The following is a 57,671-nucleotide window of genomic DNA, read 5'->3' on the forward strand; positions in this document are numbered from 1 at the left end:
CCAGATAAGATAATAGCTATTGCTTTTTCCTTTTGATCTTTTGCAAGGGTAAATAAAAAGGTATCTATGGCTGTGTTGGGCGCCTTATCGTTAGCCTTGTCCGCCAGTTTTAATTTATGACCGCGGATGGTCATTAACTTTTTGTTTGGAATAATGTAAACGCAATCGCGTTGTAAAGCCATATCATTTTCAGCCTCATACACTTTCATGTGTGTATGCTTTGATACCAGCTCAACCAGAAGGCTCTTGTAATCTGGCGATAGGTGCTGAATAACAACAAATGTAAAGCCCGAATTTGCCGGCATGTTATCAAAAAACTCATGTATCGCCTCGAGGCCACCGGCAGACGCACCGATTGCGATGATATAGCGATCAGGAATTGATAGTTGTTTAAGCGCTACGCCGTTCTTTTTCACTTAATTAATTTGTCTTCCTTTTGTTGTATACTCGTAAATAAAGCTTCTCATGTTTTCAGCTATCTCCAGTTCATGCCTGTTCCAGGCTACGGCAGTGTTGTGCACGGTTTGTTGCCATAGTTTAAATGAGTTTCGGGGATGATAATTTTTGCGGTCAGGCTCAAAATTAATGGCCTGATTTGGGTCGCCTCCCCATTTAATTGTTTGCACTACCTCTGGCCTGAAACACATAATAAAATCACCTTGTTCGCCATCAACCGGTATTGCCAGTACTCCACTGGCTATACGGGAATAGGGCAGGGCCTCGTCATATTCTGCAGGGAGTTCGTCAGTCACGAAAAGCTTTTCTATGTTTTTGTTTTGTAACCAAAGTACAAAGTTTTCTAAAAAAGCATTATCGGGCACATCTCCAATTACGTGCGGCATGCCATCTTGTATAGCAACTACGCCGCCAGCGTTAAATACTTCCATCAGGTTGCACTCGCTATCGTTTAACAAACCATCTAAAAGATCATTCTTGGCATAAACCTGAGCTATTAAGGCAGTTTGCTGCTTTTGCAAACCGGCCTTTAACTCAAAGTCTTGTTTATACAAAATGGATGTTATTTTGTTTGAGACTACCGATGATAACAGTTCGCAAACGCCGCAAAGCTCAAAACTTAAATACAGCGGCGTTAGATGATGACAGGCAATAAGGCCCCAAAGTTCGCCATTATGGGTTACACGTATAGACATGGATGCGCAAACATTCATGTTTTTAAGGTACTCCAAATGTACAGCCGCCACACCACGCAGGTTACAATCGCTCAGATCAATAAAGGCATTTGTTTTAGGGTTGATAACAGGATATAGCCTAACCGGCTCAAAATCTCTGTCTGGTATTAATCTGTAAGTGTTTTTAAGATAAAGCTGCCGGGCCTGCTTAGGTATATCTGATGCCGGGAAGGTATGGCCTAAATAATTTTCCAGGCCTTGTCCCTGCACCTTATCTTCAGCTATAACGGTACCGTTCCAGTCGCTGTCAAACCGGTACATCATAATGCCATCAAAACCTGTAAGCTTGCGCAGTTCCTGCACTGCAATGCGGCTTACCGTCTCAATATCACCTGCCTGTTCTATTGCAGCAATAGCATATTTTACTTCCTCAAAAACATTGGTAAAGCTGCGCTCTGATGATTGATCCCATTTTTCAAGCTCAAGTATCAGGTACTCATCTTTAAAGTGTACAAGAGATTGCATTTTTGTGCCTTTTACACTTATGGCAAGCGGCACCTTATTGCTTATGTTCTCATTAAACCGCTGTTGCAATTTTTTTAGTGCCTCAACATCCGCATGGTCTGAAAACGGCTTATTTATCAATTCCTGAACAGGCTTTTCAAGCAGATCAGCTACGTTTTCACTTAGCTGTAAAATATCTAACGACTGTTTATCAAGTATAATAAGGTATCCGTAGGATTGTATGACATTTATATGGTTAAGCGGCAGGCTGCCACAAAATTCCGAATCGTAATTCTTTTTTTTACCCATTAGTAATAGTTAATACCAGCAATAATATCTGCTAACAACAAAATATCGGCTTAGTTTATAATGGAATATTAAGCAAAGAACATGTATAATGTAAATAGCAGATGTATTTTGCTAAGGTATAGTTTAATCCAAGACAAAACAATGGTTTATTAAACAACTTTTAGGGGTATTTTAACTGTTAACATAAAAATTACTTACAAGCGAAATATTATTTATCTGATAATTTGCTTTTAACATTTTGCTTAAACTAACATGATAGCTTTGTGTTATAATGTTAAATATAATGGAAATGGGCTATTCATCACTTGATCTGTTTATGCTTTTAATAGCGGCGTTTGTTATATGGGCAGCCTCACGCATCCCCATGAAAAAGAATGATGCACACAAGCGTTTGATGCGAACAAGACTTAAGAGCAAACACTCTCATTCGTTATAATTAATAACGGAGGCGGTTCTTTTGAAAAAAATAAAGGTCGCGTTTTTTGCCGATATACTGACAGAAAACCTTGATGGCGCTGTACGCACAATGTACCAGCTCATCAGCAGGATTGATACTACGGTTTTTGATTACCTGTTCATATACGGTGCAGGGCCTGATACAATCAATACTTTCGATACATTCAGGGTTCCGTTTATTAAGTTGCCTGTAAATAAAGGTTACTCGCTGGCAACACCGGGCGTGGCAAGTTCAAAGCTTAAGGAAAAGCTGCAATACTTTGCCCCCGATATAGTTCATATTGCTACACCTGCTTTTCTTGGTAATTTTGCATTACAATATGCCAACAAAACTGGCTTACCTGTAATAAGCATATATCACACTCATTTTATATCTTATGTAGATTACTACTTAAAATACCTCCCTTTTTTTATTAAGCCTGTTAAACGTGGCATTTCTACAGGCCATAAAAAATTTTATAACCGCTGTACTAAAGTTTATGTACCATCAACCAGTATAAAAGCAGAGTTAGCAGGCATGGGTGTTAGTTCAACTAAAATGCAAATATGGAAAAGAGGGGTAGATACCACTTTATTCAATCCATTAAACCGGGACAAACGGGTGCTTGAACGCCTTACAGGAAACACTCATCCTACAATAATATTTGCAAGCAGGCTTGTTTGGGAAAAAAACCTGGAAACCCTTATTGAAATATATAACCAGGTACAAACACAAAATTTGCCGGTCAATTTTCTGATAACAGGGGATGGCAGCGCACGTAAAGCATGTGAGGCACGTATGAAAAAAGCTGTCTTTACAGGTAGGGTAGATCATCATTACCTCGCTTCTTTATATGCTTCGGCAGATGTTTTCCTGTTCCCTTCTGTTTCAGAAACCTATGGTAATGTAGTGGTAGAGGCTATGGCCTCGGGCTTGCCATGCGTTGTTGCCGATGGCGGAGGCTCTAAAGATTTTATAGATCATGGTGTAAACGGGTTTAAATGCAGCCCTTATAACGCTGCAGATTACATTGAAAAAATAACCGCTATAATCAATAACCGCACATTGGCCCACCAGTTTATTACAGCAGGCCTTAAGTACACGCAACAACTTAGCTGGGATACACTGGCCGACACTTATTTTGAAGATGTAAAAAGCCTTGTGCCGATTAACCTTCAGTTGCAGGCTAAAGCAAAATATACAGCTACATTACCTTTATCTGCGCTTCGGCAAAGCGGTTGATCAGATTAGCTAACAGCATACTTTTAAACGTAGGTTCGATATAAACATTGGTTATCCATATCAATATTTTCAGTTCAACCACATCTAATGCTATGGAATTAATCAGGATTTCGGGAGTAAGGTTTTTCACTGTATGTTCCGATTTAGATAGCTCATCCTGGATGATCTTCATAACATTATTAAGATCTGTGGCAACGTTAACCTTAAATACTATCTCCGACTTAACATAGGCTGCGTTTTGCGTCCAGTTAACAAGCCGGTTAGAGAGCAGGTCGCCATTAGGAATGATCACCTGTGAACCATACTGTGTCAGCATCTTGCTGGACCGGATACCAATATCCTGTATCTTTCCTTTTTTATCGGCAAGTTCAATAAAATCTCCTATATCAAAAGGCTTTTCAAATATCAGAATGATACCCGACACAAAATTGTTGACTATATTTTGCATACCAAGGCCAATGCCCACACTTAATGCGCCTAATACAACGGTGAGTTTATCCATAGGTATACCCGATGCAGTTACTGCCAGTAAAATCCCTACAATAGCTATCACAAGCCTTATTAATGTAAGCTTTGAACTTTTATGTTCAACCTGGTTGCCAAACGTTACAGATTTTTCACCAAACAAAACCTCAACACTTTTTTGAAGGATGTTAGATACATAAACTATAACTGCAAAAAAAAGTACATTGCTAAGCGTGAAACTGATAGTACCAAATGAACGCTTTTTAACAAGCACATCATGGAAAAAGCCAAACACACCACCAGCAATGCTCAGGTTGATAAAAAACACCAACACCCAAAGTATCACCGCGATAACGGATAGCATTTTCTGGAAAGATTTTCTGGTGCGGCTAATATCTAATCTGGAAAATATGCCCCCGTTACATGCACTTACTTTTATTTGTAACTCCAGTGCATCTGTAAATATCTGGATAAATACAGCTAAACCTATCACCTGTGTAAGGCCTATTATAGCCGTTGTGGTATAAATCTTAGCTAAACTGATGCGGCCAAATATATTAAGCAGAATAGCCAGTAAATTGAGTATGATATAAATGATCAATACCGGTTTTACCAGGCCTTTTTTAAAATTGGCTTCCTTAAGTTTTTTATAGAACTGATAACCTATATACAATGAAACCACATTAATGGTAATAAGCAGTAAGCGCATAAAAATGGCATCATGTACCACTGCCGATACCCCCATTATAGCTATAAACAAACCAAATATTAAAAGCCAGTGGCGAAAGTCCTTTGCAGGCAATCGTTTTTTGAAATCGATTGTAAGTAGTGTAAGCAGCGCGAAAGAAATGATCTCTATGTACAACGATGGTGAATCGGGCTCAAAAATTGGTGTAAATATCAATATCACTATAAGCGTTGGAACAATAGGTAATGGAGTGATATATTTAAAATTAAGTTCACCTGCTTTTTCTCTAAATTCCGCTTTTTGTACCTTTCGGTAGTTAAGCAACACCCACAGGAAAAATATGCCACCAAAAAGTAACAGTAACACCCGGTTATCCCAGGTGGATTTAATAAAATAGTTAAGAATTTTATTCTGGCCGGCGTAAGAAGATGTTATCAGTTCTGAAAGTTCCTGTCCTTTCACTTCGGTAGGGGCCGACCATATATAAGGCGACTCTTTTCTTAAGGCACTTTTACCAGATGTTTGCAGCCTGTCGGCTATATTGGCTTGTAATTGCGCTATCTCCAGGTTTACGGCAGAAACATCTGCCAGCAAACGGCTCACGGTATCCAAGTTAGCGGTGGTTAGTTTACCCGCGTTCTGCAAGCGCAGTTTTACATCAACCAACTGCCCTTTGTAAAGCTTTCTGGCGGTAGTGTCATCTGCCTGAACCATCAGCACCGAATCTTTGCTCAGGTCCATGACATCTTTGGCCATCCGCTGCAAACTATTGGTCGATTTGGTTAGCCTATCCTGCAACTCAAGCAACTTATCGCGCGAGTTTTTGAGGATCAAATCATAGTTCATCAGTGTTTTAGGCTCAATAATCCTCTGGGCAACACCCAAATCTGTTTTTATAGGATTAATGTTTTCCTTTATGGAGGCTAATTGTTCTGTGGCATCACGTGTGCCATAACCTTTTTTGTTAGATGCGTTTATTTCGGTAATGGCTGCCTGGGCGCGTTGAAGCCTGAATAACAAGGTATCAGGAATGGTTTGCCCTGAATCTGACTTCAGCTGTATATCTTGTGCGCGAGAACTGGTTATACATAAACTTAAGACTGTAAACGATAGGAATAGGTATGCTAAATAGCCGGTTTTTCTGAACATCATAGTTGTTACATTTAGATTATACCTAATGGTATGCAACTGCGGTTAACAAAGCGATAACAACTTACTGGTACTATTTTGTTTGATTTTTAGCACATTTATCTATGTTGCTGTAATCTAAATATTCCTTATAGTTTACTTTTGAACTACTATTTTACAATACGGGCCGGGTAATTAGGACTGTTATTTTTATAAGTGTTGCTTAATGATAACTTTCGTTATTGGCAACCCCTTTTTTCTTCTGAAAGCTCCAGATCAGGTAAACCAGCGCAGGCAAAATGAAAACACTACCTACAAGCAAAGCGATGCCTAAAGCTTCAATGGCTTTATCAGCCCCGCGGTTGCCTATTAAGGATAAATATTTACCATTTTTGAGAATAATGATATTGGGATAATGCTTATAGGTTGTTGTAAGCAAAATCATGGTGACCTGAAACCCTGCCAATACCCTGATGATATAGCGCTTGCCCTTAGCAATGAACATCCACATCAATACCAAAGAAATGGTAGCCAAAGCCACTGCGGCGATACCTATAATATTACCAAACACCCATTGTATAAGCGGTATTTTTTCTGATATAGAAGCGATAAATACCGCAATTCCGGATAATACGGCAGCAACGTTCATTAACCTTGCTTTGCGGATGAAACTTCGCCTTTCAAGATCCTCTGTTGATTCGCCTATAAGGTAGACGGCCGCCAGATACCCACACAATGATGTAGTGAAAAAACCTATGGCGACCGAGAACCAGTTAAGCCAGCTATAAATATAAGCATCCAAAAAGTTGGTCGCATCAGGATCCACACGCCCGGATACCGTGCTGCCGGCTATAATCCCTAAAAACAAAGGTGTAATAAAGCTTGAGTATACAAATATCTTGTTGTACACCTTTTGCATGTTATCATTTACGGCATCATAATTACGAAAGGTAAGGGCAGTGCCACGGGCGATGATACCCATCAGCATGATGGTGAGCGGTATATGCAGATAGGTGGACATGGTGGCATATATCACCGGAAAGCCTACGAAAAGTATTACAATGGCTATGATCAGCCACATGTGGTTGGCCTCCCATATCGGGCCGATGGCGTTATACATCACCCGCCGCGTACGCGATTTATTGGGCGAGGAAGTAAACAGCTCTATAATACCCGCCCCAAAATCGGCGCCACCCATCACCAGGTACAGCAGCAGCGCTACCCATAAAAAAACTATTACAACATATATCATAGTGACTGATCTTGGTGAAGGGTTTTAGGTTTAACATCGTAAATAAATGGAACCATTTTTATCTGCCGGTATAATAAGAATATTACCACAAGGCTAAGCGTAAAATATACTGCTGTGAACAGGTAGAAGGAATAATGGATACCCGGCATTGGCGTCACGGCGTCGGCAGTGCGCATAACTCCCTGAATGATCCAAGGTTGTCGGCCTACTTCCGTCACCGTCCACCCGGCTTCAACGGCAATGAAACCAATAGGGGTAGCCGCAATAAACAGTTTAAGGAACCAGCCTTTTTCAAACCAGTTTTTCTTTTTCCAGATGGCTATCAGGTATAAAATCCCTAAAGCCATCATCATCATGCCCAGGGCCACCATCACCTGGAAGGCGTAATGCGTTACCGCCACCGGCGGATGATCTTTTTCAGGGATCTGGTCAAGTCCCTTTACCGGGGTTGTAAAATCATCATAAATTAAAAAGCTCAACATTCCCGGCAGCTCAATCGCATGATCAACTTTTTTGTTCTTTTCATCCGGTATACCGCCTATCAGAAGCGGGGTAGCAGGGCGGGTTACAAAATGCGCTTCCATTGCGGCAAGTTTTGCAGGTTGCCTTTTAGCTACCATTTTTGCCGATATATCTCCGCTTAAGGGTTGCAATATGGCAGCAATCACCCCAAATATGGCCGCGATTTTGAAAGAACGTAAGTGAAAGTCGACATTACGTTTACGTAGTACCATTAAGGCATGTATACCTGCAACCGCAAAACCTGTAGCAGCAAAAGCCGCGATAGACATGTGCAGCGCCTGTGAAAACCAGGCAGGGTTAAACATGGCCTTTATAGGGTCAATATTCAGGTATGTGCCGTTTACGTAATTAAAGCCGGTAGGGGTATTCATCCATGCATTCGCAGCTACAACCAATACACCTGACATTAACCCGCTGATGCCAACTACTATACCTGTAAACCAGTGGAACCAGCGGTTAAAACGGTTCCAGCCGTACAGAAAAAACCCAAGGGCTATCGCCTCAATAAAAAAAGCGGTACCTTCTAACGAGAATGGCATCCCGAAAATAGGCCCGGCATGTTTCATGAAATTTGGCCATAGCAGGCCAAGCTCAAAAGATAGTACTGTGCCTGATACAGCCCCCGTAGCAAAAAAAATAGCTACGCCCTTGCTCCAGGCTTTTGTGATGTTCTGATAAACAGGTTTGCCGCTTTTTAACCATATAAAGTGCGATACCGCCATAAAAAAGGGCATTACCATGCCTATGCAAGAAAATATAATATGAAAGCCAAGCGATAGTGCCATTTGCGACCTGGCGGCCATGAAATTATCCATACTGCAAGTTTAATACTACGCAAGCGTATCATAGCATAAATTGCAGGATTTTAATAATTTAGAACGAATAATAATTACACAAATAAATATCTGCTTATTTGTTTTTCGGCGATTTATAAGTATAACAAATGTAGCAGTAACTTACTAAATTTTATTAGCATCAGATTTATCCTGATTCATGGTCTCAACAAGATGATCGATTGAAAAAGGGCCTGAACCTATCAACAGGAACAGTGTAAGTAATGTACAGGCAAATACCGACATCCAAAGATCATTGTTAAACCCCGACCGAAATATATTGATCAGAAAAAGCGCTGATACCACAACCGGCAATTGTAAAATACAAAACAACCTTGTAAATAAGCCCAATATTATACACAGGCCACCCGCCATGTGTACTGCGGCAACATAATACATTACAAATTGCAAAACCGGCTCCGAAAGGTTTACAATATTTTGTTCCTCAATAGTATATTTCAGAAAAGTCATGTTTTGCATAAATGCAAAGCCTTTTAAAAAAAGGAACAGGCCGAGTGCTATACGCAAAACATCAAGCAATGCAGGGTGATGCCTGTCGCCCCACTGCTCAATTTTATGAATAACGTTCATGGCTTTTAGGTTTATTATGTATAATACTACACAAAATAATAACGCAGTTGTTTTGGTGATATTGCTTTTTAGGGTTGATTACCATTAAGTTAACGAAAGCATTAGCCACAAAAAAAACCGCCCTCCAACGAATCGGAGAAGCGGCTTTTCTTCAAATCACTCATCAACAGAAGATCATTTCCAGCCGCCGCCCAAAGAGCGGTAAAGTTCGGCCACGGCGCTGAGTTGCGCACGTTTGATGGATGCAAGTTCGAGTTCGCTTTGTAATACATTGCTTTGCGCGGTAATCACCTCCAGGTAATTAGCCATGCCATTTTTAAATAACAAGTTAGCGTTGCCGGTTGCCTGCTGCAGGGTATTTACGCGGTTTGCAGCAATAACGTGCTGGGCCTTCAGCTTCTCTATCCTTACCAAGGCATCAGACACTTCCCCAACAGCATTTAAAACAGACTGGCGAAATTGTAATACGTTTTTTTCGCGCTCTATCTTCGCAACCTCATATTGTGTTTTCAACCGTTTGCGGTTGAAGATAGGCTGTGTGATACCACCGGCAACAGTGCCAAACAACGATGCAGGGATATTAAACCAGTTGCTGGCTTTAAAAGAGTTTACCCCGCCTGTAGCCGTAATATTCAGCGAAGGATACATATTTGCTTTAGCGATACCTACCTGGGCGTTTGCTACGTTTAACTGCAGTTCGGCGCTTTTAACATCCGGCCGGCGACTAACAATAGCTGATGGCAAACCAGCAGGAATGTTATCTGTTACTGGCAGCTCTGCCAGCTTAGTACTGCGGTCAATTTTACTTGGTAAGGTACCCGCTAAAACACGCAAAGCATTTTCCTGTATAGTAATGTTCTGCTCAAATTCGGGCACCAGGCGTGCAGCAGCCAGTTGTTGCGCTTCGGCTTGTTGTACAGCTAACGAACTTACCTGGCCGGAATTGAATTGCAGGCGGATGATGCGCAGGGTGCTGTCGTTAAGCCTTACATTCCGCTGAGCTATATCCAACTGTTCATCCAGCATCAGCAGGTTATAATAACCTTGTGATACAGAAGATACGATATTGGTCTGGATGGCTTTTCTTGCTTCTGCTGTTTGCAGATACTGCGCCAATGCAGCCCTGCTTTGGTTGCGTATTTTACCCCAGATATCAGCCTCCCATGATAGCGCCAGGTTAGCGTTATAATCTTCAATATGCTTTGTCCCCACACCGAATTGGCTTAAGCTTAAACCATTAAGGCTATTGTCTGATGGGCGGCTGGTACTTGCAGTTACATTTAAGTTCACCTGTGGTGTATAATTAAACTTAACCTGTTTAAATAACAGCTCTGATTGCTCTATATTCTTCAATGCTATCTGCATATCATAGTTGTTGGCAATGGCGCTGTCAATCAGCTTTTGCAAAGTTGCATCAGTAAAAAAGTTTTTCCATTGTATATCAGCAATACTGCTGGTATCGCTGTTTTCGGCTGCATTTCTGAATGCTACAGGCAATGCAGGTTTGGGTGTTTCGACGTTTTTAGAAACGTTGCAGGCGCTTATAATCAATAATAAGGCTAACCCGCTTAATATTTTTTTCATTGTTGTTGTGTTGATGATAGACTCACCTGGTCATCGCTCCGTTCGACCACCCTCTCTCCGCAAGCGGAAAGAGGGCTGTCTTTTTTTTACCCTCTTTGCGTAGCAGAGAGGGTCGACCAGCGAAGCGTAGTCGAGGTGAGTTAATTATGATAATTCCGGTTCCAATTGTTTTACGTGGTGCTCACCATGTTCGCCATCCAGATGTTTTTCTATAGGTGTGCCGCTAACCTTTTCCTGCAGGTATTGGAATATTACGAACAGGACAGGAATAATGAATAAACCTAAGATAACGCCGGACACCATACCGCCTGCTGCACCAATACTGATGGAGTGGTTACCCTGGGCAGATGGGCCGGTAGCTATACTCATCGGGAACAAGCCGAATACGAATGCCAGCGAGGTCATCACTATAGGGCGTATCCTTAGCCTGGCAGCCTCGATAGCCGCGTCGACCAGACTGAGTCCTGCTCTTCTTTTTTGTACCGCGAACTCCACAATCAAAATGGCATTTTTGGCAAGCAAACCAATAAGCATGATAAGCGCTACCTGTACATAAATGTTATTTTCAATACCGGTTAAACCTAATACAGCAAATACACCGAATATACCAGTAGGGATTGAAAGGATAACCGCCAGTGGCAGGATATAGCTTTCATATTGTGCTGATAGCAGGAAGTACACGAACACCAAACAAAGCATAAATACTACGGCAGATTGACCGCCTGAAGATATCTCCTCGCGGGTTTGGCCCGAGAATTCATAGGCATAACCGGCAGGTAGTTGCTCCTTAGCCGTTTCCTCAATCGCCTTGATAGCATCACCAGAGCTGTAGCCCGGTTTAGGTATGGCATTCACCTCTATAGAATTGAATAGGTTGTACCGGGATGCTGTTTCTGAACCATAAACACGGGTCAATTTAACTAAAGTGTTGATAGGTACAGTTTCTCCTGTTTTGTTTTTAACAAACACACGGTCAATGGCTGTAGGATCGGTACGGTCGGCTATATCAGCCTGAACCACCACGCGGTAGTATTTACCAAAGCGGTTAAAGTCTGAAGCCTGCGCGGTACCAAAGTAAGCCTGCATGGTTGATAGGATGTCTTTAACATTTACACCCAATTGATTGGCCTTTTCGTCGTTGATCTCTAACTGCAGCTGAGGATAATCAGCTTTGTATGAAGTAAAGGCGTAAGCAACCGCCGGTTTTTGCATCAGCTTAGCTATAAAGTTATTTGCTATTCCGCTAAACTTATCCAATCTGCCGTTGGTTTTATCCTGCAGCATTACATCTAACGCTTCTACGTTACTGAAACCTGGAACAGTAGGGAAACTGAATACAAAGAATGTTCCTCCCGGTACCGAGCCTAATTTTCCCCTTACAATGTTTTGTATTTCATCAATGTTTTTTACCTCACCGCGTTCTTCGGTAGGTTTCAAAAGAAGGAAAATAACACCAGCTGACGGACTGCTTGATTGTGTTAAAAAGTTAAAACCGGATAGGGCGGTAACAAACCTTGCTGAAGGCAGTGTTTTCAGCTGATCTTCTGCCTGTTTGAAAATTTTGTTGGTACCGCTCAAAGATGTTCCGGATGGAGTTGAAACAGCTATCGCCACAAAGCCCTGGTCTTCAGTAGGGATAAAGCCGGTTTTGGTTCTGTTAACCATAAATACCGTAACAACAACAAGCAATGCAAGACCGGCCATACTAACCCATTTGTTACGAATTAGAAGTTTTATACCGTCTACATACTTATTGGTCATGTAATTGAAGCTGCCGTTAAAGCCTGCATAAAATTTATCTGCAAAACCTTTCTTAGGTGCTTCGTGCCCATTTGCGGTATGTTTGTTTTTAAGGAACAAAGCCGCCAGCGCAGGGCTTAATGTTAAGGCGTTTACCGCAGAAATGATAATGGCTATGGCCATAGTCAACGCAAACTGCTTGTAAAATATACCTGTTGAACCCGACATGAAACTTACCGGCAAGAACACGGCAGCCATAACCAGTGTAATGGATATAATAGCGCCGGTAATTTCATGCATGGCATCTGTAGTGGCTTTCTTTGGGGTAAGGCTCGGGTCGTGCTCCATTTTAGCATGCACGGCCTCTACCACCACAATGGCATCATCCACTACTATACCAATTGCGAGTACCAGTGCAAACAACGTAAGCAGGTTAACCGAGAAGCCAAAAAGGTTCATGAAAAAGAAAGTACCGATAATAGCAACAGGTACGGCTATAGCAGGTATCAGGGTCGACCTGAAATCCTGCAGGAATATGAACACTACGATAAATACCAGAACGAATGCCTCTATCAAAGTGTGCTCAACCTGGCTGATAGATTCATCCAAATCTGTTTTTGTACGATAGAACTGATTGTATTTAATGCCGACCGGAAAATCTTTGGATGCTTTTTCCATCAGCTTATCAATAGCTATCTGAATTTCGTTGGCGTTTGATCCTGATAACTGGATAATACCAATGATCACGCCATCATGCCCGTTAAGGTTACTGTAGCTATTGTAAGAGTAAGCACCCAATTCAACCCGGGCCACGTCTTTTAAATGCAGTACAGAACCATCTGCATTGGCACGGATGGCGATGTTCTCATATTCCTCGGGCTTGGTAAGTTTACCTTTATATTTAATTACATATTCAAATGCCTGCTCACTGCGCTCACCAAAGCGGCCCGGGGCAGCTTCCAGGTTTTTATCCTGTATAGCCGCCATTACTTCAGCAGGGGTAATTTTGTAGGCTGCCATCTGTGCCGGATTAAGCCAAACACGCATTGAATAATCCTTAACACCACCAAATACCTGTGCAGAACCTACACCCGGGATACGCTTAATTTCAGGTATGATATTGATCTGCGCATAGTTTGCAACAAATGTGGCATCGTATTTTTTAGGATCTTCGGTGTAAATAGCCATCGCACCAATAAAGCTGTTCTGCTGCTTGGTGGTGGTAATACCATATTGCACAACCTCGGCAGGTAACTGGCTGGTAGCCTGAGATACCCGGTTTTGTACGTTTACCGCTGCCTGATCGGGGTCGGTGCCTTGTTTAAAGTATACGGTAATACCCAATGTACCGTCGTTACTGGCGGTAGAGGTCATGTAGGTCATGTTCTCTACACCGTTAATTGCTTCTTCCAAAGAAGGGGTTACCGAACGTAAAATTGTTTCGGCGTTTGCGCCCGGGTAAACAGCAGATACCAATACAGCCGGAGGGGCAATGTTTGGAAAACGCTCTAAGGGCAGTTTTGTTAAACCGAGTATACCAACTATCACCAATAGGATGGAGATAACGGTTGATAATACCGGCCTTTCTATGAATTTCTTAAACATTTTGATAAGTTTTGCAGGATTGTTACAGCAAAGCGGTGGCTGAAAGCTGGGTTTTTACCCGCTTTAAATCGTTATTGCTGTTCCTATCCTTAGTTCTTGTTTATGAGTTTTCGTTTATTTAGTTAGCAGCTACCTTGTCTGGCTGAGGTTGTGGTTTTATCACCATACCTTCCTGCAAGCGGTCTACACCGCTTGTAACTATCTGGTCGCCGGCCTTTACGCCATCTTTAACCAGGTAATTGTTGCCACTGGTGCCAATAATAGTGATAGGCTGCTTTTTAACCTTGTTGCTATCGGCAACGGCAAACACAAACACCTTGTCCTGCATTTCAACAGTAGCTTCCTGCGGAATAATCAATGCGTTTTCGTGCTGCAGGCTCAAACGAACCTTACCTGTATTGCCCGAACGTAATAACCCCTGCGGATTAGAGAAACTTGCCCTTACGCTGATAGCACCGGTAGTTTTATCAAACTGTCCGTCTATCATATCGATATGGCCTGGCTTGGTATATTCGCTGTTATCTGCTAATATCAATGCAACAGGTGGCAGGTGTTTTAACTTATCCTGCAGGGTTGATCCTTCATACTGTTGTTTAAAGGCAACAAAGTCTTTCTCGCCCAATGAAAAATACACGTGTACATTATGTACATCTGATAGTTGGGTAAGTGACTCCACATCCTGCGGCGATACTAAACTACCTTGTTTTTTCAGCAAGCGGCCTATGTAACCGCTTACGGGCGCTTTAATAAGAGTGTATCCAAGGTTGATCTGAGCAGTAGAAACGTTTGCTTTAGCCGATTCGATATTGGCTTTTGCTACCTGTTGTGTTGCCTTGGCAGATTTAAGTTGAAATTCCGATACCACTTTGTTCTGCACAAGCGGGGTAAGTTTATCTATCTCTAACTGAGCGTTTGCGTAAGCCGCTTCTGCAGCGTGCAGGCTTGCCAGCGCATTGTTTAATGCTGCGCGATAAGGTTGATCGTTGATTTTAAAGATCGGCTGACCGGCAGATACGAATGCACCTTCGTCAACAAATACTTTATCTAAAGTACCGCTAACCTGTGGGCGCACTTCAACATTTACTGTACCTTCTATCGAGGCTGGATATTCCTGGTAAGTAGTTCTGTTGCCGGCAACTACATTGGTTACAGGTAAAACAGGTGGGGGTGGGGCCTGAGGCGTCTCCGGCTTAGTGGAGCAGCTGAATAATGATATTGCTATAATAGCAGCTAAGATAATTTTCATGATGATGAGTTTTGATGATGAGTTAACTGATGTGAGTTCAGCCCGAAGGCTGTTTATATATATTGTGTCGGTTGTTTTTGTATGAGAGTTCATGATTAGTACAGTTAAGTCTTGTAAGTAGGTGTTCGTTTATTGTAAAATATCACCCGCCCTAATGATAGCGGATCAGGAATGTTATTAACATTGATAAATTATTTAACATTGTTAAGTAGATATGAAAAATTAGTTGCATGAGTTTTTAAATTCCTTAGTCTAATCTTATAACATCGTTAAATGCATTAGCGATATTATGCTGCCCTCAATTAAGGGGTTATCGACCTGATTATGCCCGTTATCGCGTCTCTAAGTACTTGTTTATTTATTTCATCAGAGTTGCCACGGTTCACCAGGTTTATAGAAACCAACCCATGTATTACAGACCAGAAAGTGTAGTACTTGGTACAAACAACATCTGAATCTATATCATCGATGTTCATCAGTTTGGCTATCGATGGCGTAACAATACTCCAGGGACACTCAGCTTCAGGTAATTTGTTTACCATTTCGCAGCTACAACTTGTAGTTACACCAAACATCACCTGGTATAATTCTGTGTAATCAAATGCGAAGTTCCAATAAGCAAGCCACATTTCTTCCAATTGCTGGGCTGGTGAATCATGCTTATCTTTTGCATCCTGAAGCTTTTTGGCAAGTTTTAAAAAACCTGTGCGTGTAAGCTCCAATATAATGGCGTCCTTGTTCGCGAAATATTCATATATGATAGGGGCGGTGTACTCAATGGCATCTGCGATTTTACGCATGCTGAGTGCCTGCCACCCTTCCTTTTTGACAATTTCAAGCGCAGCTTTCAGGATATTTATCCTGGTCTCTTCTTTCATCCTCGCAATTCTTTCCTTGCTGGCCATTGCTTTATTTTTACTCCTATTAGATTATTTAACAGTGTTAAACAAATGTACAACGGTAAATTAAAAACCGTTTCATTTAAATGTCATTTGCTTCAAAAAAATTGATTTTTATTCAGCACAATTATGCTCTTCATGAAATTGCACTAATTTTAACATTACTTCAATGGCAATTTCGTAATTTTTTGCTCCCGCCACCTTTTTATATTGCGCTTCCAGATCCATCACCTGGCTTTTCAATCGATGGTAGAAAGCCTCACCTTCCGCGGTAAAGTGAAGCATAACCACCCGGGCGTCCTCCGGGCTTTTTTCACTTTTTACCATGTTTATGGCTTCAAGCTCTTTAACAATCTTGCTGGTTGCCTGTTTGCTTACATTAAGTTTAGCGGCAAGCTCGTTATTAGATATGCCTGTTTTGCCTATAGTCATAAACAAAGGCAAATGGGAGCTGTTAAAACCAGGTTGCTCAATACGGCAAAGTTTCTTTCCCATCCACTCATCTAACAGGCGCTTTAACAGGTAAACCAGTTTCGGAGCAACCTTTTTACTTTCTTCAGTAATCACACATGGTTCTGCCATAACAAATATTATACAGGTGTAAGGTTCAGGTGGTTTACGAATATATTATTAAAAATCAAATTTAACAAAGAACCTGATGCCCCATTCCGGAGCCCCCGGATGATCAAGGTAAGTAAATCTTTTAACCAGATCGACCCTTAAAAGTTTAAATATGTTACCTACACCCACGCTACCTTCAACATATGGTGTGCTGCCCAATGTATAAGTTCCTACGCCACCTGCACCCATATTTGTTGGAAAGCGTAATAACGAAGGGTCATTCGCCGGGTTATTTTCTTCACGCACACCGCCCCAAAGCGCTTTAACGTCTATGATCTCACGCAGCTTTAGCTTCTTTAATAAAGGCACCTTATTAAACAGGTAGCCGTTAAAATTGTGGTCTATAAATATGCTGGCATAATGGTCGCTCACAAATTCCTGGAAGTTCATCAGGTTATATGACTGTAACTGGAATGCATAAGTTTGGTTAGCATGATGAATATCCAGCAGCGGGAAAGGCACCTTGCCAAAAAGGTAACCACCCTCGGTAGTAACGTCGGTGTAACCAAACTGTGACAGATAGAAACGTTTATTGATGTTACCTATCACATTCTGGTAGTTGTACTCGCCTCCCCAGAAACCTTTGATGCCCTGCGTATAGCTTAATGTAAATATCGGGTACTTATCAGGTATGGGTGTACGGTAGAGTTTACCCTGGTAAAACCTTTCATGAGGTGCCCAGCGCACCTGCGCAGATAGCTCAGTAGTTTTTAACAGGTCAACATTATTAATTACACCGTTTGGCAGTAAATTCTGATATACCAGTGCACCAGCCGGAGTTTGGTTCCATTTTTTCAGACCAAGTGAGTAGGAAAAATGGTTGCTAAACTCGTGTACATAGTCTAAACGGAAAATATCGTTGTATAACCATATATCGTTTACACCGCGTTTAAACGATAGCAGAAAGTTACTTTCCTGCACAAACTGCAGCTCTTGTCCCGGTATTTTTGTATCATGCTGAAAGCTTGCGCGGATGTAATTCTGCGGAAATGAATAAATGGACTTGTTATTAAGTGAGTAAGTACTGCTTAAAAAGTACTTGAATTTTTCGTCGCGGGTACCATAGGCGCCATAGGTTTCAAAATAATAACGCTTGCTAAGCTCTGTAGTAGAACGGCCACCAATACGCGCCCTGAAACCTTCAACGGGGTTAAAGCTGTAAAAGGTATTGGCAGGGCCTAATTCAAACTTTCCAAAATTTTTGTAACCGGCCAAAACCAAGGTTGCTATATCCATTGTTTTTTTGAACGATGGAATAGTTTGCAGGCTGTCTATATTTTTATAGATACTTGCCGATGCCGCATCAAGCGTATCGGGCCGGGCCATAGCCCAATAAGCATCGTTTTTATCATCGGCATTTACTGCGATTTCCTGTGAAGGTCCATCGTATGTTTTTTTCGGACGTGGGTTATTTACTACGAAGTCACTTACATTCACCAGGCGCTCGCCGTACATGCCGCCGCCCTTTTCTTTATTGATACCAAACTCTATTTTAAGGTCGCTCTGGCTTAAATGATACCGTCCGTCAGGATTTTTTTCGAACGATAAATTAGCCTGCATCTGCCGAACAAAGTTTAAGTTAATGTTTTTATTAACTGTTAAAAAGGCATTTTGTACGGCATAGTTGCCATCCATAGTAATGTAAATGCGTCCTTCAAACAGCATATTATTGGTATTACGCGGCGTGAAACTCAGCTCAATTAAATTGGGTTGCTGGTCTTTAAGCGTATCGGTAATAAAAAATTTGTAAAAGGTAGGAGAGTTATCAGCAATTGGGCTTAGTAACTGGTTGCTTAATAAAGATACATTGTTATCATAGATATTAATATCCTGGTACATACGTTCGAAATACGATTTTAAACCATTGTTATCAACAAAGTTTTCATCATACTTTACTTGTTTGTTTGCTGTTATTACCTGTTTTTTAGCATAAGGATCTTTACGGAAATAGATATCAGATAGCTTTTCTTCCTGATAAACCGGTAATAAGGTTTTACCGCCTATAGCAGTTGAATCGGCCTGCTCACGAAATAAAAACTGATAATTTTTAAATATCTTTTTATTACGGAATTTATCGCTCAGGTTACTTAAAGATACATTCATGCGCTCATACTGCTTATACTCGGCATAGTTATAATTTTCTACCTGATTTTGCTTTTTATGGGCAATCACCTGGCGTATCAGTTCAACTGCCGGGTTATTTTTATTGCTGTACTTTTTCTTTTTGCCTGATCTTACAATAACTTCATTCAGCGAATGGTTATCTTCCGTAAGGGAAATATTAATGGTTTGTTCCTGGCCGGAAATAATGTTACGGGTAACGGTGCGGTAACCTACAAAAGATACCTGTATTTTCTTAACATCATCCGTTGTGCTGATCGCATAACGGCCTTGCGCGTTAGTACCTGCGCCAATACCTGTACCTGCAAAAGAAACCGTAACGTACGACATTGGCTGCCCGGTTTTAGCATCGGTAACCACACCGCTCACCCTTGTTTGTGCAAATACCACCGTGAACGATGATATCAGCATTAAAAGTGTGAGTATAATTCTATTGAAGTAGGGGATAAAGTGACTTTTCATTTTTGTGTTGAGAGCTTAAATTGAGGTTTGGTTGGGCTGCTTACCATTTGCAGCTTTCTTCATGATTTTTTTTACTGCCTTTACAGATTCGTTTGCATAGCTGCGAACCATAAGGGTTAAAAACTCCATGTTGATATCAGCACCTAAAAAATTTTGCTTTAAACCTTCGCCTAATACACCCATTACATACTCGGTTGGAGTAAGGGTATGTTTATCCTGATCTGACGCGGAAGACACTTGTAAAGTATGAGAAGTATCAGCGCCTTTTTTAAAGGAGTAATTAGTATTTATGTGAGGTAAGGTAAACGTTTTCATTGTGCCTTGTAATAATGGCACAAATGTAAACTTGGTTGACTATATTAGTCAACTAAATTTACCATTATTGGTGTGTTTTAACTTTTGTATGACAAAAGTCAGGCTTTTAAATAATGTCATGACTAAATATGTGTATAAAATACACGAAGTAGGCATCGAATCTGAGATGAAATTATATTTTAAATCCTGAAATTAAGCGACACATAAGGATACCATCCTTCCTCTGAATGGCCTGCGAGTACCTGGAAAATGGTTAAGCCGGCAGGAGAAAAGTACAACCCTCCACCAACACCCTGATGTATCTTATCAGATTTCTCATCATCAGCCCAAACTCTGCCGGCATCATAAAACCCGCTGAGGCCTAACTGGCCAGGCACTATATAACTTGCAATATTGAACAGTTTAACCCGTCCCTGAAAGTTATTATAAACCATATGTTTACCTGCAAAACGATACTGCAGGTAGCCTAACAAATTACCTTGCCCACCTAAAAACATAGACTGATAAAATGCCGGCCTTCCAAAACTAACGCCGCCACCAATACGATCTGATAATACTACTGAACCGTTATGGGTTAACTTTTGATAGAAAGTAAATTCGGGGCGTATCTGCACAAAAGATTTGGAGTAGTTTTTAAGTCCATTATAACCCTGAACATTGATGTTAAAATAATATCCGCTAAGTGGCAACACGCCGCCCTTCCGCTGGTTACTGTTAAAGTTGAGCACTATTCCCAGATGCGCTTTATCTTTATCAACTATGGCACTGTCGTAAGAGCCGATTAATGAAGTATTATTAATAAACCTCTCTGCATTATCTTTAAGGTCAAGATGGTAAAACTGAAAGGATGGCCCTGCACTAAAGCTGCTGTTATTACCCATGTTCCAGCGGAGTGCAGGGTCAACTTCATAAGTGTCAAAACGTGCACGATAATACCTGCGATAGTTGGGCTGATCTTTGTTCAAAGAGGTTCCATTACCCAGCCCAAAAAAGTTTGCCGTGTTATCGGGAGCTTGTATATATGCCTGTAAGAGCAGATCGGCATTGCCAATGGCCTTTATCCACTCGCCATTATATTTAATACGGAATGCCTCTGTAGCGAACGCATGAGTAACCAATAACTGCTGAGAACTGGTATAAGGTACTTTACGGAAACCATCTTTTTTAACGTATTTGAACCCGGCACCTAATAAAAAGCCATCATCTGCATTTATACCTGCAGTAACAAGTGGCATCCATACATTATAAAGATTGGTTTGCAAAAAGCGGGTATTAAGCGTATCAGCCGAAAGATGTTTGCTTATCCTGTTGGTAAGGCCCATAAATTTGGCCGTTGGCGTTGCATACACCCTTAAATTATTACGGGACTGTGCAACGTTAAAGATTTTTTCACCTTCAGCACCTATCAGCCTTAAATCAATAGGCGATGTAGTGTTATTGATGCTGACGTTATCATCTCCCTTAGAAGTGTATAAACGGATCTCCTTGGTATATTCAGGATCGTATACAACAGACATGATGGTATCTTTAACTTCACCTTCCTTACTGATCTTGTTTACCTGTATGTTAAGCCTACCATCCGGCAAACCGGTTATGTCCACCTTCTCATTTTTATCACTCAATCTAAGGTCAACAATACGGTTTATAAATTTATAATACCGGTCCATCGCATCAGGAAGGGCGGCCCTGCGCAATTTTAGTTTGGCCAGTAATACATCATGCCCCATTTTATAAGTATCGCCCGGAAGGCGTCTAAGTGCCTGTTCAAACACAGCGTCTGTTTCAACAGCAACAAAGTCTTTCACTACCTTCATCCAGTGCTCATGGGTCATCTGGAAATCTGGGTATGGATTCATAAAACGGGTTTTGGCAATATTGTATTTTACTTTAGGTATATCATAGGTAAAATCGCCCAATAACGGGTTGATGTAGGGCAGTGCAGCAATATCCGGAAATAACCCTTCTTCCAGATGAAATACCTGGTCACGGTCGCGGGGCACACCAATGTACATTTTACCTTTTCCCTTTTGCAGGTCGGCCCAGCGCCATTGGTCCTCATGGCGGTCCCAATCACCAATCAGCAGGTCAAGCATGCGGGCGCGCAGAAACTCATCTCCATCAAAACGATTATCGTTGTCTTCAACCAGTTTGCCCAGCATTTTGATGCTGTTGTCAGAATCGCCTACAGGTTCACGTTCTTCAAGCAGGCAAACCATATTGGTAAAAACTTTATTGTATTCACCCAATGCAGGGTCGGCAGCTATAACGCCAATTACCGGATGCGAGTGCGGAATATCAGCGGCTTTCGCAAGTGGCGGAACTACTAACGCCGAAAATGGGTGCTGGCCGCTCAAGGCATCGTCCAGCCAATCTATTACAAAGGTTTGGCGCAGATTTTCGGGCACTAATTTATCGGGTGTTTTCTCAACGCTTCTTATCACCCATTCTTTTCCGCTTTTATCCTTTAAACGTAACGACTTAGACTGCATGCCGCCGCCCTCTTTTTCGGGTATTAAACCACCCATCACTTCAGATATTCTTATCACGGGCAGCTTAACAGGTGTAGCCCATTCCTTACGATAATTATTACCAAAAAACCAGCGATGCACTTTGCCCACACTATCATAACGTGGGTGCACCTTTACAACTACGCTATCACGAAATTTATAATTCGGTTCGGTATTTTGTTGCGCATATAAAGATGCCGACAATGCGGTAAGCAGCAAAGTAGTTTTAAGCGTTTTTATTAGCATAATGATAAGCGTTAAAGGCGTTCATACGTATATGAGCATGCAATATTAATATAATTAAGATATCCCACATCCGGATATTGTAAAGAAATATACTGATTTAAACGTATAGCAACACATACCCGATCTATTTTTTACTTTTGAACTATGATACAAGTAGGACTGGAGGGTGTGGAGTTTTATGCTTATCATGGGTTTTACCCTGAAGAGCAAAAAACAGGTACCCGTTTTTTAGTTGATGTTAGCGTAGGCTTTAACAATAATGCACCCTTTAGCGACGACAGCCTTGCTAATACTGTTAATTACGAGGTGCTATATGAGATTGTTACCGAAGAGATGCAGCACACCCGCAAAGTACTGGAAACCGTTGCGGAAGCAATAATGAAACGAATACAGGCTAATTTTAACTTCATTGATACCATTGAAGTAACTATCAGAAAACAAAATCCACCTTTTAACGGCCCAGTTAAACAATCGGTTGTTAAACTATCCTATAACAAGCAATAACATATGCCATACAATCATATCAATCAGGATCTGTTAAATACGATAACTGATATAGTAGGTGCTGATTCAGTTATAACCGGGCAAACTGAGATTGAAAACTACAGCCATGATGAAACAGAAGACCTTATTTACTATCCCGAAGTTGTAGTTAAGCCTCAAAATACGGACCAGATAGCCGCATTGTTGAAGCTCTGCAATGCAAACCAGATACCTGTTACACCCCGTGGCGCTGGTACAGGCCTTGCAGGCGGCGCATTGCCGGTAAATGGCGGCTTGCTCATTTCAATGGAGCGTTTTAACCGGATAATTGCTATTGATGAGCAAAATTTGCAAGCTACCGTTGAGCCGGGCGTAATCACCGAAGTATTCATGAACGCGGTGGCTGAAAAGAATTTGCTTTACCCTGTTGACCCTGCAAGTAAAGGCAGTTGTTATATAGGTGGCAATGTCGCCAATTGTTCGGGCGGGCCCAGGGTGGTTAAATATGGCACTATAAGGGAATATATTTTAAACCTGGAAGTGGTACTGCCAACCGGCGAAGTGATCTGGACGGGTGCCAATACACTTAAATATGCATCGGGCTATAATTTAACGCAACTGCTTATCGGGTCTGAAGGCACCCTGGGCATTGTTACTAAAATAGTAACCAAGCTTATCCCAAGGCCTACTCAGGATGTTCTGATGCTGGCATCATTTGCAAGCAACGAGGATGCATGTGCAGCGGTATCGGCCATATTCAGGGCTGGGGTGGTGCCATCGGCATTGGAATTTATGGAGCGCAAGGGGATTGAGTGGGTGATAGAGCATGATGGGATAGCCTTTGACCTTAAAGATGACATAGGCGCCTTTTTACTGATAGAAGTGGACGGAAGCAACCAGGATGTGATATTTGGCGATTGCGAAGTGATAAATGGCGTGCTTGAACAGTACAATTGCAAAGATGTTTTATTTGCAGATTCGTCTGCACAGAAAGAGGAGTTGTGGCGCATCAGGCGTACAATGGCTGTATCGGTTAAATCAAACTCGGTATATAAAGAAGAGGATACCGTAGTGCCTCGTGCAGCACTGCCTGAACTTATAAACGGCATCAAACAAATAGGAGGGAAGTATGGCTTTTCATCTGTTTGTTATGGCCATGCCGGCGATGGTAATTTACATGTTAACATCATTAAAGCTGGCATGAGTGATGAGGACTGGAACAATAAGCTCAAAGATGGTATTACCGAGATATTTGAGCTAACCATATCACTCGGCGGTACACTTTCAGGCGAGCATGGTATCGGCCTTGTACAGAAAAACTATATGCCGTTAAAGTATAGCGATGTGCATTTTGCAATATGGAAAGGCATTAAACAAACCTTCGATCCGAACAATATCTTAAACCCCGGAAAAATATTTAATTGATATTGTAACTAAATTTTTCGTTGCGCTTTTTCCCAAATTGAACTTTGCTTTTTAGTGAAGTAGCGTATTATACCTGCAAGTACAGCATAATTCATGATGCAGAAATAATAGGGAATAAATAAGGCTTTTATGCGGATCTGCCGCTTTTCCATCATATACCCCAATAAGGCGAGACAATAAAATACCACCTGGCCTGCAAACAGCAACTGGTAAAACCAGGTTGTTCCGTTAATAACCATAACCAGGTTTAACAGGAATGCCAGCAATAAGAAAAATGGCGTTACCGTCCACCGCAAAACGCGGTGACTAACATATTGAAAAGACAGGAGAGGGTATTTGGTTGAAAACAATAAGCTTTTAAGACGCAAAACAGACTGCATGCCTCCGGCAGCAATGCGTATTTTACGTTTTAGCTCTTCAGAAACGTTTTCTGATGCGGTTTCTAAGGCGTAAGCATTCGGCTCATAAACAATACGGTACCCCTGCTCTGTTATCAGCATTGATATCATAAAATCATCCAGCACGGTATCAGAAGGAACATTTTGATACAAATTTCGCCTCACACTAAATAACTCACCCGCGGCACCAACAACAGAATACAATTCAGAATCCCATTTTTTCAGGGTCGATTCATATTTCCAGTAAAAACCTTCGCCCGCCGCACTGGCATCGGCACTTTTGTCAATATGTACGCGCTTTTCACCGGCAACAGATCCAACTGTCTTATCCGCATAGTGACGGCATATCCTGGTTATGGCTTCTGCATTTAAAAATGTATTAGCATCGGTAAATACCACCACTTCTGTATCTACATATTCCATGGCGCGGTGTACTGCGGCAATTTTACCTGCTCTCTCTGGCTTGTGCAGCAATTGTATCTGCGGGTAGCCCGATATGATCTCTGGCGTTCGGTCTGATGAGCCATCGGTAACAAAAACAAATTTCAGTTTACCGGCAGGGTATTGTAACTGCAAACTGTTTTTTATTTTCTGTTCCATATAAAACTCTTCGTTATAAGCAGCTACAACAAGTGTACAGGATGGTAATTCAGCATCAACAACCAAAGGCAATACAGCTTTACCCTTTACCAACCGTTTAATTTTGATGATGAAATATAACAGTATACCGTACCCTACAAATGTGTAGAAAACGATAAATAAGCTTAGCCAGAGCAATACTGTCATGAAACTTTATTTATGGTATAACCTAAATCGGTGCTATGTTTATCGTGAGTGATATTCCACCAAATAGCACGAAACAGAATGCTTATAAAATCGTATTTTTTTTCTTTGATATAACCGATGATGTTTCTTGGAACCACCAGTAGTGTAAAGTAACAGTAAAACACAAAAGCTTTTAGCGCCGGGGCATTATGCCGTATAAAAAGTATACGGTTACGGTTCATGAAGTATTCTTTAAAAGCGCTTTTTTTTCCTACGGTCATAGACTCTTTGTGATAAATAACGGCGTCGCCACGTACCCATGCCTGGTAGCCAGACCGGTTGATGCGTTCGCCCCAGTCTACCTCTTCATAGTATATAAAAAAATTATCGGCCATTAATCCGGCTTTTTGGCAGGTTTCACGTTTAACCATCATGGCACCGCCATGGCAGTATCCGGTTTGGCCAAGCAGATTATCATACTGCCCTAAGTCTTTTTCATTTTTTCCGACGGCTTTGTTACGGCAGGTATAATAATCAACCTGGGTAAAACCTACATATTGTATAATACTTCTATCGAAATCATAAACCAGCTTTGGAGATATGATACCTACCTGTGGGTGGGTATCTAATATATCAACCAGTTTTTTTACAAGGCCGGGGGTAAACTCGGTATCGTTGTTTACCAGGAAATAGTAATCGCCGGTAGCTTGTGCAATTCCAATATTATTACCTCCGGAAAAACCAAGGTTGGCTTCCGAGCGTATAAACTTTATATCGGGATATTTTGTTGTCCATTGCGGAACAGGATTTACCGTGCTGCCATTATCTACCACTATGACCTCTAAATTTTCATACGTATTGGTTTCGGCGATAGATATCAGCAGTTCTTCGGTTATTTTATCCTGATTAAAATTGATGGTAACGACAGATACTCTTTTCATTGAAAAATCAGCAATATTTTAAAGCCTAATAATAACAAAAAACATCGTAAAGTTTTGAAAGAACAACCGATTATTGATAATATCGAATTACTTGAAGGTACAGCTAATAAACTGATAACACTCATAAGGTGTAACCAGTACGACAGCCGCGACCTGCAAATAGTTCAGGAAAAGATAGATAGGGTAATAAATGAAAGTTATGCGCATCAGCACAAAAGGCGGATAAAAAATATTAATACAATACAGAAAATCGTACTATTGATTATAGGAATAGTGATGATCACTTTAGGCATGGCCATGATAATTATGCCTGCGCCGCCTTATTTTGAGATGTTCACCATTATTCATTTTAATGCCGAGGATGGTGTAACACTGATGGACCTGATATCTCTTATAATAGTTTTTGCGGGGGTATATTTGATACTTCGGGCTTTAATATTAAAAAAAGATAGCCGAAGCTTACATTCTTAATCTGATTCAAAGCTTTGATATTTTAATTAAATTCGCTTCCTATTACTGTTCAATTGATGTTGGTTCATTTAGTAAAAAAGAATCAGTCTGTTATAGTTTATGCCTTTTTGCTGGCTGTTTTGCTGTTTTTAATGAAATGGCTGGAGTGGCAATACATTATTGTTAACCATGCATACGAGTTATATACAAGTGCGATAGCAATTTTATTTCTTTTAACAGGGGTTTGGTTAGCACTCCGCATCAATAAGCGCCGGTATAAAACTGTGTATTTAGAAAAAGAGGTTTTAATAAATACTGATACCTTTATTTTTAATGAGGATGAATTAAAAAGATTAAAGCTAAGTAAACGCGAACTTGAAGTATTACAACTCATGGCCCAGGGCCTCAGCAACCAGGATATTGCCGAGAAGCTGTTTGTTTCGCTTAATACCATTAAAACACACTCTTCCAGACTATTTGAAAAACTTGAAGTACAGCGCCGTACTCAGGCTGTCAATAAAGCTAAAAAGCTAAGTCTGATCCCTTAATAAAATTCCTCCTTTAGTATGATTATAGGCAATTTTCTGTAAAATCACCCTAAAGTATGACCCTAAGTAGCGCTTAATATTTCACTTTTGAGCCATTAATAAAACTTAGAACAATGAAAAAACAAGTATTTATTTATGGAGCCATTGCCGGATGCATCGTTACAGCATGGATGCTTTACAACGCAGTGAAATGTTATGGCTCCGGTAGTTATGATGGCAGCATGCTGCTGGGTTATGCTTCCATGATACTGGCCTTTGCCTTTATTTTTGTAGCAGTAAAAAAATATCGTGTTCAGCACAATGATGTTATATCATTCGGCAAAGCGTTTAAAATAGGCATTTTAATAAGCCTTATAGCATCAACCATTTATGTTGCCGCATGGCTGATATATTATTACTTTTTTATACCCGATTTTATGAACCGGTATACCGCCCATCAGATAAGCGAACTGAACCAAAGCCATCTTCCGGCAAAGGAGCTTGCCGAGAAAAAGGAGTTTATAAACAGCATGAAGCAATGGTATAATTCAATTTTCGGAGTGATTCTGCTTACTTATATGGAGATATTACCTGTAGGGATCATTGTGTCATTGATCACCGCCCTGATCTTAAAACGCAAACAGAGTGATGGCAGCAATTTAGTGGTTAACTAAAATATCATAAAATGGCAGGTTACTTATGCATTTATAGTAACTTATAATTAGGTTTGCTATTCTGTAATCTGCCATTATGATATATTGCTTAAAAGTATTTGCTGCAATCAGTTTAATTATATTTTTTAACGGCCAGGCCCAGGCTCAACAAAAAGCCAGCGAGTGGAAAGTCATATCCCCAAGCGGCGCACTGCAAATAAATTTGAAATTGAATAACGGCGCATTAAGTTATTCAGTGACTGATAAGGGTGAGGTAATTGTAAAACCATCAAAACTGGGTATCGAATCAACCACAGAAAAATTTAGCGATCATTTAAGTTTTGCAAATGTTTTGACCCGGCCTGTAAGTGAAATTTATGTGTTGCCTACAGGTAAATACAGTGTATATAAAGCCAAAGCCAACCAGGCAAGTGTGACATTTACTAACAGCTATAGCGCTAAAATGACTGTTGATTTGCGCGCTTATGATGATGGCATAGCTTTCAGGTACCGTTTTCCGGATTCTGCCAAAACGTATACCCTGGTAAATGAATCAACGGAATTTGCTGTTCCGCAGGCATCAGCATGGATGCAGCAATATGGCAATGATCCTGCCTATGAGAATGTATTTAAAAACGGTATTCCTGCCGGCACCGCCGCTCCTGATAGTACAGGCTGGGCCTTTCCGGCACTGTTTCATACGAAAGACCACTGGCTGTTCCTTTCAGAAAGTAATATATCTCCTGATAATGCAGGCATGCATTTGCAACCTATGTGCAGCAATGGTATATATAAAATAGCTTTCCCGTTAAAAGGCGAGGGCCTGGGGCAGGGTAGTAGCTACCCTGTTGCTAAAGCACCGTTTGCAATGCCATGGCGGGTGTTTATAATTGGTAAAAATCCCTCAGTTGTTGTACAATCGGCTTTAATAAATCACCTGTCTGCACCTAATACTATTGGCAATATCGGCTGGGTTAAACCAGGCCGTTCGTCATGGAGCTGGTGGAGCGACCATGCCAGCAGCCGCAATGTTACTACGCTTAAACGTTTTGTAGATCTGGCCGCAAATATGAAATGGGAATACTCCCTGGTAGATGCTAACTGGAACATGTTAAAAGATGGCGGTAATATCAAAGACCTGATTGATTACGCCAAAAGCAAAGATGTCAAACTCACATTCTGGTATAATTCCGGCGGGCCGCATAATAACGTTGGCGAACAGCCGCGCGACATTATGTTTGATTCGCTTAAGCGCAAGCAGGAATTGAAAAAACTGCACGACTGGGGTGTGAAAGCCATTAAGGTCGACTTTTTTCAAAGCGATAAGCAAAACGTAATGCAACTATATCAGGATATATTAAAAGATGCAGCTAAGGAAAAGATCATGGTGATATTCCACGGGAGCACAATGCCTCGGGGATGGGCGCGTACTTATCCGAATTTGTTGTCGATGGAATCAGTGCGCGGGGCAGAAAACTATGGCTGGTCGCCGGAGTTTGCCGCTGATGCTGCTGTCTTGAATACTATATATGTGTTTACGCGCAATGTAGCCGGATCAATGGACTATACGCCGGTTACATTTTCAGATTACCAATGCTGCCCGCATACAACAACCAACGCTCACGAGTTAGCCTTAAGCGTAGTATTTGAATCGGGTATGATGCATTTTGCCGATAGCGACTCATCCTATTATAAACAAAGCGCAGAAGTAAAGCAGTTTCTAAGCAGTGTACCCAACACCTGGGATGATGTAAAACTACTTCAGGGCGAACCTGGTAAAGAGGCTGTACTTGCCCGCCGTAAAGGAAAGGATTGGTATATTGCAGGCATCAATGGTGAAACTGTGGCTAAAAACTGGCAAGTATTCTTGTCATTTTTAGATGTCAAAAAAAGGTACAAAGCTAAGTTATATGTTGACGGCAAAAGCTCAAGAGAAATTACCTACAAAGAGCTAACAGCAAAAACAGGTGATAAGGTTGGGGTTAATGTATTACCCAAAGGCGGATTTGTTTTAGTATTACAGCCATAAGTTATTTTTTTCTGTAATCGTGCCCCCAGTTCTTTAATGAGTAATCCCAATTAGAGCCTTCCGGACCATCTGGTTTTTGAGCCATGTGGCGTGCAATATATCCATGCACTTTTGCCATGTGCTTATAATCGGCATCGGTTAAGTCTGCTTTCTTTTTTTGCAGAATATCAATAATATGCTTTCCTGATTTATGGCCAATTGATTCCCCATCGCCGCTGTCCCAGCCAACTTTTTTTGATTCTTCCGTAGCTAACCATTTTTTTAATGCAGAGGCCGACATATTTACTGCTACTTTAAATTCTTTATAGATCTGTGCATGCTCTTTCTGCTGATCTTTAGTTTTAAATTCTTCCATGTAAAATAATTTGTATCAATCTATCAACTCACATACCTGAATTTTAAAATACTCCATTTAGCGCTAAGAAAACTATATACATCTATTTAAAATGCTAATATTTTTAGTATTTTTGACTTATGGACGCGGATAGGATTAACGAAAAATTAAGCATTTTAGCAGATGCTGCAAAGTATGACGTTTCTTGTGCAAGCAGCGGCAGTAAGCGAAAAAACGAAAATAAAGGGCTTGGTAATGCAAGCAATGGTATTTGTCATTCTTATACAGAAGATGGGCGATGTGTATCCTTACTAAAAATCCTCCTCACCAATCATTGTATATTTGATTGTGCTTATTGTGTATCCCGTAAAAGTAACGATATACAACGGGCTGCTTTTACCGTCCAGGAAGTGGTAGACCTCACTATCAATTTTTACCGCCGTAATTATATTGAAGGCTTGTTTCTGAGTTCGGGTATTTTTAAAGATGCTGATTTTACAATGGAGCGGTTAGTGCGGGTGGCGAAAAAACTACGTACCGAATATAACTTTCATGGTTATATTCATTTGAAATCCATTCCCGGGGCCAGCGACGAGTTGATGAATGAAGCGGGGCTTTATGCCGACCGCCTAAGCGTTAATTTGGAGATGCCTACCGAAGCCGGCCTTAAACTGCTTGCTCCGGATAAAAATCAGCAGGACATGATCAAGCCGATGGGTTATTTGAAAAATGCAATCATCCAGCGGACCGAAGAAAAAAAGCTTTTTAAAAAAGCGCCAATATTTGCCCCGGCAGGGCAAAGCACACAAGTTATCATAGGCGCAACGCCAGAGAATGATAGCCAGATATTACAATCGGCCAATTACTTTTATAAAAAATTTAATCTTAAGCGTGTTTACTATTCAGGATATGTACCTGTTCTGGCAGATAAACGATTACCAGCGCTAAATACTGATGTACCTATGGTACGCGAGAACCGCCTTTATCAGGCTGACTGGCTGATGCGCTTTTATGGTTTCAATGTAAACGAAATAGTTGATAACGTTTACCCGCACCTGGATCTGGACATCGACCCTAAACTAGCCTGGGCTATCAGAAATATGCATGAGTTTCCATTAGATATCAATAAAGCAGATTTAAAAATGATTTTACGGGTACCGGGGATAGGAATGCAATCGGCACAAAAAATAGTGAGCGCACGCAAATACGGCAAATTAGGCTGGGAGCAACTTAAAAAAATAGGAGTAAGCTTGAACCGGGCTAAATACTTTATTACCTGCAATAGTAAAATGTTTGAGCGGCGCGACCTGACAGGTAATAACATCAAGCAGTTCATACTCGCATCGTCACAAAGCAAATATTTGAAGGCCGTGCAAACACAGCTTCATCTTTTTTGAATGATGACAACGCTTATCTATGACGGTACTTTTGAAGGCTTGCTTACTGCGGTATTTGAAATCTATGAACATAAATTGGGCCTTGTTAAACTTCACCAGAGCAAAGAGCTTGAGGGCGCTTTATTTGGCAATACAATTTACGTTGTAACCGACGAAGCCAGAGCTAACCGCGTACTCAAAGGATTAAAATTACGCGTATCTTCAATTGGCGTTCAGCGTTTATATGCTGCCCACCTGGCTGAAATAGCAGGAGAGGATAATACTTTGCTTGGTTTTATCCGCTATGCTTTTGATTCTCAGCAAAATATTGAAGAAGATTATGGCAATAGATATGTATTGCGTATATCTGAATTGGTACGAATGGTTCGCCGCGAGAAGCACAGGATGGAAGCTTTTATCCGTTTCCAAAAGTTAAAGGACGAGACTTTTTATGCCGGTATTGAGCCAGATTTTAATGTACTACCCTTGTTGATACGCCATTTTAAAAGCCGTTACGCCGACCAGAAATGGATTATTTATGATATAAGGCGTAAGTACGGTATTTATTATGATTTACATGATACTCAATTTGTAACATTCGATTTCGAAGCGCAGTTAAAAGCTGCCGATGTGGTAACGGCTTATACCAATGATGAAAGAATTTACCAGCAATTATGGCAGAATTACTTTAAAAGCGTAAACATACCATCACGTAAAAATACTAAGCTGCATGTGCGCCATATCCCTAAAAGGTACTGGAAACACTTAACTGAAAAGATCTGAAATTATGCTCAAGTGCATCAAATTGTTAATTAGAAAGATGTTAATAAACAAGGCTAATCCAGCAAACAGCTTAATTTTATAACGTTTACATTGTTAATAAACACTACGGGAGTGTTAAGAACATGTTTATAAGAAATTTTTTAAAACACTTGACACGTATTATAAGATATTCCGATATTGTGAATATCAAGAACGACGTACTTTGACAGCCTTACAGGATAACACAAACTGAATCGGGTAGACCTCCGGGCGAACTAAAGATCAGAGAAGTGCCTGAATTACGATTAAATGGAATAAAATACGACAGTATGTTCTCCAGGAAAGTAATTAATGAGGTATTATCAAAAACTGAAGAATTCTATGGAGTGAAACAGTTAAGATAATGACCTTTGAAGCAACCGGCGTTAGCGTAACAATGAGACATCTGTATTTACTATAGAAGAAGATCAATCAGCGTTGCACGTAATAACGACAGAGTCGACATCCCCTCGGGAGATTGGCAAAAGCAACATCCGCAGACATAAAGCTGCCCACATTCGCGAGAGTAGGGACACAGCGTAGGTTTGTAAGGATTTGAAAGCGCTACCTCCGCAAGGTAACAGACAAAGTCCGCATGTACGTATCAACATTTGATGTATCAGTATTCGCAGTGAAAAAGAGTTATCAATGTCCGCATTTAACAATGGTGAGGTCGGGTCGGTTAAGGATACACAAAACTTGATGCTTTATGTTGGCTAAGGCTACCATAAAGGCAGGAAAAACGGGAGTCATTTCGCAAGAGGGGCTTCCGTTTTCCATTTTATAGCCTTTATATGATCCTTTAATCAACACTTCAAATACAATTTGAGTAAACGTTTTTTACTCAAATTATCTACTTTAGCCTGTATGAAGGAACCCGCAGGAATAACAGACAGTAAAAAGAAAATATTTATACTGGATACTTCAGTGATCCTTTATGACCATAACGCCTTCGAGAACTTCCAGGAACATGATGTAGCCATACCCATACAGGTGCTGGAAGAACTGGATAACATGAAAGCCGGCAATGATACCCGCAACTTTGAGGCCCGCAGCTTTATCAGGCTGATGGACGACATGTCGCGAAGCCGGCTGATCAATCAATGGCTACCCCTTAACGGCAAAAGCAAAGGTTGCTTTAAGGTAATTTTAGATGCAAAAAATGCCAGTGCCGATGCTGAACTGGTATTTGGCTCTGACAAAACCGACCACCGCATTTTAAATGCAGCCCTGGGGGTACAATTTGAGCATCCCGACCGTAAAGTAATTTTAGTTTCAAAAGATATATGCTTGCGCCTTAAGGCTAAAGCGCTTAACTTGTTTTCAGAAGATTATGAAACCGGTAAAGTTAAAAACCTTGATGAGCTTTACAGCGGCAAAACTACACTTGACAAAGTCAGCGGTAAAATACTTGCAAAACTTAATAAAAACAATGTAGTGCCTGCCGCTGATATGCAATTGGCAGCAGATACCGGCAACCAGTTCTTTATATTTAATAGTAAAAATGAAAGCGTTCCAGCATTTTTAAATGTTCAAAGCGGGCAGTTGGAAAAAGTGATCGAACAACCTGCACTCAACATCAGCCCCCGCAACATTGAGCAGTCTTTTGCCATACATGCACTGCTGCATCCGGACATTAAGTTGGTTACCATACAGGGTAACGCAGGTACCGGTAAAACGTTGCTGGCGCTTGCCTGTGCTTTAGAACAACGTAAAAACTATCGGCAAATATTTGTTACCAGGCCAACTATCCCGTTAAGTAACAGGGATATAGGTTTTTTGCCAGGCGATGTATCTTCAAAGATCGACCCGTATATGGCACCTATATGGGATAATTTAAAATTCATCAAAGACCAGTTTGCAGATGATACTAAAATGCAGGCCAAACTTGATGAACTGGTTAGTACCGACAAAATTTCCATCACACCCCTGGCTTTTATAAGAGGGCGTACGCTGAGCAAAATATTCTTTATTGTAGACGAAGCACAAAACCTCACCCCGCATGAGGTAAAAACAATTATCTCAAGGGCGGGCGAAAACAGCAAGTTTGTATTCACAGGGGATATTTACCAGATAGACACCCCATATCTGGATGCTGAAAGTAATGGTTTATCATACCTTATAGATAAAGCCAAAAACCATCCGCTGTATGCGCATATCTCATTACAAAAGGGCGAAAGGAGCGAGTTGGCCAACCTGGCTACAGAACTTTTATAATAGTAATCTAAACAATCCTATTATGAAATTAGAAATGCTTTTGCAGATTATTTATTCCTAATGTTTTTTCATGCGCAGATGATTTCTTATTGTTGAAATATTGCCATGCTTCTTTAATAGATTCTTGCCAGCAGTGAATAAGTGAATAGTTTGTTTTTTTCGACGCAGGTATATACGCATAATATACTATTGTTAAACAACAAAGTATTGCAGGTAAACAAAGTGCAAAGAGTATATATAGCAAAAGTCGTTTCATTTTAACTTTTAATTACCCTATATTTTCAAATATACAACTAATAGTTGTACTTAGCTTGCTTAATGTTTAAAAAAATAATCATTACAACAAATGATAGTATTTATTAAATTAAAAATTAAGAGTTGTATATAAAAACATGTCAATACATTTTTTGTTCACTGCCTTCCTAAAAACTGTTTCAATCAATATCTTTACAAGAACAACAGTATATATGAAGAAACTTTACTTGTTTGTCTTCCTGCTCATTCCAGCGGTTAGCTTCGCACAAAATGCCGACTCGGCCTGGTTTGTAAATAACTACATCAAAAAAGAAGTAATGATCCCCATGCGTGATGGAGCCAAATTGTTTACTTCTGTTTATATGCCCAAAAACGCGTCACAAAAACATCCCATACTTATAACTCGCACGCCTTATTCCTGTTACCCGTATGGGGATGCTTATAAGGCATACTGGCGCAGTTTTATGATGGCTTATTGCAGGGAAGGATATATCATGGTTACACAGGATATTCGTGGCAGGTGGATGAGCGAAGGTAAATTTGAGGTTGTCAGGCCTTTCAATCCCAATAAAAAGTCTAATAAGGATATTGATGAAGCGAGCGATACCTATGATACTATCGACTGGCTGGTAAAAAACATAAAAGGCAATAACGGCAAAGCTGGCGTTACAGGTATATCCTTCCCAGGCTTTTATGCTACTATGGCCGCACTAAGCGGGCATCCGGCGCTGGTAGCCGTCAGTCCGCAGGCACCCGTAACCGACCGCTTTTTTGGCGATGACGATCACCATAATGGCGTTTTGTTTTTAATGGATGCCTTTGATTTTCATGTGGGGTATGGCTTTAGTCAGCCCCGGCCACAACCCACAAAAAAGCCTGCTAAAACTTATCAGTTTACCAATAGGGATAATTATGATTATTACCTGAGGATGGGCGCTCTGCCAAATTTCACCCGGGTAGCCGGCGATAGCCTGGAGTTTTGGAACAACATGATGAACCACCCAAACCTGGATGCCTGGTGGAAAGCACGCGACGCGCGCAGCGGCATAAAAAATGTTAAGCCGGCCATGCTGGTAGTAGGTGGCTTGTTTGATGCAGAAGACAATTACGGGGCGTGGAATACCTACCAGGCGTTGGTTAAACAAAGCCCAAAAACCAGCAGTAAACTGGTGGTAGGGCCATGGTATCACGGCCAGTGGGCCAGCAGCAATGGCACACATTTAGGCAACATCAATTTTGACAGTAACACAGCTACCTGGTACACACAAAATATTGAAATTCCATTTTTTAATTACTATCTATTAGGTAAGGGCTCGATAGACAGTATTAAAAAAGCCACCATCTTTTTCTCCGGCGAAAATAAATGGCGGACGTTTGATGAATGGCCACTTAAAACCGCTGTACAAACACCGGTTTACCTGCGCGAGGGTGGTAAGCTTTCATTTCAGCAGGTGCAAACTTTAAGGCCTGCTTTTGACAGCTACGTAAGCGACCCGGCCAAGCCCGTGCCCTATGCAGAGAATGTGCACTTTAACCGCACCCGCGAATACATGACCGATGATCAGCGCTTTGCCGCCCGCCGCCCGGATGTATTGGTCTACGAGATGGAGGTGCTGGACAAAGACATCACCATTGGCGGCCCGGTAACTGCCGACTTACTGGTTGATATATCTGGTACCGATGCTGATTTTGTAGTAAAGCTGATAGATGTGTTTCCGGAAGATGCGGGCACTAACCCTGATACCAAATACCCGATGGGCGGTTACCAGATGCTGGTACGCGGCGACATAATGCGCGGCAGATATCGCAACAGCTTTGAAAAACCGGAAGCATTTACGCCGGGAAAAACCGAGCATGTTAAATTTACCATGCCTGATGTTGCCCATACTTTTAAGAAAGGGCATAAAGTAATGGTGCAGGTACAAAGCAGTTGGTTCCCGCTGGCCGACCGAAACCCACAGCAGTTTGTAGATATCTACCACGCCAAAGACAGCGACTTTGTAAAGGAAACTATCAACATTTATCAGAATCAATCCAAGGTGGTATTGCCGGTGATAGAATAGGATAAGATGAATGTATGAATATGCCGGCCTCTTGGTTGAAACAAATCTTAAAGAACTTTGTGTAAATTTGAGTAAAACAAAAAGCATGAAAACCGAAAAGCAGGCATTTGATGAAGCTGAGCTTGAGCTGTTAAAGGAAGGTTTGAAGCGTACTTATAAAGAACGCTTTCTGATGGCTACACAGCTTTATAAGATACAGCAAACCATGCAAAAAGCCGTTATAACTCATAAACCGTTTATTGCTAAGTAATGTGGATATTTTTGACGAGGAAATACTAAGCTTTTGGGCAGCTCTTCAGGAAAATCAGGTGCTTTATATTATGGTTGGTGGATATGCGATAAATTTACATGGTTACTCTCGCTTTACCGGTGATATGGATATCTGGCTGGAAAATAGTGTAGATAATAGAAAGCGTCTTCGTTTAGCATTTGTTAAGTATGGTGTAGGCGATTATCCGATGGTTGAAACCATGCAATTTGTTGCCGGCTGGACTGAATTTTATCTTAACAATGGTCTTAGGCTAGATATAATGACAGAAATGAAAGGCTTAGAAGCATATTCATTTGAAGAATGCTTATCGATGGCTTCAGTAGCCGAAATTGATGGTGTGAAGGTACCTTTTTTACATATTAATCAGTTAATTGATAACAAAAAGGTAATCAACCGTCCAAAAGATCGAAGTGATGTTATAGCGTTGGAAAAAATAAAAAAATTAAGAAACGAGGATAACTCGGGTAAATGAAGTAAATTATAACGGTTCGATTCCGGCTCTGAGTATTTACCTTATGGGATTAGGCATAGTTTATATATTAAGTATTTTTATTTTATTTACTTTGATATACAAAGTACTTTTTATAATTTAGTCTAATATGAAGTTATGGCATAGAATTTTAATTACTTGGGGCGCAATTTGTTTAGCAGGAATCGTCTTATTTGTAAGCTATATCGCTTATAGTTTAACTTTTGGAAATAAAACATCCATAGATGAGGCCAGCAAGTCGGACGTTAGGTTTGTTTTAAATTGGTGTGGACTTGGCGATAATAGAATAAATAAAGTTATTAAAAGCTACGCTTCTCCGACTTCACTTACCGGAGATCACCTTGACGCTTACTCGATCAAAATAACTGATGTTACTTTGTCTGAACTGCAGAAAGAAAATATTACCATGGGGCGATGGTACCGCTGTGACAGTTTGCCAAAGACATTAGATGATGCTATTGAATTTATGGCAGGTTTTGAAGCAGAAATCTCTTGGTTCCCAAAAGAACAAGATTTAAGAACAAAGAACTTTTATGTTTATCCATGGAGCATGGGGTATCACGGGGTTCGTCCCTACTCTGCTCAATTAATTTTCCTTAATCCGAAAGATAAAATTGTCTATTATATAGATGGGAAGATTTAAAAAGCGAACAATTATTAAAATACCTCGACAAAGTCCGGCTTTGTACACTCATTTTACCTGCACATTGCCCTTAAAGCTGCAATTCTTGTAGGTCGCTAAGTTTGTAAGCCTTCAATAGTGACTGATTCCGTTAACTCACCCCACAATTGTCACGCAATCTTCCTCAATCAACGGCTCGCCACGATAGCGGCGGATAAGCTGGGCGGTGGCTATAACATCCTTTTGGCAGTAGGTGCAAATACGTTCAAGGGCGTTTTGTACCCAGTAAACATGGGCAACCTGGCTGCCATCTATATCGTCCTTGGAAGTGGGTATATCAAATATGGCGGTGAGCAGGTTAAGGGATGTAAAATTTTTATAATCGCCAAACTTCCAAAGCTCCATGGTATCCAGGTGTGGTATTTCCCAGGGGCGCTTGCCCTGTATCTGTAAATGCGGTGGAAACGGTACACCATGTATCAACATACGACGGCAGATGTATGGAAAATCGAATTCTTTACCGTTATGCGCGCAAAGAATAATGCTTAGCGGTTGCCCGCTAAGCATTTTAGAGAAATCGGTAAGCAGTTGTTTTTCGTCATGCCCGGCGAATGATTTTACCCGCAGACCGGGCCGTTTGCCGCCGCTATTTGAAAATATACCTACCGAAATACAGACTATTTTACCAAACTCTGCCCATATACCGGCACGCTCATAAAAATCCTCGGCGGTTTCTTCGCCGCGCATGTTACGGGTTTTATGCGCCCAAAGTTCCTGCATTATTACAGGCATATCGCTATGTACAGCATATTGCGGTACAGTTTCAATATCCAGCACCATCAGGTTACTCAAATCGTATTGCTCAAGCATAGGGCTAAGTTATTTATTCTTATCCAGCACTTCAAAGTTTATTTGCAGGGTGTTACCGCCGCCATCAACCAAAGTAAGCTTATGCTTACCGGCCGAGGGTTCCAAAGCCATCTGCTGAAAGGCGCTGCTTTCGCCCACAAATTTATTGTCCAGATGCCAGAATATTTTAGCGCCGGGCAAACGGTGGGCGGCATTGCATATCATCCGGCCGCGCTGCCCGTCCGCTTCTATTGGCACATATACTTTAGCGCCGTCTTTCGGGTAAATCAGTTCCATGGGGTTACCTTCATTATCGCTGCACCCAGGGGCAAAAGGCGGAAGCAGCTGGTATTGGTAGTTTTTTGTTTTGTAATAATATTCCATCGACGGAGGCAGCACAAACCAGGGTTTATTAATAATGGCATCCGCAGAAACGCAATTACTACTTACCTGAAAACGCTCATCTGCAGAAAGATGCACCAGCTTATGCCAGGGGCATACCGGCGCCTTTAGGCCACTTTTAGGTACATACTGCTCGTTTACATGGTTGCAATATTGCCCGGCCCGGTAACCGCTTTCTTTGCATACGTTTATCTTCACCATTTCGCCTGTAGGCATTTCAAACCAATTGCGCGATACAGGCAGCAGCCGGAATAACTCAAACAAAACAGGCGCGGCAGTATTGATGCCTGTCAAGCCTGGTCGCCCTTCGCCATCCGTATTACCTACCCACACGCCAACCGCATACTTAGGACTAACGCCAATTGCCCATCCATCCCTAAAGCCAAAACTGGTACCTGTTTTCCACGCTATACGCTGGGTAGAGCTGAACTGCTGCCACAGCATTTCTTCGCCCGGGCGCATTACTTCTTCCATAGCCTGCAGCGTATAATAAATCGAACCCGCATCAAGTAGTCCGTTCTTTTCTAAGTTACCATGTGTGCCCTTTTCTAATTGATATATCGGGTGGTGATAATCGGCTGTACTGTACTTGCCGCCATTTTTGTTGTAATGATTAAGCACACGCCCCATGGTTGAATAAGCGCCGGCAAGCTCCCATAGCGTGTTCTCACCGCCGCCCAATATCAAAGCAAGGCCGTAATGATCAGCCGGTTGATTTAAGGTTGTAATACCTGCTTTTTTAAGCATATCGTAAAAGCGCTCGTATTTGTACTGCTGCAGCATTTTCACAGCCGGAACATTCAACGAACGTGATAAGGCATTTGAGGCCGGTACGGCGCCATCATAACCCAAATCAAAGTTTTCCGGGTGATAACCGGCAATCTGCGTGGGTACATCGGGTATAAGGCTGTTGGGCAAGATCAAGCCATCGTGCAGCATACTTGCATAAAGCAGCGGCTTAAGCGTACTACCCGGACTGCGCGGAGCGCTGATCACATCCACATCGCTTTCCATCTCCGGGTCTTCACGGTGCGAAATATTGCCTACATAAGCTAATGTCGCGCCGGTTTCAACATCTACAATTATGGCGGCTATATTATTAATATCATTGGCTTTTAATACCTGGTGATGTTTTTCCAGGATATCGGTTACCTGTGTTTGCAGGTTTGTTTTTATAGTTGTAGTGATGCGGGTTTCAGACAGCTTTTTGTTCTTATAATCGGCTTTAAAACGTTGCAGCAGGTGAGGGGCCAGTTGGGGCAAGGGCACCGGTTTGTCAGGTACCGGCTCTAAACGGGCAAGGGCAGCGGTTGTACTGTCAATAACCCCTTGCTTATAAAGCTTGTTAAGCAACATATTGCGCTTTTTAAGCAATATCTGCCTGTTTTTACCGGGATGCACCAGCGAGGGTGAATTTGGCAATACCGCCAACGCAGCCATCTCTCCCCAGGAAAGTTTATCAGGACTTCGCCCAAAATATCTCCACGCGGCAGCATCAAGGCCGATAACATTGCTGCCAAAAGGGGCATTGCTTGCATATAGGGCCATTATCTGTTTTTTGCTGTGTGTAAGCTCCAGGCGCATAGCTACAAATATTTCGCCTAACTTATTCCATACAGTACGTTTGTGGCGGGTAGCCAGCCGTATAACCTGCATAGTGAGGGTGCTGCCACCGCTGGTAACGCGGTTTGATCGTATGTTTTGCTTAACTGCCCGGCCAAATGCTAATGGGTCAAATCCCGGATGGTACAAAAACCTTTTATCCTCAAAGGCCATTATGCATTTAGCAAATTTATCGGGTACCTTGGCATTATAGGGAAATCGCCATTGGCCATCCGGAGCTATGGAAGCGCCTAAAAGCTGGCCACAATCATCGTCGATAACATAGGAGGTAGGGCTGTCAAATAACGGATCAGGCAGGCAAAGTGCAAACCATATACTTAAAGCCAGTAAAATGGCAGTAATTATAATTACTTTTGGCTTTTTGATGTATTGCTTTAAACTTTTTGCGCGTAGCTGCATTAATAGGTTGGCGTATTTATCAGCGAATGAAAATAAGTAAATTATCAATAATTATCCCGGCTTATAATGAAGGTGCTACCATTCACTTCATTTTGAATAAGATAAAAGCGGTTGAACTTATTGATGACATCAAAAAAGAAGTAATTATTGTTGACGATTGCTCATCTGACAACACACAACAAGCTATACACAGTTATGCTGCCGGAAACCCTGAATTACCAATTAAGTATTTCAGGCACACAAAAAACAAAGGTAAAGGTGCTGCACTACATACCGGAATAGCCCAGGCAACCGGCGAATACACCATTATACAAGATGCCGACCTCGAATATGATCCTGCCGAGTACAACGACTTGTTAAAACCTATTTGCCAGGGCTTTGCCGATGTGGTTTATGGTTCGCGCTTTATGGGCAGTAATCCGCACCGTATCCTTTTCTTTTGGCATACCATAGGTAACCGCTGGCTCACATTTCTGAGTAACATGGTAAGCAACCTTAACCTTACTGATATGGAAACCTGTTACAAGCTGTTCGATACAAAGCTACTGCAATCGCTTCAATTAAAAGAGCAACGTTTTGGCTTTGAGCCGGAGGTGACCATCAAAATGGCGCGCCTGCCAAGTATACGTATCTATGAAGTGGGTATTTCCTATTATGGCCGTACGTATGAGGATGGCAAGAAAATAGGGTGGAAGGATGGCGTCCGGGCGATATTCTGCATATTAAAATACGGCCTGTTAAATACAAAGTAGGCGATGGGTGTTTTCAGGTTCAAAAAATTTGCAGTAGATCAAACAGGTTGCGCCATGAAAGTAAATACCGATGGCGTTTTGTTGGGTGCTTTGGCTTCGGCCGAAGATCCGCAACAGATTTTAGATATAGGCACCGGCACAGGGGTAATAGCGCTAATGCTGGCACAGCGTTTTCCAAACGCGAAAGTAGATGCGGTAGAAATTGATGCTTCTGCTGCGGAAACTGCCAAAAAGAACTTTGTAACTTCGATATTTAACGACCGTGTTTGCGTTTATGCGAATAGCTTTGAAAGTTTTCTTTACGATCACCCCGGCAGGCACTACGATCTGATCATTTCTAACCCACCGTTCTTTTTAAATTCTTTAGCCTCAGCTTCAGAAAACAAAAGCCTGGCACGGCATACAGATATGGCTTTTTTTGAAAGGCTCATCGAAAGCGTCAGCATTCATCTTAGCGATACAGGTAAATGCCAATTGATATTACCTTTGCCTGTAGCTGAAATGGTTAAAAGCTTATTGAACAATTATGACTTGATGTTGCAAAATGTGATAAGTATAAAATCTTTTGAGAATTCGGTACCGCACCGTGAGATAATTACATTCGGAGGATCGACCGTTAAATTTGAGGATAGTAATGTTGTGATTTACAGGAAGCCCAAAGTTTACTCAGATCAATACGCTACGTTGCTTAAAGAATTTCTGACTATATTCTAACATCAATCGTAATTCTTAAATCAAAAATCATAAATCAAAATGACTCGAATAGGCTTGATTTCAGATACACACAGTTACCTTGACGATGCCGTGTTCAGGCATTTTGACAAGTGCGATGAAATATGGCATGCCGGCGATTTTGGTACTTTGGAACTGGCCGATCAGTTAGCCGCCTTTAAACCATTAAAGGGTGTTTACGGTAATATTGATGGCGCAGATATCAGGCGCGTTTACCCAGAACATTTACGTTTTAAATGCGAAGAGGTGGATGTATGGATGACCCACATCGGCGGTTATCCCGATAGGTATAGTCCGTTTGTTAAGCCCGAGATTTATACTAATCCGCCCAAGCTCTTCATCAGCGGTCACTCACACATCCTGAAAGTAATTTACGATAAAAAGATTGGCTGTTTGCATCTTAATCCCGGAGCCGCCGGTAAGCACGGATGGCACAAAGTGCGTACGCTATTGCGCTTCAGCATTACAGCTGATAAAATTCATGATATGGAAATTATTGAATTGGGATCTAAGCAGGAAATTTTGAGTCCAAAGTCTTAAAATATTTGACTTCAAACTTTTAACTTTTGACTTTAGACTAAAAAATCACATCCCACTCGCTGCTTCTGCCTCAAATACAGTATCTATAAGCAAATCCTTTTGTTTGCCGGCTGCTACTGCAAGCTGGTCGCAGCGCTCGTTCTCGGGATGGCCATTATGACCACGAACCCAAACAAATTTAACGTTGTGCATTTTAGCTATGGCAAGGTAACGAAGCCATAGATCCTTATTCTTTTTACCGGCAAAGCCTTTAGCCAACCAGCCATTAAGCCAGCGTTTTTCAATAGCATCGATAACGTACTTAGAGTCGGAGTAAATAGTGACGTTTTGATTAGGTGTTTTAAGCGCTTCGAGCGCTTTTATGACTGCAAGTAGTTCCATGCGGTTATTGGTAGTTTTGCGAAAGCCTTCAGACAGTTCTTTATAATGCTTACCAGCCCTTAAAATAACACCATAACCGCCGGGACCGGGGTTACCGCTCGATGCACCATCAGTAAAAATTTCTATCATATTAAACGCAACTACGTACGTTGCAAAAGTAACAGAAAACTTGCTATTGTTAGGCGGACTACCCCTTGAACTGCTTTAAACGGCTCATTTATAACGCAAAAAGGTATATTTTTAAAAAACTTTGTAAATAGTAGGCAAATTTCTATTTTTGCCTTCCTCAAACGGTAGGCATAGCTCAGTTGGTTAGAGCACCAGATTGTGGTTCTGGGGGTCGTGGGTTCGAGCCCCATTGCTTACCCATAAGCCTCTCATTCTCATGAGAGGCTTTTTTATTATCTTTATTTATGGCTTTTCTGTCGTCTTTATTTTCTCCGTCATTAACTCCCAACCAATACTGTTTTCCATATTTTTTTGACGAAGAAAAATTTCTAAAACAAATTAGAGAGTTTGGATTGTCATATAAGTTAACTATCAACAAAAAAGATAACATATTTAATCCTATATATTTATATTTATTTGATTATTCCAACATTGGATTTGAAATTGATTATTTCAGTAACATAATGTTTGATTCTCTTGGTAATTTATTGATTTGGAAAACTGAGGAAGATCTGATTCGGTTGACAAAAATTAGGTTGAATAATGGATTAATTGAGAAAGTTGATTTTACTATTAATTTGGCGGATTTTCAATTAGGAAAAAATAAACTTTCTTTTAACTACGGTTTAAGAAACTTTGTGACTTTCGTTAGAAAAAAAGATTTAATATACAATTTAGAGTACTTTGAAACATTTGTTATTTTAATAATAGATCAGATAAATATCAATATAATTCCATTTGATTGGTTTAACACAACTGGCGGAGATTATGGATATGTTTGGCCTGCCGTCGCACAAATTAATCTGAAAAATTTTGAACTGACCGGAAAGGGCATGAGAATGGCCGATTTCAAAGTTCAATTATCTGATTATATTTGAAAAACTACCGACTTCAATCAAATCTTCAATAAAACGATTCGAACTTTGCACCGTTACCTATCCGCAACGCTTCTTAGGAAACTAAGAGGCGTTTTTTGTTTGAGTCGTCAAAACCGCATTTGCCTGAAAGGTAGTCCTGTATAAGATTTCCAGGAACACTTCAATCATTATGGCTTAATATATAATTAATCCTTAACAGGTAAGTTTGCCATGATTACGCTCATCAAGCAGATCATGACACCTTATACCTATGAATAGAAGAAATGCACTATTGAATATCAGCGGCATCATAGCTGCACCCGGAATTGTTTTAGCCTCTTCTTCAAAAACTAAAAAACCGGTATTACGCATTGCACATCTTACAGATGTACATTTAAAAAATGATTTGGGCGCGCCGGCAAAATTTAAGAAATGCCTGCATCATGTGCAAAGCCTCCTGCCAAAAGTGGACCTTATTTTAAACGGTGGCGACATCGTGTTTGATATGAATAAAGAAAACTTGTCGGTGATCAACAACCAATGGACACTTTATCATAACATGATCAAAAACGAGTGTAGCCTGCCAATTAAATACTGCCTGGGTAATCATGATATCTGGTGGAATGAAAATACAAAAGGCGATGCATTTTACGGCAAGCACTTTGCGCTCGATCAGCTAAAGCTCTCAAAACCATATTACAGCTTCATGCAAAAAAACTGGAAGTTGATTGTGCTGGATAGCGTTCATCTGGATATTGACAATACCTGGTATATTGGCAAACTGGGCGATGAGCAGTTTAGCTGGCTTGAAAATGAGTTGAATACCACTGATGCAAAAACACCGGTACTTATTTTATCGCACATACCAATTTTAACAGCAACGCTGATGATAGAGGACGACATTGTGAATAGATGGCAAATGCTGGGCGGTGATATGCATACCGATGTTTCAAAGATCATCAAACTATTTTATAACCACCCAAATGTAAAGCTATGCCTTAGCGGGCATATTCACCTGCGGGACAAAGTGGTGTACAATAATGTTACTTATATATGTGATGGCGCTGTGAGCGGTGCCTGGTGGAATGGCAACCGACGGGAAACCGCTCCGGGTTATGGCGTAATAGACTTATATGATGATGGTAGCTTTGATGAACGGTATCTGAACTATATATAACTCCCGATTCAATACAATTCAAATCCGATCTAATTTACGGGAGAGCAGAAGGTATAACTGTTAACGGTTAAGTTAATGATGCAATGCTTGGGTTAAACCATCGATATCACTTGCAGTCATAACTGTAAATCGTAAGTTATGAAAAGATCAGTTTTACTTTCAGCCATATTGCTTGGCGCATTAGGCTATAACAGCGCCAAAGCCCAGATATCCGTTCATATAGGCTTTAATATACCAGCTCGTCCGGTTTATGTCCCAGCGCCGCCTCCGCCGCCACAACCTGTTGTAGTGTATGATACCGATGAGTTTGACGATAGTGATGATTACTATTATTTACCAGAAGTGGAGGCTTATTATAGCGTACCCAGACATTGCTATTTTTACATGGATGGTGGGCGTTGGGTTTCTGCAGCTTATTTACCCGGCGCATACCGCAGCTACGACTGGCGTACTGCTGTACGTTATGAGGTAAGGGCACGCAGGCCATATATGCATCATGATGTTTACCGTGGCCGTTGGGGCGGAGACTTTAATCGTGGCCGCGACTGGAACCACCGTAGTGACGTATATGCCGGCAGGAGGTATAATAACGGTTTCCCAGGTAGAAGAAATAATGATAACAGAAACCGCTGGAATGACAATCGCGGAGAATGGAATCATCCGGATGAGAACCGAAACCGCTGGAACGACAATCGTAGCGGATGGAATCGCCCGGACAATAACCGACGCCAGAACGACAACCGGGGTGGATGGAACCGACCGGATGAGAACCGAAATCATAACCAAGGGAATAATGGTGGCTGGGACCGACGAGATGATAATAAGGGCCGTGGGCAAGAAGGCAGCAATAATGGTGGCTGGAGCCAGCCAGGCCGAAACAACGGTAATGAACGCCGTAATAACGATAACAACGGCCGGGGCATAGGCCAACGCTTTGCCCAAAATAATGGGGGTGGCCGCCCTGTAATAGGTCACAGACGTTTTTAAAATTTTTCCCCCATAATATAAACTATAAAGCCGCAACGTGTTTATCCGTTGCGGCAGCTTTTAATTATTTTAACAATATTAGTAAGTACTTGCTACAGTAAGGTTTTCTATTGTAGTCCTGTCAAGGTCCAGCTGTACCGATTTTACTAAATCGCCTAACTGAGCAGTGCTTGTTGCGCTGGCGATAGGGGCGGTAATGCCCGGCCTTGCCATCAGCCATGCCAGTGCCACGCTTGCTGATGTAGTATTATATTCTTCGGCAACCTCATCAAGCGTTCGTAATATGGTAAATCCCCGGTTGTTGAGATATTTTTTAACACCTGCGCCACGCTTACTTTTGTTCAAATCATTTTCTGAACGGTATTTTCCGGTTAAAAAGCCACTGGCTAACGAGTAATAAGTAATCACGCCTAAATTATTTTCGTGGCATAAGGCCTCGTACTGACGTTCATAATCTTCACGATCATACAGGTTATATTCGGGTTGCAGGGTTTCATAACGTGCAAAACCGTTATCCTTACTTACCTTAAGTGCTTCACGTAAGCGTTCGGCACCATAGTTTGATGCACCTACAGTTCGCACCTTACCTTGTTTAATCAGATCGGTAAAGGCTTCCATAGTTTCTTCAAGCGGGGTACCAGCGTCATCTTCATGTGACTGATAAAGGTCTATATAATCTGTTTGCAAACGGCGTAATGAATCTTCAACCGCTTTAAAAATATAAGCCTTTGACAGGCCTTTTTTATCATCCCCCATAGGCTTGCCCACTTTTGTGGCTAATATTACCTTATCTCGTTTGCCGCTTTGCTTAAACCAGTTACCAATAATGGTTTCAGATTGACCACCAACGCCGTTAAAAGCCCATCGGGCATAAACATCGGCAGTATCAACAAAATTAAAACCAGCATCTATAAAGGCGTCTAAAAGTTCAAAGGAGGTTTTTTCATCTACGGTCCAGCCAAAAACGTTACCTCCAAAACACAATGGAAGCACTTCAATCCCCGATTTTCCTAATTCTCGTTTTTCCATTTATACCAGTTTGTTATTTATTTGTATTTGTTCGGCCAGTTCGTCAACCCATCCTGATAAATAAGGCTCCGAGCCGGCAATGCGTTCCCAGTTGCCATCCTCATTGTGTGCAATGGTCAATTCTATACTTTCGTCAATTGCTTTAAAGGTATAAACGCCAGCTGCTGTTTCAACAACGGTCCCGTTAACAGGCGTATCTGTCCCGGTAAGTACTGCATCAAATTCTTCAGTCATAGTAAATGTGTTTGTTATTTTTTAACAACAGCCAGCTTTTGATGTTTGCAATAAAACTAATGAATATCAGAAGGAGGTGGGGATCAAAGCAACTTCTTCATCAACAGGTCTGTTTGCTCATCTTTACCTAAAACAAACTGATGACTGTCAAAAACCTCAAATCCATGGTATTTGTAAAATTTTTGCGCTTTTAGGTTATGCTCCCAAACACCCAGCCATAGGTATAACAAACCATTGTCTGCTGCTTTTTGGATAGCAAATTCAAGTAGCTGTTTACCTATTTTTAAACCCTGATGCTGTTGAAGCACATAGATACGTTCAATTTCAAGTGCATTAGTGTCCTGCAGTTCTGTTTGTGCATCTCCAAAATTAAGCTTTAAATAAGCAACAGGTTGATTATCTATAATGGCAAAATGGAACTCTGAGTTGGGGTTTGATAATTCCGATTGTTTTGCTGAAGAAAAGCATCGAAAAATGTTGTACGGCTTAACTGTAAAAGAACAGGGGCATCAGCTAATGTCACTTGCTGTATTATCATAAAATCAGTCAAATTGCTGCTGTAAGCGTTCCAGTCTGTCTATCATCAGGTTCAATTTTTCCTCTTCGTTCTTCAGCATCCGCGGTTTAATATAAAATGTAGTAAACAGGAACCAAATCAGCGTGAACCCATAAGTCAGCAGTTTAAAATACAGCGGTGCATATTCAAGCACTTCTATAAAATAAAGCCCAAGCCCGGCACTTAGCATTAATATATAGGCATAATAAAACCATCCTATTACACGGCTGCGGTCTTTTTGATAATGCTTCAGGCTATTAAGGTAGTCTGTAGGGTTTTGAGTAAGGTCATGTTTGTTAAGTATGTGATAATGGCGCACGATCATGTACAGGTACATAGCCATAGTAATTAAAATAATTAATATGCCTATGGTTGTTGCAGGCGATTTAAAGGCCATAAAAAACATCAGGATAAAGGCACCTATAATGGTGGCAACCATGGCCACTATTGCCCAATACAATCTCGAGGTTATGCTCCGGATACCCTTTTTAACCTGTTTAAGCACTTCTTCAACAGGAAGATGCTCCTTTTTTGGCTGTCCCTGCCAAACCGACATTAAATGATCAAAGTCTTTCATACTGATTATATAACTCTGTCAATTTTTGTTTAATGCGATGTATCTTCACTCTCAAATTCCCTTCAGATATACCCGAAACTTCAGCAATTTCGGAGTAGGGTACTTCATCAAGTACCAACGTAATTATAATCCTTTCAGATTCTTCCAGCTTAGAAATACATTTATATAATAAAGCAACCTGTTCGTTCTTTTCAGAAAATTCTTCGCGCTTGGTTTCGGCAATTTGCGGGGTTAACTCATCCTTGGCCTGTCTTTTTTCAGAGCGCAAATAGGTTAAACATGTGTTTACTGCAATACGGTATATCCATGTAGAAATAAGCGCCTGATTACGAAATTTGTGAAGGTTTTGCCAAACCTTTAAGAAAGTCTCCTGTAGCAGATCATTCGCCGCATCATCATCTCCCGTATAACCATAGCACAGGTGAAAGATCTTTTTTGAATTGGCTTCATAAATTCTCCTGAAAGCGTCTTCTTTATTATCTGCCACCTGTTAATAGTTTTACGATTTGACAAAGTAAGTTACTAAATGTTACAACTGGTAACTTTTTTTGCTAAACCACGTGTATTTCTGTTCTGCGGTTGCCAGCAACTGCTCATAGTCGCTCATGTAATCTGTTTGCACATCTTCGTGCAACTTGCCGATACTTGCCTTTATTTTTTCAATCTGGCGTGTCAAAATCAAACGTATAGGCTTATGTGAGGTTTGCCTTGTAACGTATTGCAGATAGTTTTGGCAAAAATTGATCAAAAGGTCAACTTCGGCCGTTTTGCTGCCAGTAAACTTGATGTACTTATTAAGAAACTTCAATATTTTACGGAGCGCTTTAGCTGCAAAGTAACTTTGGGAAGGTAACTGACTAAACATAAAACCGGCCTCGGCTTTAACGCTTTCAATAAACTCCTCCTGGTTATGCGCCTCAAACAGGAGGTAGGCAAGCAGCTCTTTGTTATCTTTTTTATAACGTACCAATCTCAGGCATAACTCAGCAAGTTGTTCGGCAGGCAAATGCTGCAATTCCTTTTTTATTTGTTGCAAGCCGTAGGTAGTAATACTCATCGGTTTATATAAGCTTAAATTTTGTAGTTTTGCGGCACCAATAAGCACATGCAGAAAAGTAAACTTACCCTCTACATATTCTTAGCTTTGATACTCGGTGTAGTAGCCGGATATATTTACAACGCTACTGTAATTAAAAGCATCAACACTGGCATCAGTACTGCCGAGGTAAATATAAAAACCTTAGACCAGCAAATTGCTACCACTGCCGATACTTCCACTGTAACTTTTAAGGCGCTGAAAAAAGAACGTGCTGCACAGGCAACTGTTTTAAAAGAAAACAACACTAAACGGGAAGATAAGCTTGAGGTATTCACTATCTTAAGCGATATATTTTTACGCCTCATTAAAATGATTGTGGCACCACTTGTTTTTACAACGCTGGTGGTTGGTGTGGCAAAGTTAGGAGATATAAAAGCGGTGGGGCGCATTGGCGGAAAAACGCTGTTGTGGTTTTTAAGCGCTACGCTTGTTTCATTATTGTTGGGAATGGCGTTAGTTAACTTTTTTAAACCGGGAGAAACTATGCATTTGCCATTGCCTGATAGTCACTTATCTACCGGCATCCAAAAAACAGCCTTATCCTTACGTGATTTTATAAGTCATGTTTTTCCTAAAAGCTTTATCGAGTCGATGGCTAATAACGAGATATTGCAGATCGTTGTATTTTCACTATTTTTTGGTGTAGCTACGGCCGCTATTGGCGAGAAAGGCGAGGTCGTAATTAAAGCCTTGGATGCCATAGCTCATGTAATATTAAAAATTACAGGGTATGTAATGCAACTGGCGCCATTGGCGGTGTTTGGAGCAATAACGGCCATTATAGCCAAGCAAGGTTTAGGGATCTTATCCACTTATGCTATTTTCATCGGCGAGTTTTATTTCTCATTGGTATTATTATGGTTGGTGATCATTTTTGCAGGCTTTATTATTTTGAACAAACGGGTATTTACTTTAGTAGGCAATATAAAGGATGCCATGCTGATAGCCTTTAGCACATCAACCAGCGAGGCGGCATATCCTAAAGTGCTTTTAGAGTTAGAACGCTTTGGATGTAATAATAAGATTGTAAGCTTTGTACTGCCTTTAGGTTACTCCTTTAATCTGGACGGCTCTATGATGTACATGACTTTTGCATCGTTGTTTTTGGCACAATCGTACAATATTCATCTTTCTTTTGAACAGCAGCTATCTATGCTTTTGGTGCTGATGCTTACCAGCAAGGGCATTGCCGGCGTTCCGCGTGCCTCTTTAGTGGTTATTGCCGGGACCATTTCAATGTTCAACATTCCCGAAGCAGGCCTTGCCTTACTGATCGGCATCGATCCACTACTGGACATGGGCCGCTCTGCCACTAACGTACTTGGCAATGCCATGGCAACGGCGGTAGTGAGTAAGTGGGAAGGGGAGCTGGAAAAGTAGGTTAAATTCCTGAATTAAAAGTTGTATCTGAATCCCGCAAAACTGTTCAGTTATCAAAAGACACCAAGCAATAAAATTTAAAGAATCAATAAATCATTAATTCAATCCTTCACTCACTAAACACAAATGTCTAATCGTTCAAAAAAGATATTTCTTATTCTCAGCGTTGCCGTACCGTTTTTACTGTATTGTATGTACTACTACGGTATGATGATTAAAAACGCGCCGTATAAATTTTCGGAGTTTGAATCCTTAAAGTTTGAGTTTGGCTATAACGATAGTCTGCTCAACAAGTATAATTCTGCAACGGGTGAATATCAGTTTGTTAACCGCCGTGATTCAGTGGTTAAAATGAACATGAAACTTACTAAGGATGATTTGCTTTATTTACACCGCAAAGCTGCCGAACTTGGGTTTTGGGATTTCCCGGCCAATGAATTAAAAACAGATTCAAATGAACGCTCGCCCCGGTATTTGATGGAGTTTAAATATAAGCGCAAAACCAAAAAAGTTGTTTTTGATGCTGCCTACAGCGGTAATGAAAAACTGGTTGATGCTAACCAACGCCTGATAAAGGAAATACAAAAAGTATTGACAGAAGCAGAAGCCAGGACTAAAAAATAGTTTATAAGCGTTGGGATATAAAATATTAATCCATATATTTGCACCTCAAAATTTAAAACAATAATTAATCAACAATGTACGCAATAGTAAGTATAGCCGGGCAACAGTTTAAAGTTGCGAAAGACCAGCAGATCTTTGTACACCGCTTACAGGGAGATGAAGGCGCTAATATTGAATTTGACAGCGTGTTGTTAGCAGAAAACGAAGGTAGCTTTAAATTAGGTGCAGACCTGAAAGGCGCTAAAGTATCGGCTAAGATCGTGTCTCATTTAAAAGGTGATAAAGTAATTATCTTCAAAAAGAAAAGAAGAAAAGGCTACAAAAAGAAAAACGGTCACCGTCAGCAATTCACCAAGATCGAGATCACGGGTATCACATTATAATTAAATTTTAAACCGGGATATTGATCCCACAAAAAGATATTAAGAAATGGCACATAAAAAAGGGGCCGGTAGTTCACGAAACGGCCGCGAATCGCATAGCAAACGTTTAGGTATCAAAATTTTTGGTGGTCAGCCGGCTATTGCAGGTAACATCATCGTACGTCAGCGTGGTACCCAACACAATCCAGGCCTTAATGTAGGCATTGGTAAAGACCACACTTTATTTGCTTTAATTGATGGCAAAGTGGTTTTCAAAAAGAAAGCAGATAATCGTTCATACGTTTCTGTGCTTCCGTTAGAAGATGCTCCTGTTGCTGAAACTATTGCACCTAAAGCAGCTGTACAAGCTGAAGCTGTGGCTGTAGAAGCACCTGTAACAGAAGAAGCTCCAAAAGCTAAAAAAACTGCTTCAAAAGCTAAAAAAGAAGAAGCTGCTGATACAACAGAAGAAGTTGTAGCTGAGTAATTCCAGCTTTAATATACAGAGAGCCCCGGTCAAAATTTGGCCGGGGCTTTTTTTTGTTTAATTTGTCGTATTTCACCCTTTAATAAGCCGCATCTATACCATAAATATTAAGCTGATATTCATGAAGTTTACATCAGAAACGCAACTAATTAAATTTGTACAGATATGAGAAAAATAACTGTTTTAGCATTTATCACATTAGACGGAGTAATGCAGGCACCTGGCGGAACAAATGAAGATACATCAAACGGTTTTGAATACGGTGGCTGGACCGCACCTTACGGTGACGATATTTCTGGCAAGGTGATGGAAAAGCAGATGCAACCTGCAGACCTGCTTTTGGGCAGAAAGACATTTGATATTTTTGAATCGTACTGGCCTCAGCATGCCGAGCACTGGCCTGGCGTTAATGATGTCACAAAATATGTACTATCTAATACTAGACAAACGTCCGACTGGGAAAACGTAGCTTTTCTTACCAGCGTAGAAGAAATTAAGGCGCTCAAGAACTCAGAGGGTCGCGAAATCAAAATCTGGGGCAGTAGTAACCTTGTTCAGTTGTTGCTACAACATGATTTGGTGGACGAATTCTGGCTGAACATTCATCCCTTGTTTTTGGGTAAAGGGAAAAAACTGTTTGACGACCAGGCAGTGCCGGCAGCATTTGAATTAGTGGAGAGCCATGTAACGCCAAAAGGACTTATTATGGCAAACTACAAGCGGGCAGGAAAAGTGGAAACCGGTAATGTAGGCGCTGCGGAATAATAACAGCAGGAATAGGATGTGAAGGCATTCACATCCTATTCCTGCTGTTACTCACTTATACTTTATTCTAATATTACTTTCTTCAGATACCATCCATCGGCATCAATAACCGGTACAGTTTTGCTGCTCACGGTTAAACCCTGCTGATTTAGCATTAGCTTTTGCGTGCCGCTATCTGTTTTTACATCCACCGGTAAGGTCATGTTGATGTTTTGTAATTTGATCAGATATTTATCACCGGGACGGGCTTTAACATCTACTTCAAGTTTATCAGTAGTACGAAGGAACATATCAAATAACGGTTTGAGCGATTGACCATAAGCTTTGCTGAAATATTGTTCCACCTCGTCGGTAACATTCTGGTGGTCGTAGGTAAATTGTGGATCAGTTGCCAATCCTTTAAGGGTTTTAAAGAACAAGGTATCGCCCATAACATAATGCAACGTGTGCATAAAATAGCCGCCTTTGCTGTAGATATCGCCATTATATGCCGAGGCCTCATCTATATCCTTCCCTAATATAATGGGCTGCTTATTCTGAATCCCGAAAGCCGACTTTTTAAAACGATCAATATAAGCCTGGTGTCCTTCCAGGTCTAAAACCGGTAAGGCATCTGCATAAGTGTCAATCCCTTCATGTATCCAGTAGTCGGCCCAATCGCGTGCAGTTACCTTATTGCCCCACCACTCATGGCCAAACTCATGGAACATCAGCCAGTCAAAATCCTCGCCACCAACTTTAGTATACCTAAATTTATTGCCATAGGCATTCATGCTCTGATGCTCCATACCTAAATGCGGTGTTTCAACAATGCCCAGTTTTTCTTTGGCCCATGGGTACTCACCAAAGTATTTTTCTTTTGATTGTACCGCTTTAACAACCATTCCCAATAAATGATCGGCCTTATCCGCATGCTCTTTTAGTACATAGAATTGCACAGGAACGGTTCTGCCGGCAACAGATTTATAAGTAGTGCTTTTTACAGTATAATCGCCTGCATTAAAAACAAGACTGTAGTTATTGATCGTATATTTGGTTTGCCAGTGATAAGTGGCAGTGTTACCTTTTTTACTTACCCCCTTAAGCAGGCCAGGGCCGGCAACAACCAGGTTTGATGGTACGGTGATATACATATCGGCACCCTCATTAGGCTCATCACTTGGATGATCCTTACAAGGGAAAAAGATCTTGCCGCCAGTTTGCTCGGCAGTAACGGCCAGCCAGGGGTGGCCGGTTGAATCTTGTGTCCAGGTGAAACCATCGTCCCAGGGTGGTCTTTTAGCTATACGCGGTTTACCGCCATAAGCAACTCTGATGCTTGCCTTACCGGCAGGCAATTCTTTAGCCAGGCTAATATTGATTAGTCCGTTTTTATGCTCGAAGGATTCCTTTTTACCATTTACAGTAACAGCGCTCACATTTAAAGAATCCAACAGATCCAGTACAAGCAACTTAGCAGGCTGTGAGGTGATTACATCTACGGTGGTATTTCCGTCGATTGATTTTTGCTCAAAATTACAGTTAATGGCTATGCTGTAATGCCGGACATCCATAATGGCCTGCTCCGGCTTAAGTTTGCCGCCTGATGTTTGGGCACTTGCCTGAAAGCTAAAGGCAAGCGAACAAATTGCGACAGAGAAAAATTTAGTAAAGTTATACTTCATCAGACAAGGATTGATTTGTGTGTGCTTAAATATAAGCATCTCAACCCATTCTGCCGATATTGTAATAGAAATACCCTTAAAATTCCCTTACCAGTAAACCATCTGCAAATTCGCGAAGATATTGCTTGTTTTCTTCCGGCAATTTGATTTTTTCAAGAGCTGCAAATGACTTTTCAGCATAAGTTCGCATTTCGGCCTCTGCATATTGCCGCACATTCACATGATTATAGATATCCGTAACGGCGGCTACTTTTTCAGTAGCGTTAAAACCCGTTGCTGTAAGCCATCTACTTAAATTAGCTGCCGTTTCGCTGTCAGCAAGTTCCTGAGCTTTAATGAGCAGATATGTTTTTTTATTAGAGATAATATCGCCGCCAACTTGCTTTCCAAACTTTTCGGGGTCGCCATATACATCCAATATATCATCCTGCAGTTGAAAGGCGATACCCAGGTTAACACCAAAGTCAGCTAATAAATCAGCGTCTTGATCGTCGGCATAGCCAATAAGCGCACCTATTTTTAAAGCGCCACCCAGCACAACAGCCGTTTTAAGGCGAATCATATTGATGTATTCTGTAATACTTATATCATTGATGGTTTCAAAAGTCATGTCCAGTTGCTGGCCTTCGCAAACACCTACTGCTGTATCATTAAAAATATCAAGCACGGTACGCAGAATATTTCCACGTACCTGCATCATTAGTTTATAACCTTCAATCAGCATAACATCGCCGGAAAGGATGGCTACATTGTTATTCCACTTTGCGTGCACGGTTGTTTTACCGCGGCGTTTAGGCGCATTGTCCATAATGTCGTCGTGCATCAACGTGAAATTATGGAACACTTCAATGGCAAGGGCAGGGGGAAGGGCTGCGTTTACATCTCCCCCAAATAAATCGCAGGCCATCAAAAGCAAGGCAGGGCGCATGCGTTTGCCCCCTAACGCAAGTATGTATTTTATCGGCTCGTATAACTCTGCCGGATACTCCGGAAACTTCAGATCAGAAACGGCGTTGGCAATCAGCGATTGCAGCTCATCAAGTTGTCTCATTAACAGTTGATTGCGTGAACGTTATAATTAAAATGGTTTACAACTATTCACTAATCATAATTTAAGTAATTAATCCTGTACCAGGGTAAAGTCAATCTGCTTCTTGGTCAGATCGACATTTTTAACCCTGATCTGCACCTCATCACCCAGTTGGTAAATTTTCTTTTTACGCTGGCCAATGATGGCATAATTCTTTTCGTCTAAGGTATAAAAATCATCAGTAATATCTCGCAAACGTATCATTCCTTCACATTTATTTTCAATGATCTCTACATACATGCCCCATTCTGTAACACCAGATATAATGCCGGTAAAATTGTTACCTACCTGGTCTTTAAGATATTCGGCCTGTTTATATTTTACAGAAGCGCGTTCTGCGTCAGCGGCCTTTTTCTCCATGGCCGAACTGTGTTTACATAATTCCTCGTAA

Annotated in this window: 54 protein-coding genes and 1 tRNA gene (2 of these 55 running past the window's edge); 26 read left to right on the forward strand and 29 right to left on the reverse strand. The window is 41.1% G+C overall.

Annotated features, from left to right (window positions below):
- Both ACFQZX_RS09135 and ACFQZX_RS09140 read right to left on the reverse strand, forming a co-directional pair.
- Positions 1-416, reverse strand: partial view of a chemotaxis protein CheB gene (locus ACFQZX_RS09135; protein WP_377114087.1) — the 5' portion only. 4,423 nt of this gene lie to the left of the window's left edge; 416 of the gene's 4,839 nt are visible here — the first part of the coding sequence; its start codon is at positions 414-416; its stop codon lies off the left edge, out of view.
- Positions 417-1,943: a GAF domain-containing protein gene (locus ACFQZX_RS09140; RefSeq protein ID WP_377114089.1), complete on the reverse strand. Its 1,527-nt coding sequence runs from the start codon at positions 1,941-1,943 to the stop codon at positions 417-419. It lies immediately after the preceding gene.
- 457 nt (positions 1,944-2,400) lie between these two features.
- Between ACFQZX_RS09140 and ACFQZX_RS09145 the strand changes: the two genes are divergently transcribed.
- A complete protein-coding gene (locus ACFQZX_RS09145; RefSeq protein WP_377114091.1) occupies positions 2,401-3,621 on the forward strand; it encodes a glycosyltransferase family 4 protein in 1,221 nt (406 codons plus the stop codon).
- On the opposite strand, the gene ACFQZX_RS09150 is transcribed toward ACFQZX_RS09145, so the two are convergent.
- The 12 genes from ACFQZX_RS09150 to ACFQZX_RS09205 all read right to left on the reverse strand — a co-directional run bounded on the left by ACFQZX_RS09150 (position 3,584) and on the right by ACFQZX_RS09205 (position 22,446).
- Positions 3,584-5,926: a mechanosensitive ion channel family protein gene (locus ACFQZX_RS09150; RefSeq protein WP_377114094.1), complete on the reverse strand. Its 2,343-nt coding sequence runs from the start codon at positions 5,924-5,926 to the stop codon at positions 3,584-3,586. The genes ACFQZX_RS09145 and ACFQZX_RS09150 overlap by 38 nt on opposite strands.
- Before the next feature lie 199 nt (positions 5,927-6,125).
- The gene (locus tag ACFQZX_RS09155) at positions 6,126-7,154 is read right to left on the reverse strand and encodes a cytochrome d ubiquinol oxidase subunit II (protein WP_377114097.1); all 1,029 of its coding nucleotides are present in this window, start codon (positions 7,152-7,154) and stop codon (positions 6,126-6,128) included.
- Entirely contained in the window at positions 7,151-8,491 is a 1,341-nt protein-coding gene (locus ACFQZX_RS09160; protein WP_377114100.1) for a cytochrome ubiquinol oxidase subunit I, read from the reverse strand. Before ACFQZX_RS09160 ends, ACFQZX_RS09155 begins: the two co-directional genes overlap by 4 nt.
- 144 nt (positions 8,492-8,635) lie before the next feature.
- Positions 8,636-9,100, reverse strand: a complete 465-nt coding sequence (locus tag ACFQZX_RS09165; RefSeq protein ID WP_377114103.1) for a DoxX family protein — start codon at positions 9,098-9,100, stop codon at positions 8,636-8,638.
- 174 nt (positions 9,101-9,274) lie between these two features.
- Positions 9,275-10,684, reverse strand: a complete 1,410-nt coding sequence (locus ACFQZX_RS09170) for a TolC family protein (RefSeq protein ID WP_377114105.1) — start codon at positions 10,682-10,684, stop codon at positions 9,275-9,277.
- A gap of 144 nt (positions 10,685-10,828) precedes the next feature.
- Positions 10,829-14,029 carry an efflux RND transporter permease subunit gene (locus ACFQZX_RS09175; RefSeq protein ID WP_377114107.1) on the reverse strand — a complete coding sequence of 1,067 codons (3,201 nt, stop codon included), beginning with the start codon at positions 14,027-14,029 and terminating at the stop codon, positions 10,829-10,831.
- 118 nt (positions 14,030-14,147) lie between these two features.
- Positions 14,148-15,275 (reverse strand): efflux RND transporter periplasmic adaptor subunit, encoded by a 1,128-nt coding sequence (locus tag ACFQZX_RS09180; RefSeq protein WP_377114110.1) that lies wholly within the window; start codon positions 15,273-15,275, stop codon positions 14,148-14,150.
- 302 nt (positions 15,276-15,577) lie between these two features.
- Positions 15,578-16,180, reverse strand: coding sequence for a TetR/AcrR family transcriptional regulator (locus tag ACFQZX_RS09185; protein WP_377114112.1), 603 nt, complete (start codon positions 16,178-16,180; stop codon positions 15,578-15,580).
- A gap of 108 nt (positions 16,181-16,288) precedes the next feature.
- Positions 16,289-16,756, reverse strand: coding sequence for a MarR family winged helix-turn-helix transcriptional regulator (locus tag ACFQZX_RS09190; RefSeq protein WP_377114114.1), 468 nt, complete (start codon positions 16,754-16,756; stop codon positions 16,289-16,291).
- Between the two features lie 48 nt (positions 16,757-16,804).
- Complete coding sequence (locus ACFQZX_RS09195) at positions 16,805-19,378, reverse strand: DUF5686 and carboxypeptidase-like regulatory domain-containing protein (protein ID WP_377114117.1); 2,574 nt, start codon at positions 19,376-19,378, stop codon at positions 16,805-16,807.
- A gap of 15 nt (positions 19,379-19,393) precedes the next feature.
- Entirely contained in the window at positions 19,394-19,693 is a 300-nt protein-coding gene (locus ACFQZX_RS09200) for a hypothetical protein (RefSeq protein WP_377114120.1), read from the reverse strand.
- 179 nt (positions 19,694-19,872) lie between these two features.
- Positions 19,873-22,446, reverse strand: coding sequence for a BamA/TamA family outer membrane protein (locus tag ACFQZX_RS09205; RefSeq protein ID WP_377114122.1), 2,574 nt, complete (start codon positions 22,444-22,446; stop codon positions 19,873-19,875).
- Between the two features lie 144 nt (positions 22,447-22,590).
- Between ACFQZX_RS09205 and folB the strand changes: the two genes are divergently transcribed.
- Positions 22,591-22,950, forward strand: coding sequence for a dihydroneopterin aldolase (gene folB / locus ACFQZX_RS09210; RefSeq protein WP_377114125.1), 360 nt, complete (start codon positions 22,591-22,593; stop codon positions 22,948-22,950).
- Between the two features lie 3 nt (positions 22,951-22,953).
- A complete protein-coding gene (locus ACFQZX_RS09215; protein ID WP_377114128.1) occupies positions 22,954-24,354 on the forward strand; it encodes an FAD-binding oxidoreductase in 1,401 nt (466 codons plus the stop codon).
- Positions 24,355-24,362: 8 nt separating this feature from the next.
- Here ACFQZX_RS09215 and ACFQZX_RS09220 read toward each other — a convergent pair whose 3' ends face one another.
- Both ACFQZX_RS09220 and ACFQZX_RS09225 read right to left on the reverse strand, forming a co-directional pair.
- On the reverse strand, positions 24,363-25,538 hold the full coding sequence (locus ACFQZX_RS09220; RefSeq protein WP_377114131.1) for a glycosyltransferase family 2 protein: 1,176 nt from the start codon (positions 25,536-25,538) through the stop codon (positions 24,363-24,365).
- Positions 25,535-26,458: a glycosyltransferase family 2 protein gene (locus tag ACFQZX_RS09225; RefSeq protein ID WP_377114134.1), complete on the reverse strand. Its 924-nt coding sequence runs from the start codon at positions 26,456-26,458 to the stop codon at positions 25,535-25,537. The genes ACFQZX_RS09220 and ACFQZX_RS09225 overlap by 4 nt, the downstream gene beginning before the upstream one ends.
- A 54-nt stretch (positions 26,459-26,512) precedes the next feature.
- On the opposite strand from ACFQZX_RS09225, the gene ACFQZX_RS09230 reads away from it, so the two are divergent.
- The 4 genes from ACFQZX_RS09230 (at position 26,513) to ACFQZX_RS09245 (ending at position 30,117) form a co-directional block, all read left to right on the forward strand.
- Complete coding sequence (locus tag ACFQZX_RS09230; RefSeq protein ID WP_377114137.1) at positions 26,513-26,929, forward strand: hypothetical protein; 417 nt, start codon at positions 26,513-26,515, stop codon at positions 26,927-26,929.
- A 56-nt stretch (positions 26,930-26,985) separates the two neighbouring features.
- A complete protein-coding gene (locus tag ACFQZX_RS09235) occupies positions 26,986-27,456 on the forward strand; it encodes a response regulator transcription factor (RefSeq protein WP_377114139.1) in 471 nt (156 codons plus the stop codon).
- Positions 27,457-27,569: 113 nt separating this feature from the next.
- Positions 27,570-28,109, forward strand: a complete 540-nt coding sequence (locus tag ACFQZX_RS09240; RefSeq protein ID WP_377114142.1) for a DUF4199 domain-containing protein — start codon at positions 27,570-27,572, stop codon at positions 28,107-28,109.
- Positions 28,110-28,185: 76 nt separating this feature from the next.
- Positions 28,186-30,117: a glycoside hydrolase family 97 protein gene (locus tag ACFQZX_RS09245; protein ID WP_377114144.1), complete on the forward strand. Its 1,932-nt coding sequence runs from the start codon at positions 28,186-28,188 to the stop codon at positions 30,115-30,117.
- Position 30,118: 1 nt separating this feature from the next.
- Here the strand turns inward: ACFQZX_RS09245 and ACFQZX_RS09250 are convergent, their stop codons facing one another.
- Positions 30,119-30,472 carry a DUF3140 domain-containing protein gene (locus tag ACFQZX_RS09250; RefSeq protein WP_377114146.1) on the reverse strand — a complete coding sequence of 118 codons (354 nt, stop codon included), beginning with the start codon at positions 30,470-30,472 and terminating at the stop codon, positions 30,119-30,121.
- Positions 30,473-30,591: 119 nt separating this feature from the next.
- Between ACFQZX_RS09250 and ACFQZX_RS09255 the strand changes: the two genes are divergently transcribed.
- From ACFQZX_RS09255 to ACFQZX_RS09285, 7 genes are all read left to right on the forward strand, one after another.
- A complete protein-coding gene (locus tag ACFQZX_RS09255) occupies positions 30,592-31,848 on the forward strand; it encodes a putative DNA modification/repair radical SAM protein (protein ID WP_377114148.1) in 1,257 nt (418 codons plus the stop codon).
- Positions 31,849-32,610, forward strand: coding sequence for a TIGR03915 family putative DNA repair protein (locus ACFQZX_RS09260; RefSeq protein WP_377114151.1), 762 nt, complete (start codon positions 31,849-31,851; stop codon positions 32,608-32,610).
- A gap of 885 nt (positions 32,611-33,495) precedes the next feature.
- The gene (locus ACFQZX_RS09265) at positions 33,496-34,845 is read left to right on the forward strand and encodes a PhoH family protein (RefSeq protein WP_377114153.1); all 1,350 of its coding nucleotides are present in this window, start codon (positions 33,496-33,498) and stop codon (positions 34,843-34,845) included.
- A gap of 467 nt (positions 34,846-35,312) precedes the next feature.
- On the forward strand, positions 35,313-37,163 hold the full coding sequence (locus ACFQZX_RS09270; RefSeq protein ID WP_377114156.1) for a CocE/NonD family hydrolase: 1,851 nt from the start codon (positions 35,313-35,315) through the stop codon (positions 37,161-37,163).
- 85 nt (positions 37,164-37,248) lie between these two features.
- Positions 37,249-37,413 (forward strand): hypothetical protein, encoded by a 165-nt coding sequence (locus tag ACFQZX_RS09275; RefSeq protein WP_377114159.1) that lies wholly within the window; start codon positions 37,249-37,251, stop codon positions 37,411-37,413.
- Between the two features lies 1 nt (position 37,414).
- Positions 37,415-37,906, forward strand: a complete 492-nt coding sequence (locus tag ACFQZX_RS09280; RefSeq protein ID WP_377114162.1) for a hypothetical protein — start codon at positions 37,415-37,417, stop codon at positions 37,904-37,906.
- 127 nt (positions 37,907-38,033) lie between these two features.
- Positions 38,034-38,567, forward strand: a complete 534-nt coding sequence (locus tag ACFQZX_RS09285; RefSeq protein WP_377114165.1) for a hypothetical protein — start codon at positions 38,034-38,036, stop codon at positions 38,565-38,567.
- Positions 38,568-38,702: 135 nt separating this feature from the next.
- On the opposite strand, the gene ACFQZX_RS09290 is transcribed toward ACFQZX_RS09285, so the two are convergent.
- Positions 38,703-39,416 carry a 3'-5' exonuclease gene (locus ACFQZX_RS09290; protein ID WP_377114168.1) on the reverse strand — a complete coding sequence of 238 codons (714 nt, stop codon included), beginning with the start codon at positions 39,414-39,416 and terminating at the stop codon, positions 38,703-38,705.
- 9 nt (positions 39,417-39,425) lie between these two features.
- Positions 39,426-41,819, reverse strand: coding sequence for a penicillin-binding protein 1C (gene pbpC / locus ACFQZX_RS09295; RefSeq protein WP_377114171.1), 2,394 nt, complete (start codon positions 41,817-41,819; stop codon positions 39,426-39,428).
- Positions 41,820-41,845: 26 nt separating this feature from the next.
- On the opposite strand from pbpC, the gene ACFQZX_RS09300 reads away from it, so the two are divergent.
- The 3 genes from ACFQZX_RS09300 to ACFQZX_RS09310 are packed head-to-tail and all read left to right on the forward strand — an operon-like array spanning position 41,846 to position 43,843.
- A complete protein-coding gene (locus ACFQZX_RS09300; protein ID WP_377114173.1) occupies positions 41,846-42,571 on the forward strand; it encodes a glycosyltransferase family 2 protein in 726 nt (241 codons plus the stop codon).
- A gap of 3 nt (positions 42,572-42,574) precedes the next feature.
- On the forward strand, positions 42,575-43,285 hold the full coding sequence (locus tag ACFQZX_RS09305; protein WP_377114176.1) for a tRNA1(Val) (adenine(37)-N6)-methyltransferase: 711 nt from the start codon (positions 42,575-42,577) through the stop codon (positions 43,283-43,285).
- Positions 43,286-43,324: 39 nt separating this feature from the next.
- Positions 43,325-43,843 (forward strand): metallophosphoesterase family protein, encoded by a 519-nt coding sequence (locus tag ACFQZX_RS09310; RefSeq protein ID WP_377114178.1) that lies wholly within the window; start codon positions 43,325-43,327, stop codon positions 43,841-43,843.
- A 45-nt stretch (positions 43,844-43,888) separates the two neighbouring features.
- Here the strand turns inward: ACFQZX_RS09310 and rnhA are convergent, their stop codons facing one another.
- Entirely contained in the window at positions 43,889-44,353 is a 465-nt protein-coding gene (gene rnhA / locus ACFQZX_RS09315) for a ribonuclease HI (RefSeq protein ID WP_377114181.1), read from the reverse strand.
- Between the two features lie 164 nt (positions 44,354-44,517).
- On the opposite strand from rnhA, the gene ACFQZX_RS09320 reads away from it, so the two are divergent.
- The 4 genes from ACFQZX_RS09320 (at position 44,518) to ACFQZX_RS09335 (ending at position 47,413) form a co-directional block, all read left to right on the forward strand.
- Positions 44,518-44,591: transfer RNA gene (locus ACFQZX_RS09320), tRNA-His, on the forward strand.
- A gap of 46 nt (positions 44,592-44,637) precedes the next feature.
- A complete protein-coding gene (locus ACFQZX_RS09325) occupies positions 44,638-45,270 on the forward strand; it encodes a hypothetical protein (RefSeq protein ID WP_377114183.1) in 633 nt (210 codons plus the stop codon).
- A gap of 250 nt (positions 45,271-45,520) precedes the next feature.
- Positions 45,521-46,426 carry a metallophosphoesterase family protein gene (locus ACFQZX_RS09330; RefSeq protein WP_377114185.1) on the forward strand — a complete coding sequence of 302 codons (906 nt, stop codon included), beginning with the start codon at positions 45,521-45,523 and terminating at the stop codon, positions 46,424-46,426.
- A gap of 138 nt (positions 46,427-46,564) precedes the next feature.
- Positions 46,565-47,413, forward strand: coding sequence for a hypothetical protein (locus ACFQZX_RS09335; RefSeq protein WP_377114188.1), 849 nt, complete (start codon positions 46,565-46,567; stop codon positions 47,411-47,413).
- Positions 47,414-47,491: 78 nt separating this feature from the next.
- Here ACFQZX_RS09335 and ACFQZX_RS09340 read toward each other — a convergent pair whose 3' ends face one another.
- From ACFQZX_RS09340 to ACFQZX_RS09365, 6 genes are all read right to left on the reverse strand, one after another.
- Positions 47,492-48,442: an aldo/keto reductase gene (locus ACFQZX_RS09340; RefSeq protein ID WP_377114190.1), complete on the reverse strand. Its 951-nt coding sequence runs from the start codon at positions 48,440-48,442 to the stop codon at positions 47,492-47,494.
- Positions 48,443-48,676 carry a hypothetical protein gene (locus ACFQZX_RS09345; RefSeq protein ID WP_377114194.1) on the reverse strand — a complete coding sequence of 78 codons (234 nt, stop codon included), beginning with the start codon at positions 48,674-48,676 and terminating at the stop codon, positions 48,443-48,445.
- A gap of 83 nt (positions 48,677-48,759) precedes the next feature.
- Positions 48,760-49,152 carry a GNAT family N-acetyltransferase gene (locus ACFQZX_RS09350; RefSeq protein WP_377115322.1) on the reverse strand — a complete coding sequence of 131 codons (393 nt, stop codon included), beginning with the start codon at positions 49,150-49,152 and terminating at the stop codon, positions 48,760-48,762.
- A 66-nt stretch (positions 49,153-49,218) separates the two neighbouring features.
- On the reverse strand, positions 49,219-49,809 hold the full coding sequence (locus ACFQZX_RS09355; RefSeq protein WP_377114197.1) for a hypothetical protein: 591 nt from the start codon (positions 49,807-49,809) through the stop codon (positions 49,219-49,221).
- Complete coding sequence (locus ACFQZX_RS09360; protein ID WP_377114199.1) at positions 49,796-50,296, reverse strand: RNA polymerase sigma factor; 501 nt, start codon at positions 50,294-50,296, stop codon at positions 49,796-49,798. The genes ACFQZX_RS09355 and ACFQZX_RS09360 overlap by 14 nt, the downstream gene beginning before the upstream one ends.
- 42 nt (positions 50,297-50,338) lie before the next feature.
- On the reverse strand, positions 50,339-50,866 hold the full coding sequence (locus tag ACFQZX_RS09365) for a hypothetical protein (RefSeq protein WP_377114202.1): 528 nt from the start codon (positions 50,864-50,866) through the stop codon (positions 50,339-50,341).
- A gap of 48 nt (positions 50,867-50,914) precedes the next feature.
- On the opposite strand from ACFQZX_RS09365, the gene ACFQZX_RS09370 reads away from it, so the two are divergent.
- The 5 genes from ACFQZX_RS09370 to ACFQZX_RS09390 all read left to right on the forward strand — a co-directional run bounded on the left by ACFQZX_RS09370 (position 50,915) and on the right by ACFQZX_RS09390 (position 54,526).
- Positions 50,915-52,288 carry a dicarboxylate/amino acid:cation symporter gene (locus ACFQZX_RS09370; protein WP_377114205.1) on the forward strand — a complete coding sequence of 458 codons (1,374 nt, stop codon included), beginning with the start codon at positions 50,915-50,917 and terminating at the stop codon, positions 52,286-52,288.
- Positions 52,289-52,414: 126 nt separating this feature from the next.
- Positions 52,415-52,912, forward strand: coding sequence for a hypothetical protein (locus tag ACFQZX_RS09375; protein ID WP_377114208.1), 498 nt, complete (start codon positions 52,415-52,417; stop codon positions 52,910-52,912).
- 74 nt (positions 52,913-52,986) lie between these two features.
- On the forward strand, positions 52,987-53,295 hold the full coding sequence (gene rplU, locus ACFQZX_RS09380; protein ID WP_377114210.1) for a 50S ribosomal protein L21: 309 nt from the start codon (positions 52,987-52,989) through the stop codon (positions 53,293-53,295).
- Positions 53,296-53,341: 46 nt separating this feature from the next.
- Positions 53,342-53,761, forward strand: coding sequence for a 50S ribosomal protein L27 (rpmA, locus tag ACFQZX_RS09385; RefSeq protein WP_377114213.1), 420 nt, complete (start codon positions 53,342-53,344; stop codon positions 53,759-53,761).
- A 165-nt stretch (positions 53,762-53,926) separates the two neighbouring features.
- Complete coding sequence (locus ACFQZX_RS09390) at positions 53,927-54,526, forward strand: dihydrofolate reductase family protein (RefSeq protein WP_377114215.1); 600 nt, start codon at positions 53,927-53,929, stop codon at positions 54,524-54,526.
- A gap of 62 nt (positions 54,527-54,588) precedes the next feature.
- Here the strand turns inward: ACFQZX_RS09390 and ACFQZX_RS09395 are convergent, their stop codons facing one another.
- The 3 genes from ACFQZX_RS09395 to rnr form a co-directional block, all read right to left on the reverse strand.
- The gene (locus ACFQZX_RS09395; protein ID WP_377114218.1) at positions 54,589-56,190 is read right to left on the reverse strand and encodes a M1 family metallopeptidase; all 1,602 of its coding nucleotides are present in this window, start codon (positions 56,188-56,190) and stop codon (positions 54,589-54,591) included.
- Positions 56,191-56,266: 76 nt separating this feature from the next.
- A complete protein-coding gene (locus ACFQZX_RS09400; RefSeq protein ID WP_377114221.1) occupies positions 56,267-57,241 on the reverse strand; it encodes a polyprenyl synthetase family protein in 975 nt (324 codons plus the stop codon).
- Positions 57,242-57,310: 69 nt separating this feature from the next.
- Positions 57,311-57,671, reverse strand: the final stretch of a protein-coding gene (rnr, locus tag ACFQZX_RS09405; protein WP_377114224.1) for a ribonuclease R. Its footprint extends 1,778 nt past the window's final position; the window shows 361 of its 2,139 coding nt (coding positions 1,779-2,139); the start codon falls outside the window, past its right edge; the stop codon is at positions 57,311-57,313.

Source organism: Mucilaginibacter litoreus, assembly GCF_042676805.1.
GTDB classification, from domain to species: Bacteria; Bacteroidota; Bacteroidia; order Sphingobacteriales; family Sphingobacteriaceae; genus Mucilaginibacter; species Mucilaginibacter litoreus.

Bases quoted from the DNA above. Each gene is read 5' to 3' on its own strand.
- ACFQZX_RS09190 (WP_377114114.1), bottom strand. From the start codon at position 16,756: ATGGCAGAACCATGTGTGATTACTGAAGAAAGTAAAAAGGTTGCTCCG.
- ACFQZX_RS09285 (WP_377114165.1), top strand. From the start codon at position 38,034: ATGAAGTTATGGCATAGAATTTTAATTACTTGGGGCGCAATTTGTTTA.
- ACFQZX_RS09240 (WP_377114142.1), top strand. From the start codon at position 27,570: ATGAAAAAACAAGTATTTATTTATGGAGCCATTGCCGGATGCATCGTT.
- ACFQZX_RS09170 (WP_377114105.1), bottom strand. From the start codon at position 10,684: ATGAAAAAAATATTAAGCGGGTTAGCCTTATTATTGATTATAAGCGCC.
- ACFQZX_RS09250 (WP_377114146.1), bottom strand. From the start codon at position 30,472: ATGGAAGAATTTAAAACTAAAGATCAGCAGAAAGAGCATGCACAGATC.
- rpmA (WP_377114213.1), top strand. From the start codon at position 53,342: ATGGCACATAAAAAAGGGGCCGGTAGTTCACGAAACGGCCGCGAATCG.
- ACFQZX_RS09265 (WP_377114153.1), top strand. From the start codon at position 33,496: ATGAAGGAACCCGCAGGAATAACAGACAGTAAAAAGAAAATATTTATA.
- rnhA (WP_377114181.1), bottom strand. From the start codon at position 44,353: ATGATAGAAATTTTTACTGATGGTGCATCGAGCGGTAACCCCGGTCCC.
- ACFQZX_RS09155 (WP_377114097.1), bottom strand. From the start codon at position 7,154: ATGATATATGTTGTAATAGTTTTTTTATGGGTAGCGCTGCTGCTGTAC.
- ACFQZX_RS09300 (WP_377114173.1), top strand. From the start codon at position 41,846: ATGAAAATAAGTAAATTATCAATAATTATCCCGGCTTATAATGAAGGT.
- ACFQZX_RS09390 (WP_377114215.1), top strand. From the start codon at position 53,927: ATGAGAAAAATAACTGTTTTAGCATTTATCACATTAGACGGAGTAATG.
- ACFQZX_RS09325 (WP_377114183.1), top strand. From the start codon at position 44,638: ATGGCTTTTCTGTCGTCTTTATTTTCTCCGTCATTAACTCCCAACCAA.
- ACFQZX_RS09335 (WP_377114188.1), top strand. From the start codon at position 46,565: ATGAAAAGATCAGTTTTACTTTCAGCCATATTGCTTGGCGCATTAGGC.
- ACFQZX_RS09370 (WP_377114205.1), top strand. From the start codon at position 50,915: ATGCAGAAAAGTAAACTTACCCTCTACATATTCTTAGCTTTGATACTC.
- ACFQZX_RS09345 (WP_377114194.1), bottom strand. From the start codon at position 48,676: ATGACTGAAGAATTTGATGCAGTACTTACCGGGACAGATACGCCTGTT.
- ACFQZX_RS09400 (WP_377114221.1), bottom strand. From the start codon at position 57,241: ATGAGACAACTTGATGAGCTGCAATCGCTGATTGCCAACGCCGTTTCT.
- ACFQZX_RS09165 (WP_377114103.1), bottom strand. From the start codon at position 9,100: ATGAACGTTATTCATAAAATTGAGCAGTGGGGCGACAGGCATCACCCT.
- ACFQZX_RS09200 (WP_377114120.1), bottom strand. From the start codon at position 19,693: ATGAAAACGTTTACCTTACCTCACATAAATACTAATTACTCCTTTAAA.
- ACFQZX_RS09305 (WP_377114176.1), top strand. From the start codon at position 42,575: ATGGGTGTTTTCAGGTTCAAAAAATTTGCAGTAGATCAAACAGGTTGC.
- ACFQZX_RS09205 (WP_377114122.1), bottom strand. From the start codon at position 22,446: ATGCTAATAAAAACGCTTAAAACTACTTTGCTGCTTACCGCATTGTCG.
- ACFQZX_RS09330 (WP_377114185.1), top strand. From the start codon at position 45,521: ATGAATAGAAGAAATGCACTATTGAATATCAGCGGCATCATAGCTGCA.
- ACFQZX_RS09140 (WP_377114089.1), bottom strand. From the start codon at position 1,943: ATGGGTAAAAAAAAGAATTACGATTCGGAATTTTGTGGCAGCCTGCCG.
- ACFQZX_RS09160 (WP_377114100.1), bottom strand. From the start codon at position 8,491: ATGGATAATTTCATGGCCGCCAGGTCGCAAATGGCACTATCGCTTGGC.
- ACFQZX_RS09290 (WP_377114168.1), bottom strand. From the start codon at position 39,416: ATGCTTGAGCAATACGATTTGAGTAACCTGATGGTGCTGGATATTGAA.
- ACFQZX_RS09220 (WP_377114131.1), bottom strand. From the start codon at position 25,538: ATGACAGTATTGCTCTGGCTAAGCTTATTTATCGTTTTCTACACATTT.
- ACFQZX_RS09340 (WP_377114190.1), bottom strand. From the start codon at position 48,442: ATGGAAAAACGAGAATTAGGAAAATCGGGGATTGAAGTGCTTCCATTG.
- ACFQZX_RS09235 (WP_377114139.1), top strand. From the start codon at position 26,986: ATGTTGGTTCATTTAGTAAAAAAGAATCAGTCTGTTATAGTTTATGCC.
- folB (WP_377114125.1), top strand. From the start codon at position 22,591: ATGATACAAGTAGGACTGGAGGGTGTGGAGTTTTATGCTTATCATGGG.
- ACFQZX_RS09355 (WP_377114197.1), bottom strand. From the start codon at position 49,809: ATGAAAGACTTTGATCATTTAATGTCGGTTTGGCAGGGACAGCCAAAA.
- ACFQZX_RS09180 (WP_377114110.1), bottom strand. From the start codon at position 15,275: ATGAAAATTATCTTAGCTGCTATTATAGCAATATCATTATTCAGCTGC.
- ACFQZX_RS09270 (WP_377114156.1), top strand. From the start codon at position 35,313: ATGAAGAAACTTTACTTGTTTGTCTTCCTGCTCATTCCAGCGGTTAGC.
- pbpC (WP_377114171.1), bottom strand. From the start codon at position 41,819: ATGCAGCTACGCGCAAAAAGTTTAAAGCAATACATCAAAAAGCCAAAA.
- ACFQZX_RS09175 (WP_377114107.1), bottom strand. From the start codon at position 14,029: ATGTTTAAGAAATTCATAGAAAGGCCGGTATTATCAACCGTTATCTCC.
- ACFQZX_RS09275 (WP_377114159.1), top strand. From the start codon at position 37,249: ATGAAAACCGAAAAGCAGGCATTTGATGAAGCTGAGCTTGAGCTGTTA.
- ACFQZX_RS09150 (WP_377114094.1), bottom strand. From the start codon at position 5,926: ATGATGTTCAGAAAAACCGGCTATTTAGCATACCTATTCCTATCGTTT.
- ACFQZX_RS09375 (WP_377114208.1), top strand. From the start codon at position 52,415: ATGTCTAATCGTTCAAAAAAGATATTTCTTATTCTCAGCGTTGCCGTA.
- ACFQZX_RS09365 (WP_377114202.1), bottom strand. From the start codon at position 50,866: ATGAGTATTACTACCTACGGCTTGCAACAAATAAAAAAGGAATTGCAG.
- ACFQZX_RS09310 (WP_377114178.1), top strand. From the start codon at position 43,325: ATGACTCGAATAGGCTTGATTTCAGATACACACAGTTACCTTGACGAT.
- ACFQZX_RS09215 (WP_377114128.1), top strand. From the start codon at position 22,954: ATGCCATACAATCATATCAATCAGGATCTGTTAAATACGATAACTGAT.
- ACFQZX_RS09395 (WP_377114218.1), bottom strand. From the start codon at position 56,190: ATGAAGTATAACTTTACTAAATTTTTCTCTGTCGCAATTTGTTCGCTT.
- ACFQZX_RS09185 (WP_377114112.1), bottom strand. From the start codon at position 16,180: ATGGCCAGCAAGGAAAGAATTGCGAGGATGAAAGAAGAGACCAGGATA.
- ACFQZX_RS09195 (WP_377114117.1), bottom strand. From the start codon at position 19,378: ATGAAAAGTCACTTTATCCCCTACTTCAATAGAATTATACTCACACTT.
- ACFQZX_RS09245 (WP_377114144.1), top strand. From the start codon at position 28,186: ATGATATATTGCTTAAAAGTATTTGCTGCAATCAGTTTAATTATATTT.
- rplU (WP_377114210.1), top strand. From the start codon at position 52,987: ATGTACGCAATAGTAAGTATAGCCGGGCAACAGTTTAAAGTTGCGAAA.
- ACFQZX_RS09225 (WP_377114134.1), bottom strand. From the start codon at position 26,458: ATGAAAAGAGTATCTGTCGTTACCATCAATTTTAATCAGGATAAAATA.
- ACFQZX_RS09260 (WP_377114151.1), top strand. From the start codon at position 31,849: ATGATGACAACGCTTATCTATGACGGTACTTTTGAAGGCTTGCTTACT.
- ACFQZX_RS09255 (WP_377114148.1), top strand. From the start codon at position 30,592: ATGGACGCGGATAGGATTAACGAAAAATTAAGCATTTTAGCAGATGCT.